The organism is Natronorubrum sp. A-ect3 (assembly GCF_041821125.1).
In the GTDB taxonomy this organism is placed as follows: Archaea; Halobacteriota; Halobacteria; order Halobacteriales; family Natrialbaceae; genus Natronorubrum; species Natronorubrum bangense.
Genome location: NZ_JBGUBB010000003.1, coordinates 286,644 through 344,314, shown reverse-complemented (window position 1 = coordinate 344,314; position 57,671 = coordinate 286,644). Strand labels below are relative to the sequence as shown.

The 57,671-nt window shown below is 54.1% G+C and carries 48 protein-coding genes (2 of these 48 cut by a window edge); 18 read left to right on the top strand and 30 right to left on the bottom strand.

Features of this window, described 5'->3' with window-relative positions; translation table 11 throughout:
• From ACERJA_RS13605 to ACERJA_RS13580, 6 genes are all read right to left on the bottom strand, one after another.
• Nucleotides 1-7, bottom strand: partial view of a hypothetical protein gene (locus ACERJA_RS13605; RefSeq protein WP_076610457.1) — the start only. Its footprint begins 350 nt before the window's first position; 7 of the gene's 357 nt are visible here — the first part of the coding sequence; it begins with the start codon at nucleotides 5-7; its stop codon lies off the left edge, out of view.
• A 130-nt stretch (nucleotides 8-137) separates the two neighbouring features.
• Nucleotides 138-584, bottom strand: coding sequence for a hypothetical protein (locus ACERJA_RS13600; protein ID WP_373608805.1), 447 nt, complete (start codon nucleotides 582-584; stop codon nucleotides 138-140).
• Entirely contained in the window at nucleotides 577-1,143 is a 567-nt protein-coding gene (locus ACERJA_RS13595; RefSeq protein ID WP_373608804.1) for a hypothetical protein, read from the bottom strand. Before ACERJA_RS13595 ends, ACERJA_RS13600 begins: the two co-directional genes overlap by 8 nt.
• A gap of 167 nt (nucleotides 1,144-1,310) precedes the next feature.
• Nucleotides 1,311-1,640 (bottom strand): hypothetical protein, encoded by a 330-nt coding sequence (locus ACERJA_RS13590; RefSeq protein WP_373608803.1) that lies wholly within the window; start codon nucleotides 1,638-1,640, stop codon nucleotides 1,311-1,313.
• Complete coding sequence (locus tag ACERJA_RS13585; protein ID WP_373608802.1) at nucleotides 1,640-1,930, bottom strand: hypothetical protein; 291 nt, start codon at nucleotides 1,928-1,930, stop codon at nucleotides 1,640-1,642. The genes ACERJA_RS13590 and ACERJA_RS13585 overlap by 1 nt, the downstream gene beginning before the upstream one ends.
• A 251-nt stretch (nucleotides 1,931-2,181) precedes the next feature.
• Complete coding sequence (locus ACERJA_RS13580) at nucleotides 2,182-3,030, bottom strand: DNA-binding protein (protein WP_373608801.1); 849 nt, start codon at nucleotides 3,028-3,030, stop codon at nucleotides 2,182-2,184.
• Between the two features lie 608 nt (nucleotides 3,031-3,638).
• Here ACERJA_RS13580 and ACERJA_RS13575 point away from each other — a divergent pair.
• The 3 genes from ACERJA_RS13575 to ACERJA_RS13565 all read left to right on the top strand — a co-directional run bounded on the left by ACERJA_RS13575 (nucleotide 3,639) and on the right by ACERJA_RS13565 (nucleotide 5,447).
• Nucleotides 3,639-3,944 (top strand): ArsR family transcriptional regulator, encoded by a 306-nt coding sequence (locus ACERJA_RS13575; RefSeq protein ID WP_373608800.1) that lies wholly within the window; start codon nucleotides 3,639-3,641, stop codon nucleotides 3,942-3,944.
• A gap of 100 nt (nucleotides 3,945-4,044) precedes the next feature.
• Nucleotides 4,045-5,172 (top strand): MBL fold metallo-hydrolase, encoded by a 1,128-nt coding sequence (locus ACERJA_RS13570; protein ID WP_373608799.1) that lies wholly within the window; start codon nucleotides 4,045-4,047, stop codon nucleotides 5,170-5,172.
• Nucleotides 5,172-5,447 carry a DUF3006 domain-containing protein gene (locus ACERJA_RS13565; protein WP_373608798.1) on the top strand — a complete coding sequence of 92 codons (276 nt, stop codon included), beginning with the start codon at nucleotides 5,172-5,174 and terminating at the stop codon, nucleotides 5,445-5,447. The genes ACERJA_RS13570 and ACERJA_RS13565 overlap by 1 nt, the downstream gene beginning before the upstream one ends.
• A gap of 13 nt (nucleotides 5,448-5,460) precedes the next feature.
• On the opposite strand, the gene ACERJA_RS13560 is transcribed toward ACERJA_RS13565, so the two are convergent.
• Both ACERJA_RS13560 and ACERJA_RS13555 read right to left on the bottom strand, forming a co-directional pair.
• On the bottom strand, nucleotides 5,461-5,991 hold the full coding sequence (locus ACERJA_RS13560) for a hypothetical protein (protein ID WP_373608797.1): 531 nt from the start codon (nucleotides 5,989-5,991) through the stop codon (nucleotides 5,461-5,463).
• A gap of 9 nt (nucleotides 5,992-6,000) precedes the next feature.
• Nucleotides 6,001-6,723 (bottom strand): helix-turn-helix domain-containing protein, encoded by a 723-nt coding sequence (locus ACERJA_RS13555; protein WP_373608796.1) that lies wholly within the window; start codon nucleotides 6,721-6,723, stop codon nucleotides 6,001-6,003.
• 783 nt (nucleotides 6,724-7,506) lie between these two features.
• Here ACERJA_RS13555 and ACERJA_RS13550 point away from each other — a divergent pair.
• The 4 genes from ACERJA_RS13550 to ACERJA_RS13535 all read left to right on the top strand — a co-directional run bounded on the left by ACERJA_RS13550 (nucleotide 7,507) and on the right by ACERJA_RS13535 (nucleotide 10,183).
• Entirely contained in the window at nucleotides 7,507-7,797 is a 291-nt protein-coding gene (locus ACERJA_RS13550; RefSeq protein WP_373608795.1) for a hypothetical protein, read from the top strand.
• Nucleotides 7,798-8,108: 311 nt separating this feature from the next.
• Entirely contained in the window at nucleotides 8,109-8,936 is an 828-nt protein-coding gene (locus ACERJA_RS13545; RefSeq protein ID WP_373608794.1) for a hypothetical protein, read from the top strand.
• A gap of 128 nt (nucleotides 8,937-9,064) precedes the next feature.
• Nucleotides 9,065-9,883 (top strand): hypothetical protein, encoded by an 819-nt coding sequence (locus ACERJA_RS13540; protein ID WP_373608793.1) that lies wholly within the window; start codon nucleotides 9,065-9,067, stop codon nucleotides 9,881-9,883.
• Between the two features lie 93 nt (nucleotides 9,884-9,976).
• On the top strand, nucleotides 9,977-10,183 hold the full coding sequence (locus tag ACERJA_RS13535; protein ID WP_373608792.1) for a hypothetical protein: 207 nt from the start codon (nucleotides 9,977-9,979) through the stop codon (nucleotides 10,181-10,183).
• Nucleotides 10,184-10,317: 134 nt separating this feature from the next.
• Here the strand turns inward: ACERJA_RS13535 and ACERJA_RS13530 are convergent, their stop codons facing one another.
• The gene (locus tag ACERJA_RS13530) at nucleotides 10,318-11,556 is read right to left on the bottom strand and encodes a hypothetical protein (protein WP_373608791.1); all 1,239 of its coding nucleotides are present in this window, start codon (nucleotides 11,554-11,556) and stop codon (nucleotides 10,318-10,320) included.
• A 1,075-nt stretch (nucleotides 11,557-12,631) separates the two neighbouring features.
• Between ACERJA_RS13530 and ACERJA_RS13525 the strand changes: the two genes are divergently transcribed.
• The gene (locus ACERJA_RS13525) at nucleotides 12,632-12,895 is read left to right on the top strand and encodes a hypothetical protein (protein ID WP_373608790.1); all 264 of its coding nucleotides are present in this window, start codon (nucleotides 12,632-12,634) and stop codon (nucleotides 12,893-12,895) included.
• A 102-nt stretch (nucleotides 12,896-12,997) separates the two neighbouring features.
• Here the strand turns inward: ACERJA_RS13525 and ACERJA_RS13520 are convergent, their stop codons facing one another.
• The 11 genes from ACERJA_RS13520 to ACERJA_RS13470 form a co-directional block, all read right to left on the bottom strand.
• A complete protein-coding gene (locus tag ACERJA_RS13520) occupies nucleotides 12,998-14,509 on the bottom strand; it encodes a primase-associated protein (RefSeq protein WP_373608789.1) in 1,512 nt (503 codons plus the stop codon).
• Nucleotides 14,506-15,390, bottom strand: a complete 885-nt coding sequence (locus tag ACERJA_RS13515) for a DNA primase (protein ID WP_373608788.1) — start codon at nucleotides 15,388-15,390, stop codon at nucleotides 14,506-14,508. Before ACERJA_RS13515 ends, ACERJA_RS13520 begins: the two co-directional genes overlap by 4 nt.
• Nucleotides 15,387-19,022 (bottom strand): ATP-binding protein, encoded by a 3,636-nt coding sequence (locus tag ACERJA_RS13510; protein ID WP_373608787.1) that lies wholly within the window; start codon nucleotides 19,020-19,022, stop codon nucleotides 15,387-15,389. Before ACERJA_RS13510 ends, ACERJA_RS13515 begins: the two co-directional genes overlap by 4 nt.
• On the bottom strand, nucleotides 19,015-21,189 hold the full coding sequence (locus ACERJA_RS13505; protein WP_373608786.1) for a VirB4 family type IV secretion system protein: 2,175 nt from the start codon (nucleotides 21,187-21,189) through the stop codon (nucleotides 19,015-19,017). Before ACERJA_RS13505 ends, ACERJA_RS13510 begins: the two co-directional genes overlap by 8 nt.
• Nucleotides 21,186-22,286 (bottom strand): hypothetical protein, encoded by a 1,101-nt coding sequence (locus ACERJA_RS13500; RefSeq protein WP_373608785.1) that lies wholly within the window; start codon nucleotides 22,284-22,286, stop codon nucleotides 21,186-21,188. The genes ACERJA_RS13505 and ACERJA_RS13500 overlap by 4 nt, the downstream gene beginning before the upstream one ends.
• Entirely contained in the window at nucleotides 22,287-23,429 is a 1,143-nt protein-coding gene (locus ACERJA_RS13495; protein WP_373608872.1) for a hypothetical protein, read from the bottom strand.
• A 2-nt stretch (nucleotides 23,430-23,431) separates the two neighbouring features.
• Nucleotides 23,432-24,271, bottom strand: a complete 840-nt coding sequence (locus tag ACERJA_RS13490) for a hypothetical protein (RefSeq protein ID WP_373608784.1) — start codon at nucleotides 24,269-24,271, stop codon at nucleotides 23,432-23,434.
• The gene (locus ACERJA_RS13485; RefSeq protein ID WP_373608871.1) at nucleotides 24,268-25,941 is read right to left on the bottom strand and encodes a hypothetical protein; all 1,674 of its coding nucleotides are present in this window, start codon (nucleotides 25,939-25,941) and stop codon (nucleotides 24,268-24,270) included. Before ACERJA_RS13485 ends, ACERJA_RS13490 begins: the two co-directional genes overlap by 4 nt.
• Before the next feature lie 53 nt (nucleotides 25,942-25,994).
• A complete protein-coding gene (locus tag ACERJA_RS13480) occupies nucleotides 25,995-26,405 on the bottom strand; it encodes a hypothetical protein (protein ID WP_373608783.1) in 411 nt (136 codons plus the stop codon).
• Nucleotides 26,406-27,157: 752 nt separating this feature from the next.
• Nucleotides 27,158-27,400: a hypothetical protein gene (locus ACERJA_RS13475; RefSeq protein ID WP_373608782.1), complete on the bottom strand. Its 243-nt coding sequence runs from the start codon at nucleotides 27,398-27,400 to the stop codon at nucleotides 27,158-27,160.
• 497 nt (nucleotides 27,401-27,897) lie between these two features.
• The gene (locus ACERJA_RS13470; protein ID WP_373608781.1) at nucleotides 27,898-28,059 is read right to left on the bottom strand and encodes a hypothetical protein; all 162 of its coding nucleotides are present in this window, start codon (nucleotides 28,057-28,059) and stop codon (nucleotides 27,898-27,900) included.
• A 470-nt stretch (nucleotides 28,060-28,529) separates the two neighbouring features.
• Between ACERJA_RS13470 and ACERJA_RS13465 the strand changes: the two genes are divergently transcribed.
• Both ACERJA_RS13465 and ACERJA_RS13460 read left to right on the top strand, forming a co-directional pair.
• Nucleotides 28,530-31,157, top strand: a complete 2,628-nt coding sequence (locus tag ACERJA_RS13465; protein ID WP_373608780.1) for a PD-(D/E)XK nuclease family protein — start codon at nucleotides 28,530-28,532, stop codon at nucleotides 31,155-31,157.
• Nucleotides 31,154-33,991 (top strand): UvrD-helicase domain-containing protein, encoded by a 2,838-nt coding sequence (locus ACERJA_RS13460; protein ID WP_373608779.1) that lies wholly within the window; start codon nucleotides 31,154-31,156, stop codon nucleotides 33,989-33,991. Before ACERJA_RS13465 ends, ACERJA_RS13460 begins: the two co-directional genes overlap by 4 nt.
• Nucleotides 33,992-34,097: 106 nt before the next feature.
• On the opposite strand, the gene ACERJA_RS13455 is transcribed toward ACERJA_RS13460, so the two are convergent.
• The 5 genes from ACERJA_RS13455 to ACERJA_RS13435 all read right to left on the bottom strand — a co-directional run bounded on the left by ACERJA_RS13455 (nucleotide 34,098) and on the right by ACERJA_RS13435 (nucleotide 41,308).
• Nucleotides 34,098-35,504 carry a carotenoid oxygenase family protein gene (locus ACERJA_RS13455; RefSeq protein ID WP_373608778.1) on the bottom strand — a complete coding sequence of 469 codons (1,407 nt, stop codon included), beginning with the start codon at nucleotides 35,502-35,504 and terminating at the stop codon, nucleotides 34,098-34,100.
• A gap of 723 nt (nucleotides 35,505-36,227) precedes the next feature.
• A complete protein-coding gene (locus ACERJA_RS13450) occupies nucleotides 36,228-36,428 on the bottom strand; it encodes a hypothetical protein (protein WP_373608777.1) in 201 nt (66 codons plus the stop codon).
• Between the two features lie 274 nt (nucleotides 36,429-36,702).
• Nucleotides 36,703-38,172, bottom strand: coding sequence for a short-chain fatty acid transporter (locus ACERJA_RS13445; RefSeq protein WP_373608776.1), 1,470 nt, complete (start codon nucleotides 38,170-38,172; stop codon nucleotides 36,703-36,705).
• A 307-nt stretch (nucleotides 38,173-38,479) separates the two neighbouring features.
• Entirely contained in the window at nucleotides 38,480-39,280 is an 801-nt protein-coding gene (locus ACERJA_RS13440; RefSeq protein WP_373608775.1) for an alpha/beta fold hydrolase, read from the bottom strand.
• A 798-nt stretch (nucleotides 39,281-40,078) separates the two neighbouring features.
• Nucleotides 40,079-41,308, bottom strand: a complete 1,230-nt coding sequence (locus tag ACERJA_RS13435) for an orc1/cdc6 family replication initiation protein (RefSeq protein WP_373608774.1) — start codon at nucleotides 41,306-41,308, stop codon at nucleotides 40,079-40,081.
• Between the two features lie 1,093 nt (nucleotides 41,309-42,401).
• Between ACERJA_RS13435 and ACERJA_RS13430 the strand changes: the two genes are divergently transcribed.
• The 5 genes from ACERJA_RS13430 to ACERJA_RS13410 all read left to right on the top strand — a co-directional run bounded on the left by ACERJA_RS13430 (nucleotide 42,402) and on the right by ACERJA_RS13410 (nucleotide 49,110).
• Complete coding sequence (locus ACERJA_RS13430) at nucleotides 42,402-44,471, top strand: VWA domain-containing protein (RefSeq protein ID WP_373608773.1); 2,070 nt, start codon at nucleotides 42,402-42,404, stop codon at nucleotides 44,469-44,471.
• A gap of 130 nt (nucleotides 44,472-44,601) precedes the next feature.
• Nucleotides 44,602-45,867: an RNA-guided endonuclease InsQ/TnpB family protein gene (locus tag ACERJA_RS13425; protein WP_373608772.1), complete on the top strand. Its 1,266-nt coding sequence runs from the start codon at nucleotides 44,602-44,604 to the stop codon at nucleotides 45,865-45,867.
• Complete coding sequence (locus ACERJA_RS13420; protein WP_373608771.1) at nucleotides 45,842-48,319, top strand: hypothetical protein; 2,478 nt, start codon at nucleotides 45,842-45,844, stop codon at nucleotides 48,317-48,319. The genes ACERJA_RS13425 and ACERJA_RS13420 overlap by 26 nt, the downstream gene beginning before the upstream one ends.
• On the top strand, nucleotides 48,316-48,831 hold the full coding sequence (locus ACERJA_RS13415; protein ID WP_373608770.1) for a hypothetical protein: 516 nt from the start codon (nucleotides 48,316-48,318) through the stop codon (nucleotides 48,829-48,831). Before ACERJA_RS13420 ends, ACERJA_RS13415 begins: the two co-directional genes overlap by 4 nt.
• A 60-nt stretch (nucleotides 48,832-48,891) precedes the next feature.
• Nucleotides 48,892-49,110, top strand: coding sequence for a hypothetical protein (locus ACERJA_RS13410; RefSeq protein ID WP_373608769.1), 219 nt, complete (start codon nucleotides 48,892-48,894; stop codon nucleotides 49,108-49,110).
• 465 nt (nucleotides 49,111-49,575) lie between these two features.
• Here the strand turns inward: ACERJA_RS13410 and ACERJA_RS13405 are convergent, their stop codons facing one another.
• The 3 genes from ACERJA_RS13405 to ACERJA_RS13395 all read right to left on the bottom strand — a co-directional run bounded on the left by ACERJA_RS13405 (nucleotide 49,576) and on the right by ACERJA_RS13395 (nucleotide 53,032).
• A complete protein-coding gene (locus tag ACERJA_RS13405) occupies nucleotides 49,576-50,064 on the bottom strand; it encodes an acyl-CoA dehydrogenase (protein ID WP_373608768.1) in 489 nt (162 codons plus the stop codon).
• Entirely contained in the window at nucleotides 50,064-51,053 is a 990-nt protein-coding gene (locus ACERJA_RS13400; protein WP_373608767.1) for a ParA family protein, read from the bottom strand. Before ACERJA_RS13400 ends, ACERJA_RS13405 begins: the two co-directional genes overlap by 1 nt.
• Nucleotides 51,054-51,754: 701 nt before the next feature.
• Entirely contained in the window at nucleotides 51,755-53,032 is a 1,278-nt protein-coding gene (locus ACERJA_RS13395; RefSeq protein WP_373608765.1) for an orc1/cdc6 family replication initiation protein, read from the bottom strand.
• Nucleotides 53,033-54,419: 1,387 nt separating this feature from the next.
• Here ACERJA_RS13395 and ACERJA_RS13390 point away from each other — a divergent pair.
• The 3 genes from ACERJA_RS13390 (at nucleotide 54,420) to ACERJA_RS13380 (ending at nucleotide 56,537) form a co-directional block, all read left to right on the top strand.
• Complete coding sequence (locus ACERJA_RS13390; protein ID WP_373608764.1) at nucleotides 54,420-55,544, top strand: class II histone deacetylase; 1,125 nt, start codon at nucleotides 54,420-54,422, stop codon at nucleotides 55,542-55,544.
• A 186-nt stretch (nucleotides 55,545-55,730) separates the two neighbouring features.
• Nucleotides 55,731-55,979, top strand: a complete 249-nt coding sequence (locus ACERJA_RS13385) for a hypothetical protein (RefSeq protein ID WP_373608763.1) — start codon at nucleotides 55,731-55,733, stop codon at nucleotides 55,977-55,979.
• 312 nt (nucleotides 55,980-56,291) lie between these two features.
• Nucleotides 56,292-56,537 carry a hypothetical protein gene (locus ACERJA_RS13380; protein ID WP_373608762.1) on the top strand — a complete coding sequence of 82 codons (246 nt, stop codon included), beginning with the start codon at nucleotides 56,292-56,294 and terminating at the stop codon, nucleotides 56,535-56,537.
• 196 nt (nucleotides 56,538-56,733) lie between these two features.
• Here the strand turns inward: ACERJA_RS13380 and ACERJA_RS13375 are convergent, their stop codons facing one another.
• Together ACERJA_RS13375 and ACERJA_RS13370 are read right to left on the bottom strand one after the other, a co-directional pair.
• Nucleotides 56,734-57,570 carry an ABC transporter permease gene (locus ACERJA_RS13375; protein WP_373608761.1) on the bottom strand — a complete coding sequence of 279 codons (837 nt, stop codon included), beginning with the start codon at nucleotides 57,568-57,570 and terminating at the stop codon, nucleotides 56,734-56,736.
• Nucleotides 57,567-57,671: the final stretch of an ABC transporter permease gene (locus ACERJA_RS13370; protein ID WP_373608760.1), read on the bottom strand. The gene runs 810 nt beyond the window's last position; only the last 105 of its 915 coding nucleotides appear in the window; its start codon lies beyond the right edge, outside the window — the gene reads right to left on this strand; the stop codon is at nucleotides 57,567-57,569. The genes ACERJA_RS13375 and ACERJA_RS13370 overlap by 4 nt, the downstream gene beginning before the upstream one ends.

The following is a 57,671-nucleotide window of genomic DNA, read 5'->3' as shown; positions in this document are numbered from 1 at the left end:
ATTCCATACCGATATCGAGTACTGCTATCATTTTCAAGATACGGGCTCTGAGATTAAATACTATTTAAACCCCTTGTCGGTGAACGAATGCGTTGGGGTTGAAGGGACCCGTCTTTCGACATGTGTCCCGCTTATTTTCACTCCCAAAACGCTTCGACTCGATCGTCTAGATCACCGAGTACGTCCGTAATCACATCTCGCCAATCCTCCTCGTACTCAACATCTTCCCCCGGAGTTGTTGCATCCGGTGGTGGGTGAAAATGTGAACGGGTATTGTGATTGTTCGGATGGCGGTCCCACCGACACTCCCAGTGATCTCCAGCGTCGTATTGTTCAGAGTAGTGGATGTTAAAATCGTCTGTCTTGTACCACCGGATCTGGAGATACGCACGCTCGATAGCAGTTGGAAAGTACCCCATGTCGTATTCTGCGACGACTGAACTTGGTGCGTACTCCGGCTGAAAGATGGTCTCTGCAAAGCGGTTGCTTCGTTCAAGATGCTGCCCAATTTGTTCGAGAATGTCGGTATCGATGCCACCGACCTCTGGGACAGTATCGTCGTCAGCTGGCCGGCGTTCAGGCATCGACTTTGGCACCGCCACTCGAGGGATGGCCGTTCTGACGCGCTGTATCTAACAGCTCTGCACGGTGTTTGAGCGTTTTCCATTCACTCAGTGCTTCCCACACTTCTTCGACCGACGCTTCCTCGGTGCTATCCATGAGAGACACGTCTTCCGGACTGTCGGCATCGAACTGGGCACGATACTCCTCGAGTTGTTTCATTGTTTCTTTGAGTTCTTTGACGATCTCTGCCTCTGAGTATTGGTCTTGGATTTGCTCAACTCTGCGCCACTGGAGATAGGATTCGTTGCGTTCGTATCTCACAGGTCGTCCCGAAATCTTACGTGTCATTCCCATTGAACCGAACCATTCAAGATAGTCTCTTGCAGTCTCCGTATCGCAGTCTGCTTGCTCTGCGATTCTGGACACTTTCGTTGGGGTCCGTAGCTGTAAAATAACACTGAGCAATCGTTCTCGCGTTGGGCCTCCTTTCAGGACCTCTTCAGGAGAGTCCCATTCGGTAAAATCAGGTGGATTCTCAGTCGAATCACGAATGTCGTCGGGAGTATCAGTTAAGTCCATCAGTACTCACCTACATCCAACTAACGATACAATCGGCTATATATCTACCGCACACTGAATTATTTCTGCTTCGTTCAGCGAGTCACGTCGTTCTCTGTTCAGAACTATCGACGTATTTTCTTGCTCAACGGGAATCTCCAGCATGTTCTCACATTCGCATCTAGTACTTACGCAGTCTTCACGACGTGCTCCTCGAGATCACGCGTCCAGTAGGTAGCTGGCCCACCGGGACTACATCGCGCACACAGCTGTAGCGAACCCTCGAGATGGCCGAGTTCAACGCGGAACTGCGTGAGTGCCGCGATCGTGTCGACGACGAGCCCACAGCCGTCACAGGTGCAGTGATCGAACTCGTTAGGGTCCGGCTCCGCCTGGATAGCGCAGTCGACACAGATTGAGTGGGTGACTCGCTCGTCTTGACCCCACGTATGCGCCTCGCCAGACTCGGCGTCGGGCAGGGCGTCGCAGAACGCACAGCCAGTGAGTGTCTGCTGCATTACTCACCCTCCTTGTCAGCGTTGCGGGCTGCTGTCCACCCTCGATGGAAAACAGCAAGCTGAGTGCTCGAGTCAAAGGCAGTTCCACTTGGCTCGTGGACGAACACGCGCTTGCCAGGAACCGGCGTCACCACACCGTTATCGATGAGTTCAGTAGCGAGCTTTCGGGCGGCTGTATCGCCGATATCCGCTGTCACGGCATGAGTTGCATCCCGATCATGGGCAACGAGTCTGGCTTCGAATCGTCTGTAATCGTCTGTAGTGTCGTCAATCGGATTCGGATCAGTCATTGTCAATCAATGGTGGCACACTATTGAGTGCGCCTCGTGCCTCACGGCGCCAATAAACTTACTGCTGGAAGCACGGTCGAGTCGAAGACACTAGGTGATGCGTACTGGAGCCGACAAACGTCCAGAACGGGCAGACTCAGCGAAAGCCCGGCAGTGAAACGGCTTTCAGCCGTGAACTGCCCGGAACGTGGAGGTGGGTGGGGAGGCGGGTAGTGGGTGATCGGGCATCAACAAAAAAGAGCCGTTGTCGCCTACTCCCACCACTGACCGCGTTCTGGGAACACGATTTCCGACCAGTGAGTCAACGCGATCGAGCATCGTCCATTGTACCAGTTCTTCGCCGCCGCCCTGAACCGCACCAGTTCACCTTCCCGCACCTTCGTCTGCCTGCTCTTCGTCCAGATCGTGAACTTCGTTCGACCAGTTTCGTCTTCAAGCAACCCAACCTGTTGGATACTCGGACTCGAGGGCACCCACAGTTCGATCACGCGCCCTTCCACGCTGACCTCGCCTCTCCTAATTGACTCGAGTCTTCCAATCGGCACAATCGTCCCTGCCTCATGCTGCATCTCTTCTTTCGTATCCATCACCGCCTCGAACATCGCTTCACCCTCGAGCACCCGACTGGCGATCCGCTTCGCGATGACCGCTCGCGTGTACCCACCGTTGACGTCTTCGGCCAACCGCTGTGCCTGCCGATTGACCTGGCCCAACGTCGCTCGTCCAAGTTTCTCTCGAGGATCGACTTCCGTGACCGGCCGCTGACTACGACGTGCCTGCTCAACCACCGCTCTCGTTCGTTCTGCTCGTCCCTCCTGTCGTCCGAATGCTGCCTGTACACTGATTCGCTCGAGTTCTTCCTCTCTGGCCCGAATGCGCTCTTCCTGGGCCAGGGTCACGCCGTAGATCCGATCTTTGCTCGTGTCGACGATCCCGTCTGGATGGTTTGCATCCACCTTCGCCTGAATCTCCATCTCCACCGTGGCCCGGAACTCTGGAGTCTCGTCGACGACGTCCTCGTGCTCCGCTCGACCCGCTTCCTGCTCGTATGCTTGTTCATCGACCGAAACGACCTTACTAACTGACTTCTTACTAGACATTGGATTTGTTTCCAAAGGCGCTCACTCGGCGTCTTTCCCGACACCACGACTCTCCAGCCTTGGCTCTCTCGCTGTCCAACTCATCCATCACATGCGTCTCGCTCGCGCCTTCGTAAGCGCCCGTCAGGGCGCGAGCGAGACGCGCCGATGACCGATTCAACCAGTAACGCGCGGCGCTTCAACCGGATCGAGCAGCCAGTTTTAAGCCGTTTACGTGTCTGAGCGGCAGCGAAGACCGAAAGCGCGCTTAATACTGGTATCCGAAGAGCGAGAGTGAGTGGAGGGCGGAAGCGGCGAGCGGGACGTGCCGTCTTTGAGGAGGGAACAACCACCTTCGACAGCCAGCGAGTAGTCCACGTGGGTGGGATTGAAAGGGGCTGACGCACTCGGGGAACCCCGACGATGCAAGCACCGAAACGGAGTGAGGCGCGCAGCGAGTCGCGGGACTCGAGTGCGTCAGGGGTTTTCAACGTCTATATCTCTGCTTTGCCTCATGGAATAGAAAGTGTCATAGAAGGCTTCTCACGGGCTTCAAAAATAATCAGTCCAAAGGGATGAAATGTGTTGATACATAGCACATATACGCAAGTACCTCAATAATAGAGACTATGGACGAGTATTTCAAGGCATTATCGAACATCCACCGTCGTAGACTGCTCATCGCCTTACTCGACCATAATCCACAACGGGATAACGTAGATGTGCCAGAGGACGTTCACGAGGGGGAAAAGTCGTTAGAGGCTCTTCAGATAGATTTCAACCATGTACATCTCCCTTCATTGGAAGAGACGGGGTTCATTCGCTGGAATAGAGACGCTGGTGAAGTGGTGAAGGGGCCGAGGTTCGATGAAATCCGTCCACTCCTTGAGCTGATGCGAAATCACGCCGATGAGCTGCCAGACGACTGGCTGTAAGTGCTCAGTCCGCAACTCTACTGATCGTTGTGAACAATTCTATGACACGCTATCATGGAATACCGAACGATCATGTGTCGGTAACCGAATCACACAGGTAGTGAAGCGACTTCTCTTGGTAGTCCTCGTCGCAGCAATGCTCGTTCTTGCGGGCTGTGCTGATGGGACTGGGACGGATAACGGTGAGCCGACAGTAGAAACAGATGATGACCTCGAAGATATCGATTCGAATAGTGCTGAAGACGATACCACAGCCGATGAGGACGAAACCGATCCAGAAGAGACCGACGAAAGCGAAGCCGATGAACCCGACTCAGGTGATGGTCCCGATGTCGACGGAGACCTCGAGATCCACCACATCGACGTCGGCCAGGCTGATGCCACGCTCTTGATCGAACCCTCCGGTGAGACGATGCTGATCGACTCCGGTGACTGGCCCCAAGCAGGAGCCGGCGTGATCGAGTACCTCGAGGACCAAGACGTCGACCGAATCGACCATCTCGTCGCAACACACGCACATGCAGACCACATCGGCGGCCACGATGCGATTATCGAACACTACGAAACCGAACGTGATGGCATCGGCACAGCCTACGACTCCGGCGTGGCGGCCACAAGCCAGACGTACGAGCGATATCTCGACGCCATCGAAGACCACGACGTCGAACTGCTGATCGTCGAAGACGGCGATCACATCGAGTTCGGCGACGCAAGTGTCGACGTCCTCAACCCGCCTGAAGGAGACTCGGGATCAGACCTTCACTACAACAGTGTAACACTCTCCATCGAGTTCGGTGAATTCTCTTATCTCACGACTGGCGATGCGGAAGCCGACGCTGAAGAGCGGATGGTTGACGAACACGGTGATCGACTCGAGGCAGACGCGTATCAGGCGGGCCATCACGGTTCGACGACGTCCTCGACAACGCCGTTCATGGACCAGGTGACACCGGACGTGGCGATTATCTCGAGTGCGTACGACTCCCAGTACGGCCACCCACACGATGAGGTTCTCGAGGACTTCGCCGATCGGGATATCGAGACGTACTGGACCGCCGTCCACGGCGACGTCATCCTCACGACTGACGGGAACGATGTCGAACTCAAGACGGAACACGAGTTCTCGACTGATGCTGGCGATCTCCTCAAGGAGAAGTCAGCTGATGACGACACTCAAGCGACGTTCAGCCACCCGATTGACGTGCCTACGGCGCCATTGGCAGGCTAATGACCGAAACCCACACTGCGACGCTCGATCGGATCGTCGACGGACAGACAGCGGTGCTCTTGCTCGAAGAGGACGACGAGACCGTCGACCAACTCGACGTCGACGTAACGACGTTGCCACCGGAGGCTCAGCACGAAGGGGCAGTTCTCGAGATTGCTGTCGAAGCAGGCGAACTCTGCGAAGCCGAATACCTTCCTGAAGTCACACAGTCTCGCAAAGAGTCTGCACAGGAGCGCCTCAATCGTCTCTCGACGGAATTGTCCGAGAGAAACTGAGTCGTTGCGATACTCAGATCAATCGCATTGAGTCACTGGAATCGTCTCCAATGATATCTGCTAGACCGTAGACGGAGATTACATCAGTATAGCCCTGTGCGGTGACTGCATTTTCGATTCCTTTTCGAGCTGGCTTATCATCGGTCAGTACGACCACGCCTGCTGTCGAGCGGTCTCTGACGTACTGGATGGCCAGTCCCGCGAGGATTGCATCTGTTTTTTCGACCTCGTGTTCAGGCTTGCCGGTTTCGTTCGCGATCGTTCTCGTGGCGATATCACTTGCTGCAACAGCATCCCCATCTGTCGGCGATGGTGCATCGATGATTTCGGCCCATCCTTCGTCAAGAGCCGCCTGGACGCGATCCGTCTTCGACCCGCCGAGCTCCCCAATAACACGCTGCGGGAGCTTGCACACAACACCAGCGTTCCGGACAGCACTCCGAAACCGTGCGTATTTCGGATTCGAGGGGGGACCGATCGCAAAGAAGACGTTTGCGTCGACGAGGACGTCTTGTTCGGAAGAGAGTAGATTGTCTCGACTCATCCAACGTCCTCACTCGTGGGAATCTGACTCTTCGGGGGAACCATCTACCTCGTCAAGAGAAGGAAGGTCCATTTGGTCGTGGACATCCGGAAACAGATGCTCGAAGAACGGATCGTGGGTTCGGCCCACAGTCAGCGCTGGCTCGAGCGCGTAGATGATCATCATTGCTTCGGTCTCGCGAACGTCGATATCGGTGGCGACCATCCGTTGGGTCGTCTTCCCTGCGAAGTGTAATCCTGCACCTCGCAGCGCAGCGATGAGTTTGCCAGCACCGTAGCGATCCATGAAGTACTCGACATCCTCGTCAACTTCCTGCATCGCAAGTGCGTGCAAGACCGTCGGCGTGATAACAATGGGGACGTACTGCTCGACAATGATGATCGGGTCTGCTGTCAATTGCTGCGGACGTGTCGAGTCATCTCGATCAACGAGACCGAGGTCGACGAGCTGATCGATATACTCGTAGGTCGTCGATTTCGATAGCTCGAGGTTGTCCATGATCTCCGGCGGCGAAACCGGGCCCCAGTAGCAGACGTAGACGTATACACGTGCCAACGCCGGCTGATTGAGGAGTTGAACGACTGTTTCGAGTCTGGGCGCGTTCTGAGCAAGCCTCGCTGGCTCGAGCGTCTCTTCGTCCATGATGTCCGTCGGTGGTGGATCTAAGACGTCGATCCCACCGTCAGGACGAATGCGATTCGTATCATCCATACCTGTTTGTTCGAAGTCCATGTACTTCAGACTACTGCCGACTCTTCTTGAGTTTTTTCTACTCTTGGATATCAATTCGAACTCTGCTGTTAGCGAAGTTATCTGATCGGTTTGAGCACGAAACGGTCACATCGACACGTTGCATCGAGATCCGGATCTGATGTCTCTGGACGAGACCGTGCCAACCTGTTCACGAGCTCTGTTCGAAGTTCCTCCCGACCGAGTGTCTCGGTATGCCACCCAACTCGAGCATCGTAGTGATGCTTTGAGAAGACCTCTCCTCGAGGGTTCTCTGCGGTATACTGTGTGCGTCTGGTGCCCCAGAGATGTGACGACCGGTACTCGGCAGCGAGGTTTTCATGTGTGAGTTCGATGAGAACCCACTCCACATACGAGACGATCGAGACTCTGCTACGGTCGTTTGGAACAGAAAGGTGTTGGCGAGTCTCCCGTGACGTGGTCGTTATCTCTCGAGGTGTCTTGTAGCCGACTCCCGGTTTCGGTGTTGGTGGTTCAGAACTCATAGTCAATGAGGAGAGTCTATGATTCCCCTCACCCCTTTGGGGATGAGAAACCGTTCTGGTGAGCAGCGAAATTATTCGAGCAATTGTTCACTGACGGTGTCATAGAACGCTTCCCAGGACATTAATTACAACCCATACTTCGGTGAACTAGCCGATGAGTAGGTATGCGAACTGATCGACGAAGAAATTGCCAGATAAGAGTAGTATTCGTACTGGTATGCAAGATGGAATGCGCGAGTGTTGCATAGCTTTTTAGACTGTATGACAACTACCATAGATAATGACCTCCAAAACAGTATCCGACTCGAAATGGATTACCAACATCTTTGAGAAGCCAAAAGGATGGCCATATAATGCCATCCTCGTAGTTGCGGCGGGCCTTTCTTTCTTCTTAATGTATACTAGAGAAACAGGAGCTTGGGAGACTCTTGGAGTTATTTTTATTGTTCTTGCTATCGGTGAATCAGTTCCGTCGGAGCGGACATCGCTCGCAAATGCCATTCGGATCGGTGGAGTTGGACTTGTCCTCCTTGCTGCTGTTATAATTGACTTTGGACTCATTGGGTGGTAGTACCGTTACACCCAATCCGTATCCCCACAGAACAGTTTGTTCACTAGCTTCGTCGTGAAACAAATAGGATCGTCATGCTGCGTAGATCCTCTGAATGTTGCAAGCCGCTTCTGACAACAGTTTGGTAGCTCGTTGAACCTCTGCAAGATACAGGGTTCGAATGTTGCACGCTCAATCTGCGAGGGTTGGAGATTGCTCGGCGCAGTCGAACAATATACTGCATTCACCAACAGAGACAAGGGCCAGATTTTTCGCTGCTATGTCATCTACGTATCAGATCGTTTATTACATTCTAGAGTGCTATTCTCACCATGCAATTCAGTCTGGGCGACGCAATCACTGAGGCGTTTGAGCGATTAACCACCTCTGCTGGGGCGATCTTCGTCGTTGTGCTAACCGTAATCGGAATTATCCAGACCGCAGCCATTCAGGATCTCATTCGTGCGATGCTCGAAGGGTTTCTTGCAGTCCTAAATGATCCCGAGTTCAGAGAGCAGGTCGCCGCTGAGGACCTCCAAGAGCTTGAAGCAGCAGAGCAAGAAATCAATACTGTTATTGGCGAGTTATCGCTTTCGGTCGGATTGAGTCCCGGTTTAGCCGCTCTTGTTTTATTGCTGGCGTTCATCTTATCCATCGTCATCGTTGTAGTCGCCATTGACACCTTCACAAATAGACGGGACTCACTCGGAGGGATCCAGACACCACGGATTGGCTGGAAGACACTCAATCTATTTGTTGGGTGGATTGCGTTCGGTATCCTGTTCGTGATTGGACTGATTCTCCTGGTCATCCCCGGGATTCTGGTTGGAATATTCCTCGTATTTTTTGCAGCAGCCATTGTCATTGATGACGAGTCATTTATCTCAGCATTTGCTTCCTCCTTCCAGGTAGTTCGCAGCAATATTGCTGGAACCCTTGGCCTTGTGTTGCTGTTGCTGGGCACGTTCATTGGTTTAGGATTCGTTGGGAGTGCGTTTGGGGTGATTCTCCCGGAGATTCTCTCGGTTCTGGTGAGCAACTTGCTTACCGGCATCGGCCAGGTGTTTGCAATCGCACTTGTCGCTCTTGCGTATGCAGACGCGACGACCGAAGACCCGCAACCAGTTGACACTGATCCAACGGGTTTCACTGAGTCATAGCGTCGATAGCCAGAACAACTACGGGGTTCAATACGCCCACAATTCTCTCCAACGTACGTCTCTTGATCAACGAATACTGAGGTGAAATGCGTAGATTGATTATCTGTTTGATATAATTAACAAATCAGATGTCTGTACTTGGTTCCCTGTCAACCGCTATCGGGCGGCTCAAACGCAACCCAATACTGTTCGTCGGGGCGTTTATGTTAACGTCCCTTAGCGGATTAATGGTCCTCCCGAGTTTCATCGACCCGGTTCTTGGGAACGTAATTTGGCTTCCCTGGATGGCTATATGGCCGTTCCTTATCGCTGGGTTTCTCGGGATGGTCGTCGAAACTCGGACTGGGAGCACGACCCTCTCTACGTTCCTCAAACGGGGCAAGACGCACTACGTTAGTATGCTCGGTGCGACGGTTTTATTTGGGATAGTAATAATTGGAATCATGATTGTTTCGTTTATCATCTCGTTCGCCCTGATGATCGGATTGTTTGGAGCGGTTGCCTTGGGTTCGGTGATCGAAGAAGCAGCTCTTGTACTGCTTATCGCACTCGGGCTATTGTTCCTTCTCGTGTTCTTCGTTCCATACTTACTCGTCTACATGGTGTTCCAGTTCTATGATGTAGGAGTTGTAAATGGAGAACAGGCCGTCTCATCACTTCAACATAGTTACGACCTCGTTCGAAACAATCTGTTGAGCGTGGTGGGATACACGTTCGTTTTCTTCATCATATCTGTTGTCGGGTACGGCCCTGGGTATGGAATACTCTTCATTGGCGGACTGGAGATCACTGAAGCGGGTCAGTATGTAATCGCCTCCGAAACGATGTTCATCAGTGGGGGGATTCTTACACTAATTCTCGGGACGATTACGATGGCGCTGGCGTTTACGTATCACGTCTCGTTCTACGAATCGATTCTTCCTGAATCCGATCTCCATAAGAAATGACATTCTTTACTATTGAAATTCATTTAGTACGATACTCCGGGTACTGGTATAGCCGATTAGTGGACATGCGAACTGAACAACTTTATTACCAAGATGGACATGTCCGTATTCATGCCTAAAAGGAGCGAGTTTGAGGAGTGGCAGGCGGGGGTTTTGATGACTATTGGTGCCATCCTCGTGGGTGCGATTTTTGCAATGATTTTTGTCCGCGTGTTTGGAACGTTTGGTGTCTATCTCGGCTTCGCAGGCGGTGTTGTAGCAACGTTTCTGTTTCTCTCTTTCGTGCTCTATGGCCGGTAATTAGAACATCTGTACTTACCGTTCACCGGGATGCAAAGAGAATCTGTGAGGTATTCCATGACAGCCACGTTCTCCTTTGGAGTTACCCCACGAGTCAACTATCGATTTCACTTGTGGGGTAACTACCTGGCAGATCAGCTTCGACGCCACAATCGCTGCATCCGTGTTCGGAGTGATGATGGCCCCTCATCTTTCTCGGAAGGTGACTCAGTGGTACCCTCGAGGTCGCTCTCCTGCTGTTCAACGATCGATCGCAACTGCTGACGCTCTGCTGTGAGTTGTTCGATTTGGTCACGTTGATCTGCAACGATCTGCTCCAACTCGTCGATACGGGCCTCGAGAAGGCCGTTCTTTTCCTCGAGGTACACTTGATCTCCTCCTACAGAGCCCGGTTCCGCGGTACCACCCTCGGGAGTAGAAGCAGTATCGGAGTCAGTAACAGCAGCATCCACTGACGTCTCCACAGTAGATGTTGTCGGCTCGTAGAAGTCATCTGTCGTAGCAATCGCGCGCTCGAGGGTCTTCTCTCCGTATGTCGATCCATCGGCGTGGTGAACGTCGTCCCATTTCCCTCGGATAAGCCCTGACTGTCGAAACAGACGATCCATCTGCAGCCGGTTTCCACCGGTCCAGAACGCCAGCAGACAGCACAGTGCCATATCGGCTTCTGACTGACTGTCGTATCCACTGGTGTTCCCCCGCCACAGCCGGTCGAATTTTTCCCCGTTGCCCGCCGAGCGAGCTTTCTCGAGCAGTTCCTCGTCCTCGAGGCCGAGGGTCTGGTTCTGACCCGAGTCATCACGTCGACCGCCAGTAGTAGCGTCGATACCGTCGTCGGTATCGTCTTCAGCGACGAACTCCTCGTGAACTGCCTTGAGGGCGTCCTGGCGTTCGTTGATCGACATCGGTGTCCCGTCGACGTGGTCTGCAGTCACAGTGAAAAAGCGAGACTGATCGTACATCTCGACACCGCCACGCCGGTTTCGCCCGCCGGGGAAGTCGCCATGAATGATGACGTGATAGCCCGTACCAGATGGAGAGACTTCCGTATAGGACTCGAGTTGCTGGACGATCCTCTTTGCTTCCGGATCTGGTCTCCCAGTCTCTGGATCTCGGCACTTATCCAGGTCGATGCCGACGAGTGGATCCGTCCGCGTGAACACGAATCCGATTCCATCTGCTCTACCAGTAGATGCATACTCGAGAGCCGTCTCGAGATCACTCCACGTACGGTCATCCGTCGACGATGCAAAGTCGCCGGTCTCCGGATCAACTGGAATCTTCGTCGGGTCACCGTTTCGGTTCTCTTCTCGCCAGCAGATCCACTGCTCGCGAACGCACATCTCTGTCGGTAACATTGTCTGCTCAATCATAGGTACAATAGCCAGCATCCCTCGCTACCGCTCGTTCTATTACAGTGGATGACTGGCGCTGTTTTCCAGTCCAACAAACCGTTCTCGAGATGATTGTAGTAGAGAAGGAGAGGCACTCGAGGTGTCACACAGCGGCGCGGGTCCTCCTCAATCCATCGGCCATCACTGGTTCCAACAGGAGTCTCCTAGTTCTTTTTCACTGAACAGTTTTCCCCAACGGTTTGAGTATTTTGCTAGTCTTGAGTTGTGACTCTGTGATGAAAACAACCAACGAACACCGCCGCAAATCGCATCACAATTCTATGAGTGGATTCTGATATTTTGAGTTCGGATTCTCATCGTTTGATAGCCCATCGGTTAGAGAGAGCCAGCGGCGTTTGCACCGTCGTACCCTAGCCTTTCTTTGGACGATTTTGGAGGTGCAGAACAGGCTAAAACAGGCTCAGATCGACTAATAGCCCCGTCGGGCACTTCTTAGAGCGTACTAAGGAGCTCGACGAAATTTGGATTTGAGTCTAAACCAGGGATTGTACCCGACGGGGCGGTAAGACTCTTAAAATCGAAAGAATAGAGATCAGAACGAGACTGAAACCGGTCACTACAAAATAACCACAAATGACGGCACCTATGCTGTTACTGCTGGGAATCCACTTCATCTACCGATATCGAGCAATACAGTGGCTGGAAAGAGCATGACGGGACCCTAAGCACATCGACTCGTCTCTCTCACCCAATATATAGAAAATATGGTAATAGTACTATGAGAATCAAGGGTTAGAAAATGCCACATGATTGAGAATTGTACAAGTGAAAACGAGATCTATATCCTGGTTAGTGTGTAATATAATGACTTGCATAGGCTTGGGAAAGGGCGGTACAGGGAACTCACATGTCAGTATCACTGCCAAATTTTCTGAAGGTCATCAGAAGTGGCTTGCAACATTCAGAGGATGAGTGCAGCACGACGATCCATTTCTTTCACACCGAAATTAGCGAACTATCCGCACACTACACGTACGAACCTAACAGAGAAATATTGAATAGGTGTTTATACTTTGTCTCAAATAGAAGTCATATGAACCAGTGGACTCTCTATCATCTCTTAATGGGAATTATTGGCCTTAGTGTTGGATTCGTAGGATTTAGCGAGATTCTCTTGCAGGGAATCAGTCTCGGAACTTCACTGATGGCTGTCGGTGCTCTTGCTATTCTTGCTCAGGCTGGATATGCTCTCTTTATAAAAGAGTCCTCGGAACTTACAGAATGGCAGAGTATTGAAATTGCTGCTATTAGTGCGATACTTTGCTCAGTCGGAGCACTACTTCATATTTTCGTATAAGTGTCAGCGGTTTTGTCTCTTTCTCCTGTACCGAGCGTTCGCTCCTTTGCATTGATCGCGCTCTCCCTCGTGCAACATTCGTGCCCCGTATCTTGCACGCCCCTAAAATTCCTCTCCGGTAGCCCCCATCTCGTTCAGTTGGTCGTACATCTCATCTGGGAAGGGGAGACTTCCCCAGATGGAGTATGGACACTGTTCTTGCCCAATGCAGTAGCGCTGTATATCATCGTTGTCGCAGTTCATTGGAAGCGGGGTGTCGCCACCGATCGTATTCGAGAACTCATAGCGAATCTGGTAGTCGGTGACCTGTTCGTCGTACCACGGCCACCGCGAGAAGACGTCCTTGAGATCCGAGACAGTCGTCTCGAGGTCGCTATCCTGGTACTGTGGCAGCCACATTACCATCCGGGCGAAGTTGTACAGGTCCTTCCGGACAGGTTTCTTCTCGTGGAGGCGGTCGGCCATGTTCGCCATACAGGGAAGCTCAAACAGGTCCTCGATTGACTCGACGGTGAGCGGCTGGACGCCACGCGAAGACTCCTGAATCCGATAGTGGTTCGTATTTCCGTGCTGTCGGATAGTGAGGCTCCGGTGGTCGCGCTGGGATGCAAGGAGATTCCCCAGGCTCCGGGGACTCGAGATACGATTACACACATCCCGTTTCCAGTCCGCTTCCGGATCGTACGCCTCCACTGCTTCAAACAGCTCCTTCGCCGAGTGGAACGCTCCCAGCATGGCGACTTCGTCTGGAGCGTCTCGAATTGCGTCCTGAAGCACACGAATAGTTCGCTCACCGGGGTCCCAGTCTCGCCAGATTCGTTCGTGGTGTCCTGTCTGGATGAAGCGGTCGATGCGCTCTGTGATGGCCGATTCATTTGTCGTCAGCCACGTGAGCTGGTCTTCAGAGAAGTTCTCCTCTTGGACTCGCAGGAGCTTCTTGAACGCGCGTCTGGCGTACTCGCGATACTTTGTATCGAAATCACCGGCTGGCACGTAGAGACAGTTGTTCTTGACGCGAGTGAGCAGTTCCCCGGTCTCTCCTGTCTCCTTGTCGGCGTGAACGAGGCAGTTCCTTGACGCCGCAGCCATCGGGATTTCGAGGTACAACCCCTCACCGAACTCGGGCATTTCTTTGATTCCTGTACAAACACGGCCGGGGTGTGGACCATCCTCTCCAGGGGCTTTCGCGTACAGCACCTCTGCGATATCCTGTTGAAGATTCTCATCGCCGAACTCTCGAAGGAGAGAGGCGAGATTGTTGACGTACAGTTCGCGAATATCGTAGAGGACCTGCACCTTTCGCGGTGGAGCGTGCTCGAACTTCGGGTGTGCCTTGACGCAGATCGCGCTCAACGTCGCGAGCACGGCGAGTGTTCCCGGTTCGTCGACGAAGGGCTCTTCTGCGGCATTGGCTCTGATGTCTTCTTTGAATGCGGCCGTCCCGAACCGCTCGAGGTCGTTCAACAGGTCTTCTGGTTGCTCTTCGCCATCGACGATGTAGCGATTGTAGCCCCGCGTGAACAGCTGGTTGATCCGCGTCGTGCCGTATTCGAGCGGGAGCGTCGCAACGCGGTAGGCGGTACGCTCGTCCTTGACAGGGGTCGACCGGCTCATTCCTGGAGCACCTCCGGTGTTGCAGACCGAACGTCGAAGTTCGGGCTTTCGATCGGCGTGACGATACTACAGACGTCAGCATGCAATGAATAGGGTAGCCGGGCGACCCGACGGCGGTCGGCGGTAACCACGGGGTCGATAGGTATCTCATAGGTGTCTTGCAGAAGGTCGTTCAGCACTTCCCGACTCTTGGCATCGTACCGATGAGCGAGATCAGTATCGAGGAGATAGACGTGAACGCCCTGGCCGCTGTACATCACCATCGTCTCCTTGGCGTTGAAGTCGTCCTCGAAGATCTCTCGCACCTCGAAGCCGTACTCGATGGTCCGTCCGATATCCTCGAAGCAATACGGGTAGCCTGCTGGGTCTGCTTCGAGAATACCCGCGGCCTCGAGCAGTTCCTCACCATCCCCCGAAACATCCTCGTCCGATACTGCTTGCGTTGCTCGCTCTCGAGCTATCGTTTTCGCGTCGATATCGACGAGGAGTACCCATGGCCGTTCCCAGTGATCGAGGGCGTAGTAGACCGCATCAGGACATGGGTCTGGTTTGTCGAGCAAGTCGGGATCTGCGAGCGCGAAGTCACTCCGACCGAGTGGATCGTTGCGTGCTGGATGGTGGATGAACTCGAGGACGTCGTCGAAGTTGTGGAACGCCGCCGTGGTCCACTCACCTGAGACGTTCGTCTGCCGCGTATCTCGTCGGATAAAGTCCTTGTCAGGGACCCCATCTTTCCGGACCGGGTGGGGGTCTCGAAACGCAAGCGCGTACTGTTTCGGCCCCTTCGCTGTGATGAACGACGGGAGCTCGTCACAGTACGAGGGGAACTCCTCGGTGTAGTACCTGTAGATCTCTTCGCGAGTTGCTTGGCGCCACGTCATGAATTGAACTCCTGGTCTAGTTTGTTGAAGCTCCGAATCGTCGTCAGCCCAGCTGCATCGAACGATTCAACGGCCTCTCGAATGTCGGAGAACGATCGGGCTGTACGGCCACTCACACTACGTTCTATCCGATCGGCCTCTGCGAGACAGTCTAATACCTCCACGGCTGTCTCGCGTCTGTTGAACGCCCAGACAGCGTTTGCGTCCACCGCACTCTGCTTATCGTAGTCGTCGACTGGCGCGTGTTTGTTGTTACTCTCGAGTTCGGCTTCACCGACCCACACGAGTTCTCCGTCAGCATCGAAACCGGCAACGTCGAATATCGTTCCCCTATTGTACTCGTAGTAAGATTCGACCTGTTCGACGTCTTCGTGGGAGTCTAACCACAGTTCGAGCAGTTTCACACCGACCTTGTGCGGCGTCTTTTCGCCGATATCTCCCTGACCAGGGCCGACCTTGAGCTTCTGGCCGAGCAGTTCACGCCCTGCCGGAAGGACGGTGTAGTACTTCCGACCGCACGCTCGTCTTTCCTCGAGCAGGTCTTGGTCGACGAGCCGTTGCACGTCCAGGTCGTCAAAGTCGTTGTTGAACGCACTCATCGAATCCAAGAGTGTGTAGTCTGATGAGTCGCCATTCATGACGTCGAGGATTCGAGTCAGGAATCTAACGTCGTCATGAGTGAGCCCGCGCCGTCGAAGCTCGTTATCCGGGACGGTTACACCACCAGCCTGTACTGGCGACTGTAATGGCGACGATCCGTTCTCATCGACAGTTGTCTCCTCCGCTTCAGCGGCTGGCACTTCTAACGCAGTTGACTCGGGATCTCCAAACAGTGAGGTGGTAGTGTCCGCTTCTTTCTCTCCGTCTTCGCCGGCTGCTGAACCACTGGTTGCTTGTCCGATGAACGACGACTGCGTCGAGTCCACAGAGCTAGCCGAGTCTGTGAAAGTCGACCGTTCATCGTTCGGTCCACTTCCCCATCCTTCATTGTCGGCTGCCTCTGATTTGCTTGGGGCTTCAGTAAGCCCGTACTGGGTCTGTGTTCGCTCCGACAGTCGAGGGAGGGCCACGGTCTCGAAGTGGTCCTCCTGTTCGACAGAGAGCGGTTCGTCGCTCTCTGGATGGCCGGCTGCTATCGGGAGCGGCTTCACCGAGAAGGGGGCTGGACCTGTCTCCCCGAATGACGGGCTCGGGAGTTGCGCAATCCACTCTCCGCTGGGGAGCGTGTTGATCCGATTTCGAAGGTCAGTCGGGCTCAGGTCTTCGTGGGCCAGCGACTCAGCAAGGTCACGTTCGATGGAGATGTTCCCGATGAGCTTCGTTTTGATGTTGTTGAGGACCTCGTCGTAGGCACGCTCGCTTCGATTCCTGACCTGTCCGGGAAACTGCATCACCAGTCCCATGCTCAGGCCGAACGACCGACCTTGGGGGAGCAGCTGCTCGGAAACGAGTTTCGTTGAAGCGACGGGGGCTGCCTCCTCGATGATCAGGTTGGTGAGATTCTCGTAGTCTGTCTTCCCATCACGTCGACGCACCCGCACCGCGTCCCAGAGGTTACTCAACAGGAGGAGGGTAATTGCTCGCTGAGCCTCCGGCCGGAGATCACCCAAGTCGAACAAGATTGTGGCATCTTCCTCGAGGAACTCGTGGAAGTCGAATCTGTTGTCGACGTATTCGTCGCCATTGCCCTGTTCCGGAACGTGACTGAAGATACGCCGTAGGTGTGCGTCCTCTCTGAGCTTGTCGAGGCGATTCCCAACGGCGTCCATCGACACCTGGAATTGCCGATCATCTTTTTCGAAGTGGCGCGTAAGCGACTCCTCGACATTTTGATTCTCGGCAGCGACAGGAGGGACTGTCCGCTCGCGTTGCATCTGGAGCGCAGCCGCAAAGAGATCATCGAGGCCGAAGGCGTCACTACCGTATTCCTCATCGAAGAGCGCCTTGATGAGGTAGCTGAGGATTTCGTTGGCGACGAACGCCTGTTCGTACTTTTTACGACCCATGACCATCCGCATGATGTCGTGGAAGTGATCGACCTTGTCTTGGATCGCATCCCCGCGCCTCCACCCCGCTTCAAGTGTCGAACGGATATCGAAGAAAGAGAAAGCAGGGAGTGTTTCGGGAACGCAGAACTGATAGGTGTTGTCCAATCCGCTGAACCGTTCGTAGTGACAGCGAAGATAGTTCGCACACATCCCGTCGCCTTTCGGATCGACGATAATAACCGGTCCACCTGTCGTCTCTCTGAGAGACAGCGCATCATTGATGATGGCCTTCGACTTTCCGGCCCCAGTTGATGCAAACCTGCCGTAGTGTCTGGTTAAGAGATTTGGCGGAATCCGTATCGGATCTGGTTGGATAGTACTATTTTCATCAAGTGCATACCCGATCGCCATCCCCTCACGGAACTGGGCCATTAAATCGGGATTCGGTCGGGGCAGTGGATTGCGACTGCGCTGTTCTGAACGCGCTCCACGAGAGCCCTCGACCGTCAAATCGTCACCGCTTGGAACAACGATCAAATTCGCGAGTTCATCTGCATTGAACACAAGATCTAACCGCTTTTTCCGGCCCCCAGTGACGATTTCGGCAGTGAGAACTCGTTCGAGATGGCGCTGCGCTCGCTTGGCTTTCTGCCGATCGAGGAATCCTTTCTCTCGAACGCGCCGACCAAAGAGTTCGTAGAACGGGCCATCAAGCGGATCCAACGAAGCCTTCAACTGGTCGAGTTCTGCCCGAATATCGGTCTCATCCGGTCGAGCCATCGCAACCGCCCGTGCATTGACCGTAAACGTTCGCCGCGGGTGTTTGCTGTCGATCCGCTGAATCCGATCTTCTGTCTCCCGAGACAGTTCCCGATCGGCAGGATCAGCGTCTACAGGCTCAAACCATGAGCCAATGAACTCTTCTGACCACGTATCGCGCCCCTCTTTGAGATTTGACTGGCGGATTTCAGCATCGTCTCGCCAGTCGGGTTTGCGTTGCCAGAGAATTTGATAGACGGTCGGCGCCGTCATCTCATGGAGTACTTCGACAACGGCAGACAGTGGTGGGCGCTCTGACTCGTACTCTTCATCGGGCTCGTCGATCACAAACGGCGTGATCGTCGTCATCCAGTCAGTTTTGCGTCCGGCTTTACCGAGCCATTCGACACCAAACGGTGTGTGCTCTATCCGTTCATCGCCTCCATCATTCTCATCAATCTCTTTCAAGTTGGACTCGGCCAGATCAGCCGAACGTGCGCCGTCCGAAGTCTCCTGCTCCGCTTGTTCGGAGGTATCTTCGTTCGAGACTTCCGTCTGCAATCCGAGCATCGGCTCAAGATCGAGTTCTGTTCGCGCCACGGTGAACGTGGTCGGGTAAATCGACTGGAGGCGCTTTTCAAGTGTTTTGAGGTGTTCTTCCTGGTTGACCCCATAGTAGAACTCTACTGGTGCATCAGGACCTGCAGAGACAGCAAGGAATTCGAACGTCGGTGGAGCTGTGTCCACTCTGGGACTCAGCCGGCTCCAGAAACTCTCTGCCGCTGGGTTCGACAGCTTATGAAGGCTCTCGAGGGTGGCCGGAATATCCGACCGGCGGAGTGACCCCGATGTCGGCGTCACCTTTAGATATTCGTTGTTACTCATGGTCTGACTCACCTCCGTGCTTACCGCCATCGGTCTGTGGTGGAGTTGAGACGTGGTGTGAGGTTGCTGGATCAGTATTCATAGATAGCTCTGTAGGTGTGTCTGCTGAACGGCCTGGCAACTCTGCCTGAGACTGGGCTTTCGGATCGAAGTCGATCACAGCCGTCTCGTCGTCCATTGCTCGAACTTCGATTCCCCGCCACTCACCATCGACGCCGACGAGTGCCTCCGAATAGCCCGTCCGGTCGTTGCCGGGAACGGCCTCCTGGACGAAGCGCATCTGTGCCGAGTTGAGGCCGAACTCGTTGGCCCACTCGCGGTCCATCCCGTCTAGGTGGTGGAACTGCTTGATCGCACACTGGTCGATGATCGCCTCGGACTCTGGATGCTGGAAGAACTCGTCGACGGTTTGGGTCACGAGTCGGATCGAGAGGTTGTGGTGACGATGATGTCGGAAGACGATCTCGAGGTACTCGAGACTCGCTGCGTCCTGCATGATGTACCGAGCCTCGTCGATGACGAAGACGACCTCTTTGTCCGTCTCCTTCGCTCGCTCGTAGACCAGCGAGATCAGCAACTGCATGACGAGACTCGTGCTCCCACCGAGACTTCCTTCCTGCTGGGCGAGGTCGAGATAGATTACCTTCTCGTCGCGGATGTCGAACTCTGTCTCTCGACCCAGGTTTTCGTACCGGCCGTCTTCTGCGAACGGGCGAAGCTGATCGATGAGCCATGTCGCGTCTTCACCGATCTTCGTCGCTTCCTCGTCCGTCCGTACGACGTACTCCGTCGGTGCCTCGACCATCTCCTCGAGGATATCGAGGACGTCCCGCATCGTCGGGCTCTCGTTGTGATGAGTCGCGATATCGTCGGTGATTCCGTTGCGTGAATATGCACGCTCGATCGCGGTCTCCAACGTCGTCCGGCGGTCACCAAGTGTGATCCCCCGAAGTGCGAAATAGTTCGAGAGGAAGCTCATCACGCTATCGAGCTTTTCGCGATATGGGCTGGCGTCCTTCCCCATCGCCCGCTGAACGCGCTCGGGAGTCGGCTTGATCTCGAGTGGGTTCAATCCCATCTCCCCGCCGATTGTGATTCGCTCACCACCGAGGGCTTCAGCGACGCCGGCCCAGTTATTGAGTGGCTCGAGGATGATCCCAATTCGATCCTCGCTTTGTTCGATCGAGCGGATGAAGTTCTGCTTCGAGCCGAACGATTTCCCAGAACCAGGGTCGCCGATCGTGAACATCGCATAACCGTTCTCTCGAGCGAACGGATCGATGACGACCGGGCTCTGGTTCTTCCAGTGCACGCCGAACTCGACGCCGCCATCCTCGAGGATCGTGGCGTTGTGTGGCGACGCGAGCAACGCACCGACCGCACCCCCAAGCGCTGTGGCCTCCCGGCCGAACGGGTTGGGGCCGATCGGGGCTGCAGCCTGGATGGCGAGGTCTTGCTTACAGATGGCTGTCTTCGGCGAGAGTCCAGCGGGTTGTTCACGAAGCCGGCTCCGAACTGTCCGGACAGCGTCACGAAGTTCGTCACGCGACTCTGCTCGAACCGTGATGAACATGCCTTGCTCGAACACCCGACTTCCATTCTCGACGCTCTTGTACGTCGATAGCGCCTCGTTGGCCCGCTCCTGAAGATAGCTCCCTCGAACAGTACTCTCGAGGTCAGCGTCAGCCTGAAGATCGTCGGCAACCCGCTGGAGTTCGTCTCGAGCTTGCTGCTGGCTCTTTGGTGTGATATGGACCGTCAGATCGAACTCGACGTCCGTGAGCTCGAAGAGTTCGGTCAGATACCCGTCTTTCGGATAATCCGGATAATCCGCGATGTAGAGTGTGGAGGTCCACTGATCACCGACTCGAGCGGTACGCGTATCCCACTCGATCGCCGCTGGCGCAATCGCCTGTTGATGCTGTTCAGCGATATCGTCGAGGAATTCCCCCTCCTCGAGACCGTCTTCGACGGTTGTCTCCTCGAGAAGATCGATCAACTCGACTTCTTCGACATCTTCGGCTCGCCAGTAGTCCCATGCGATTTTTACAAGTAGCGTGACCAACGCTGTCACCCCAATGTAGACGGCGAATCCGGACTGAGTTGCTGGGTCAGGAAGTAACCCCTGGACCTGCTCACCAATCGAAAGCGGGAGCATATCGATCATTGATCGACCCTCCGTTGGTGGTCAACCGTTGGATGATCACGGATTGCATCCGAACCGTCATCGTACTCGTGTTCCTCGCCGTTCCAGAAGTCCATCGAGAGGACAAAGAGTTCGACCGTCGTCAGTCGATGAGCTGACCAGCCTGCTGCCTTCTGGATGAACTCCGTCTGGAGACCGTGGCAGCGGTTCTCGAGTTTCTCGAACATCGCGGCTCGAATCTCCGCGTCGGTCATGTCGTTGCGACGGGTCACGAACGGGTTGAACAGGAAGCCAACCACCGGAAACGAGGTGAGTTTTTCCGCAGGTGATTGTTCGTCCTGATACCGGTCGTAGACCTCGAAGGGATCAACTTCGACGCCGATGAAATACCGTACTTGTTGGGTCCCCTCGAGGTCCCGCGGACGTTGCTCGCGATACTCCTCGAGTAGTTCTTTGAAGATTGGATTCTGCTTGACGTCACTATCGGTGAGTCGACCGTCGATCCTGTCGATCAGTTTCCCGACCGGGAACGAGCGAGTTGTTGCGTGGAATTTGAGTGTGAAGTCGAGTTCCTTGTTCGCGAACTCCTCGCCGAGTTGCTGGATCTGTGCCCAGTCGCCGGACATCGCGAAGTCCATGTTCCCGGGATCGATCTCGAGGTAGGCCTCCATCGCGCCATCTGAGCGCTCGATTGCACCGGCACCAGGCCACGCTCGCCTGATGTTCGTGAGATCCTGTGTTCGCTCGTCCGGTTTGAACGGCGTATAGCTCACGAGCCCGCCCTCGGTACTCGCTTCGGTGGGCTCTGTCGTGGCCTCCGTGCTGTAGGTGAACTGAGGCCGCTTGCAGTAGTGGCGGTAGACGTCCCCCAGCCACGTCGACGCCGGGAGATGGTTGGGTGATGCGTAGACGATCGATCCGCCGAGGACAACACCGAGGAGGACGAACGGCAGAATCGCACCATCGAGGCCCGTGAGGCCACCGAAGAGGAGGCCACCGATCGGGAACCCAAGAAGGACATACACGTCACCTTCTTCGATATTCAAGATCGGAATCCGACTCTCTTCACCCAGTTCGTCCATGATTCGACGGCCAGCTGCATCGTGATCTTGCGTCATTCAGTAGTACCCCGGATCGTTCTCGGTGCGACGGTACGCCGGGACGCCTTCCTGGCCGTACGCGTCTGTCGCAACGTTATCGTGGTCGGTTCGTCCTCCGCTGCCGCTGCTCGAGTTTCCAGACTGTTGGGATGAACCACCGCCTTGGCGCATCTTCGACGCAGCCGTATAGCCAGCAGCCGCTTTCGGCCCCCACGCCGCAGTCGTGGCTGCGGCAGCAGGGCCTGCAACAACACCGGCCCCAACGGCTGCGCCAGCCGTCACAGCACCTTTGGTCGTTGCCCCGATGATCTTCGTCGTCATCGGACTGGCATACTTGAACAGCTTCCAGACGATGATGATCGAGAGAAGTGGCAGTGTGACCGCGATAAGATAGCTCAGGAACGAACTATCTGGAACGAGCGCGGAATCAGTTCCCTCACTGAAGAGCAGCTCGTAGCCTTTGAACAGCAGTGCTACTGGGAGCGGCATGATCGCAAGTGGTGCAAACTTCATGCAGACCGTTCTGGCAATATGGGAGACAACAGGAAGGTTTCCGTAGGCCAGAGCGATGCCGATCGGCATCGCGTAAATGAGGATGTACAACATGATTTCCCGGAGGAAGAAGAGGGCCTGAAGGATCCACATCGCGACAGCACCAACCCCCGTAAGAAAGAGCGCAAGAGCTGGGTTAGAAACCGTCAACGAAAGCAGATCAATCATCGTGTCCGTGACTACCGAAACGTCTGGAATAAGTGCAATTGTGAAGCCATCAATCAGATACAGAGCTAGAACAGCGATCCAATACCAAGTTACGATCAGAAACGCGCCCGTCCAAGCACTTCGCTTCGTCTTTCGAGTCTCGTACGCACTACCGATATTGAAGATTCGAATGGTGTGTCGCCCTTGGACACACATTACGAGTAATAATAATGCGACAAGCATCATCTCACCAGCAACGAGGCTACTATGGATCTCTGCCCAGGGAGTGTTCGATGGAACACCGAAGACGAATCCGCCGTCAGTTTCCGGTGTTGGCGTCCCAAAAACTTGGGCTGTGACCGCATTGTAGCCATCTGTCAGTCCCTCTTGGAACCATTCGATAAGTTTGTCAATCGCGTCTTCGAACCATTTAATCCCGATATCTGAGAGAGACCATGCCAGTTTCATGCAGTCTCCTCAATTTCGATTACGCAGTCCTCCGAATCTGAACTGAGGTAGTGTATCAGGTACTCGAGAGTGATGTCCGCTGCATCGTGGATTGCAAAAAGGTGGACAGTGAACTGCCCATTACGACCGACTGAATTACACTTCGAGCGTGTACCAGCTGGTGAGAAGGGCCGTGAATTACTGTAGACCAGAACTGTTTCACCAGCAGGGATTGTTATCGAGTCAGCGTCCGCTCCGAAATCGTTCTCTGGGTCATAGATACCACTCTCATCGTTCTCATCGTAGCTTTCGTGGGTCGGAAACGGGACATCGCCTTCGAATCGAAGAGCGGTAACTGCAGTCGGGCCGGTTCCTTGGTTCGTCACAGAAAGGATCGCTTCGGCATCGATCTGAGAGTCACTCGCTCCATCGTACATCTCCTCGGGATGGTCTCGACCCAGTCGAAGCTCTGTTAGCTTGAGGTCCGGTTCGAGCGAAACTCGTACTGCCTCGACTGACTCCTCATCCGCGAGGCCAATAATTTCGTACTCTCCGGGAGAGTAGTCTGTCCCAACGTCGATCGATACCTGGGACACCCCCGATTCAATCGTTTGCTGTGAGAACAGATCACCAGAGGGGGCGATTACGTTCAGCTGATCAATCTCATCTCGCTCAAGTTCGATCACCAGTTCGAGTCCGTCAACATCGACGCTCTGGATAACATCTCCAGCACTGTCAGCTGACCTGTCGTCACTGCCATCGCCCGAACTGGTGCAGCCGGCAAGTCCGGTACTAATCCCGGCAAGAATACTTCCAAGAGCTGTGCGTCTGTGTATCGTGTTCTGTTGATTTGTCATAACGTATCTCTCATTTGTAGAAAGGTGCCAATTCGCTTGGCAGCGTACAGCGCGACTGCAAACGGGAGTGCATAACGAACAACGTCGACTAAGAGCGTGAACCAGCCTGTCGGCGTCGCCAACGGATGCCACGTCTCTGTAGCAGTATCACCAAGGTATGCTGGGCTGTGTGACCGCCACGAGCCGGGGTGATACTCTGCAGTGTAGATTCCGGGTTGAGTGACGGTCACTTCAGCAGTGCCGGTGATGTCCGTTCGGACCTGCTGATCTCCAATCGTGATGTAGCCTTGGCGTGACTCGTGGCCGATAAGTGAGAATCGTGGGAGATCAAACGGATTCTCGAGCATGATCGGCGTTCCCGTCTCTGCGTCACGAAGTTCGACCTGGAGCGTCACAGCGGTGGCATTCGATTTGATGATCTCAACGGAGAGATCACTCTCACGGATCTCTCGTTCTGAGCCACCGTCGGGTTCGACGATATCTGCGGAGACACCGCGAACGATCCCATCAACAGCGACCGCATCCCGCTCGATGTCCTCGTAGCGAAGGGCAAGTCCGTCCGATCGCGTATAGGCCTCAGAAACCACCTCGATATCGATGTTCTCGTGAATCGCCGACTCGGGCGAGGAACTCTCTGTTCCCCACACCTCGAGGATATTCGGCCCATCTCGGATTGGTTCTGTCCGCGGACCTAATTCGGACGGGTATGCATGCACATACACTGGGAGTGCATCAGAGGTGACCGTCTCTCTACTCGCTCGAGTCGAGTGCGTGAGTTCGTCCCAGCCGGTGTCGCGAGCAGTGTAGTATCGCCACACACCACGGACCTTCGCTTCGCCATCATCCGAAAGCGTGTAGCCATGCCACGGTTGATCCTGGTAGATCGCGACTCCGCTGTCGCCGTTCGGATACGATGCATGATAGACCGTCGCCTGCAGATCGTAGACTTCGATGTCGAGATCCTGAGAGACGATCACTTGGTCGGTGACCAACTCTGTCTCGTTGCCGAGATCTTGCTCAACTCGAGCAGTGATATCCGCCTCGAGGGTGAGCGTTGCTGACCCACCGTGGTCGAACGCATACTCGAAGGTGGGTGTCTGCGTACCTCCGACGGTCTCGATGACGTCATCATCATGCAGAAGTCGAACTTCGTCGATACCGTGGTTTTGGACTGACGAGTTGCTATCGAGACGGACTCGATAATCGACAAATCCTCGCAGCGTGCCTTCTGGGGCGATGTAATGAACCGTCTCGTTGGCGTCGAGATGTGTTCTCGTCGACGGCTGGACCGCGAACGTCGTTGCATGGGCATCGGCGATGAGTACAGAATCTGTGAGTTCGGCATGTGACGGATAGATCGACGTCTCTGTGTCACCGCCCTCGAGTGATTCGTAATCGTATGCTGTCCAACGCTCAGCCGTGTCTGGCGGCTCTTTGAACGTCAGATCCGTGCAGTCTCCGAGTTCCTGCATGGCTGTTCGCGATTCGTCATAGCGCTCTGCGTACTCGGCCTCGCTGAGACATTCGTTCGGAGCCTTCGACCACAGTGTCGCCGTCTCATTGACGTCCAAATCACTCTCGTCGGTTCCTGGTCGCGGTGGATTTTCGGCACTCACAGCCACACTAGCGAACGCAAGCGTAGCGACAGCAAGAACGACGACGGCAACCACGACAGGGGTCTTCTGATGCACGGACTGTGATTATCGCTGCAAGTGTTCTGAAATTACCACGGCACGAGATTGACACACTCCGCGAGTGGAAGCCCCATCGCAGCGCCAGCAACCGTATACAACGGCCCAAGGATTACGAGAATAACCGCGGACTTCAGCGCTGTTCGCTTGTGCTGTTTGAGGCTCTTCTTCTGTTCGATATTCATCGTAAACATCTCAACAAGCGAATCAGCCTGCCACACTACGACCAATCCCATGATACCGAGAGCGGTCGTGATTTGGAAGAACCCAGAGATCATATCTGGTAACCCTTCCGCATCACAGACGACACTGTCCTGTGCAAGAACAGGGTCAACGGCAACGATCGAGAGCATAACGAAGGCTGCAACCCCACTACGCAGAACTCGCTGTCTGCGGGCACTCGAGTCACTCCGCTCGTCTGTACTTTGATTCACCGTCGTCATGGAGAGATGCGCCTGAAGTAATGTCGATCAGAATCGTGGCACGGGTCAGGGAAAACGGCACTATCTCTGGAAGTACTTCCGTGAAGTCGTATTGGAGAGAATAAATTCACTCTATGCAATATGTTTTGCATTTGATTACCGAGAGTTGGTCTATTGAGACCGAGTAAATATCTTCTGTATTTCTTAAATGTGTGGTGAAAATAGTTATCTGGCTGCTTACTTTTATTGACAGTCAGAAAATTAGAAAGAGGGAATGAAATTCAAATTTTTAGATATTTAACGCCAGAATATCTACTCGAGTTATCCCACAGAATGATGTGGTCGGATCCTGTGGGGAAACTATGAGTAACGGCCCAGCAAAGCCACCAGCTCCAGACCTGCCAACATACTCTCTTAACCCACTCGAGGGTCAGTCCCCAAATCGACTCGAGGGAGTCTCGGAATAGGCTACGGACTCGTAGCGTGGAAACAAGCGAAGTGTGATCACGAACTCGAGCAAAATCGCGCTGAAGAAGCGATTGGCCGTGTCTCAAACACGCTAGAGTAGCAGAATCTTTGGTCTCTTGGTTGCCAAGTGTGAGCTCAATCTCCCGGTGAACACGGTGTCTGAAGCGTGTGAACGTATTTCAGCTTTCTCACACACTGTTAATCGGAATGGAACTTTTGTCCGTCCGTCTCGAGAGCAAACTCCTCTGCAAGATCAACAATATCGTAGACGTGAATCCCGGACTTGAACCACAGCACCTCATCACTCACTTTCTCGACATCGGTCGCCGAACACTCGAGTCGGCAAACAGTTCCACACCACGCGCCCCCGTGCCATCAAGCATTACGACGATAGCCCGATCACGAAAGGCAGTCTCCACATCGGTCCGGATGGTTCTCTCGAGAGCCATCTCCACACGCGTGGTGACGTACTCGAGCAACGTCTCGCGGTCTTCTTGAGACCAATACTGACGCTTGCGCTTCCCGTCGTCCTCTGGGAGCGGGTTCATCGCGGTGTTCGTGTTCGCCGGATTTGACTCGAGGTGTTGCTCTCGGACGGACCACGAGAGGAACGCCCGGACGTAGGCGAAGTAGTTGTCGACGTTCGAGGCCTACCTGGAGTGATCCCCCACACCACCACTTCCGCTGTTAGGAGTGAAAACAACTGCATCACTCCCTCTTCGAGGGGATGATTTGGATCCGGTGATAACAGCGTGCAGTTATGGTTATTGTGTAGAATAGTTAAAATTACCTTTAGTATCTAGAAAGGTCGCAACAAGGATTGACCTGCCGCTCTCTCGACTGAGCAACACAAACAGCGGAAGCGATGGTGTGTCTCCCCGCCTAGTATCCCCCGACAACTCGTTGCTAACAGCGGAAGCGGTGGTGTGGGGGTCTTCTCTCCACCACTCGAATCACTGAATAGTTCCAACAGCGGAAGTCATGGTGCTGTATAGGCTTCCCCAACGCCGTCACTTAACAGCGGAGGTGGTGGTGTCTCTGTTCTCTACCGCTCGAGTTTTACGCGGAGTTGGGAGAGATTGACCGATTTGTGCCCTTCGTACCGGATGACGCGCTCGCCTACGTCCTCCAGCTCAGGGCTGACGAAGTCCACCGAGAACTGCTTATCCAGTTCGTGGTGGTAGGGGACCCGAGCGGTTCGACTCACCTGAGAACTCGAGGTGCGAATCAAAAATCGACAAGAAGCATCACGGAAAACGCCAGAAGATGCCGGTTTTTACATCGATGACGGAGGGTATAGGATGATATTTACACTTCGAAGGCGGGGTGTGAGACGCATGGCTTACACATCGATGGTGGGGTGTGGAGAGAATAGTGACAGGGTTATGTCATTCGGGCACACAAGCAATCAAGAGGAGGCTTGATTTACACATCGATGACGGGGGGAGGGGGTGAGCTTTGAGACACCCATCTTGTCATTCACCATCATGAACCAGTTAGCTGAAAGAGAGGGCGCTGTATCTCGCACGACTCACTCAACCTATTCAGCAAGTGTCACAGACGGCGTGTGAGATAGAGTGCAGTAAAATCACCATCACTTCAGACCAGTATCCGACCCCGAATCGCTAGATTGGCCCGATATACAGACTTATTGTCGAATACTGTAATCGGTATACCGTGTCAATCAAGCGGTCGAAACCGATCGATCGGCTATACGAGGAGGTAGCCGAATACGATCTCGTCATCGTCCCCGACGCCCCGTTAGCAAGTGCACTCAATCGACGCCTCGAGCACCCCCACTTCGGCCCGTTCGCGATCACACCACGCCGACTCGCGGCTAGACGTCGAGAGACAGCAGAAGACAGGCTGGCCTTCCTCGAGGTCATCAGTCAAACCGATCTCAACTGGAAGCAGGCGGCCTATGCGATCGGGAACGTACTCCAGTGCTGGGAGTATCAGGGCAGCCCCGATGCAATCCTCGAGTACGATGCGTTCGATACACCGGAAACACGGACTGTCGTCGACTGCATCAAATCACTCGAGACGACGTCGCGAACGCTCACTGAGTATCAGATCGACCGCGAGGAGTACGATTCAGTGGCCGTCATCGGCGAACGGCAGCTGACGAATCTCGAGCGATCAATCCTCCCCACGGAATACGACGCTGTCGACCGGTTCTGCGACGACGGATTCGAGTTGCCTCCCGTTCGAATTTTTGACTCGCCGGCAGCAATCGTCGATGCCGTCCTCGATACGGTCACGCCAGAGAACGCCGAAGATATTGCAGTCGTTCTCGATGCGAGTAGCGAGTATTCGCCGCTCATCGAGGCAGCGTTCGAAGCCACAGAGATCCCATACTACGGTGGGCCATCGTTTACCGACGATCAGGACCATCGAGCCGTCATCCAGCTTCTCCGGAGTACGATTTCGGGATCCGATACTCGTATCGGGACCGTGAAACCGCTCCTAACCCGTCTTGGAACGACTATCGACGTCGAACACAACGAAAAGCGTCTCTTCGAGGTCGATGACCCCGAGCTCAAGTGGCTTCATGATTTCTGCGATCGAGCAGCAACACTCACCATCGGCGACGCACTAGACACCTACGAGAAACGCGCTTCGTGTACGCTCGAGACGTTCCGAGCGGAACTCGAACAGCTTGGACTCCTCAACGAACCGATCACCGAAGATGCCATCGACCGACTCACGTTCTATCTCGAGACCTACGACGTCCCAATTGATCGGGAAAACGACGGTGTCCTGCTAGCCGATGCGAAATCGGCGTCGTTTGTCGATCGACCAGTCGTCTTCTACCTCGGCCTTGACGAGCGTTGGACGCACAAATCACCGCAGCGACCGTGGGTCGATCGTGACGAAGAGTTCGACCGGAATCTCGACCAGTTCCAGTCGCTTCTTCAGAGCGGTGTCGATCAGTACTATCTCGTTCAAGACACCGCTGGTGGGGCGCCCGTAACGCCATGTCTGTATTTTGAAGACCTCCTTGATGTCGAGTTCGAACGCTTCAGCGATTTAGAGTCGATTCGGTATTCGCGGACGTTCCGATCGACGGACGAGGGATTCAACAAGGAGCCAATCGACGTCGACATCGAGCCAGAGACGGCACTCAGCCAATCAAGTCTCAATTCGTACGCCAACTGCCCTCGAGACTACTTTTTCGGACGGCTCGTCGACAACCCTGACAAGGATTATTTCCTCGAGGGGACTCTCTTCCACGACTTCGCAGAGTTCGTCGTCAACCATCCCGAGTTCGTCGATGACGCTGTCATCGAGGAGGTCACCGATGTCATGCTCGAGGAGACACGGCCATTCCACCGTGACGTCGATCTCGCCACGCGACGGACGAAGTATCGCGTTGGCCTCGAGACGATCGTCGACTATCTCGAGGAGAACACGCCGTCGGATACCGACTTCCTCACGCCCACACGTAGCAGTGAGAATTTCTTTGCGACATACTTCGACCGACCAGTTGATTCCCCAGCGACCGAACGGTGGTTCGAGGACGACGACCGTGGAATCAAAGGGAAGATCGATCTCGTGCAGTCGCCGACACAGCTGGTCGACTTCAAAAGCGGCAACAAGAAATCATCGTCGCAGGTACTCAAACGCGCAGCAATTGAGCCACCGAGCGATCAGCCGAACTTCCAGGCGTTGCTCTATCTCACCTACTATCGGAGCCAGCGGCCAGACGAACAACTCGAGTTCACCTTCTTCCACTTCCTCGAGACGCTCGACGACGTCGTCACAGGAGAGGGGACTCTCGATGAGTGTCTGACCACGATTACGTACCATCCAATCCCGTTCGACGAATTCGTTCAGTCACGAGCCGTCTTCGAAGCGCTTCGGGAAGAGGCACCGAACGATTGCAACAAGACGTTCTCGAAGACAAGCTACGAGGAGTATCGGGCAGCATTCGACGCGCATCAACCACCCAGAACACGAGATGCAGATGAGATGGCCGATTCACCGTTCGGGAACGCACTTCTCGAGCGGATGATCGAGGCCGTCGGTGACTACAAGTACGTCACAAATGGCTGCATGCAGGCATTCAGACACCTGTGTGGCTACCGAAAGGAGGGCTACTTCGTCGAGGATCTCGACGAATTCGAGCGGTTCATTGATGCCCAACTCGAGGAACTGAACCGATATCGCCGCGGCGACTCTCGATTCCCCGTCGAAGGACGAGCAGGTGAGCCGAATTACCGATATGTGGACAACCGAGATATGATTCTGACCTCAAAACGTGCGACCGATGACCCGGCCGACGAGACGGAGGTGACCCGATGACGGCACCGAATCCGAAACAGCGGGAACTCATCGAGAGCACAGAGGGGCTGTATCTCGTTGATGCCGGCGCTGGGACCGGCAAGACGTTCACAGTTACCCGCCGCTACGCGAATATCGTCTCCCAGGACGACGTAGAACCGGATGATGTCCTGTTGATCACCTTCACCCGCAACGCAGCGACAGAGATGAAAGACCGCATCGTCGCCAACTGTGACTACGATATGCGGGCGCTGAAGGACGCACCGATCCAGACGTTCCACAGCCTCTGTAACGATATCCTCGATCAACACGGCTTCCACGCGCCCACACATCTGGGGATCGATGATGCAATCACTGGCTCAACACAGGTCCTTGAGAACAAGACGATCGAGCGTGAGTACTTCCAGGAGTTCATCAACCAGTTCACCGACGAGCATTCGGAATACGACGACCTGTTCCGATGTCTTTCGGAACCAACAGAGCTGCTGGATCTCATCAACAACCTCGCAGCCAAAGGCGTCTTCCCGACCGCAGACGGCTGGTATCGTGACAGTGATCGATATCTCGAGGGCGACTTTGGCGCGTTCCAAGAGCTGTTCGACGAACTGAATCAGCCTCGAAACGGCGGCAGTAAACAGTCGACGCTACGGTCGAAACTCGGTCAGTATGGCAAAAACAAGTGCTATCTCCCTGATGCACCCGATCGATCGGAGCTGCGAGGGCCACGTGGCACAAAGGCCGTTCCCGATGAGGTCGCCGAGCGAGCCTTCACTGAAGACCGCGAGCATCTCATCGAATTCGTCCATGATATCTACATCGGGTATCTGGAGTTCGCACTCCGGCGAAACTACCTGAACTTCTCGTTCCTCCAGCTCTTCGCGTTCGTCCTCCTCTGTGAGGATGACGAACTCCGCAAGTCACTGGAGTTCGAGTACGTGATGATCGACGAGTTCCAGGACTCGAGTGAGATCCAGTTCAAGCTCTCGCTGCTACTTGCTGGAACGGACAACGTCTGCGTCGTTGGCGACTGGAAACAGAGCATCTACTCGTTCCAATACGCTGCGATTGAGAATATCACCGAGTTCGACTCACGCCTCGATCGATTCACGACCGACCTGAACGATGACGCCGAGCGCGTTTCGTTCCCACTGGAGCCGATAACTAGGATCGAACTCGAGCAAAACTACCGCTCGACCCAGAAGATCCTCGATTTCTCGGAGCACGCTCTCGTCACCCCAGCGAGTAGCCGCGACGCAATCGATCGAGAAGCGATCCGCGAACAGGTCGTCTCACTGTCCTCAAACACAGAGCACGAACACTCACAGATCGAAGCGTTCCAACACGACGATGAACACGAGGGAATCCTGACAAAGGTTCAGGAGATCGTCGGGAACGACGCCTACGCAGTCGAGGACGATGGTGAGCTCCGTACTCCTGAGTATGGCGACATCGCAGTGTTGACTCGAACACGCGACTTTGGTCGAGACCTACTGTCTGTCGCCGAGGAATACGAACTTCCAACGGCGTATGAGGGTGGAATCGAGCTCTTCCGAACTGATCAGGCCAAACTTCTGCTTGCCTGGTTACGTATCCTCGAGACCGACGCGGACAGAGGCTGGGCGGTCGTCCTCGAGCATGCTGGCTACACACTCGACGAGATCGGCCACATCCTCGAGCACGAGGCCTACCCAGAGAATATGGTGGCGTTCCGCACAGAGCTTGCAGCCCTTGAGACCACGAACGCCATTGCACGACGGATATTCGATCGGTACGGGTACGACGGGTCGACAGCGGACGTGATCCTCACGACGATCCAGTCGGTTCACAGCGCGACGACGATGACGCTCGGTGATCTGATCCGATTCATCGAACAGGGGATCGAATCTGGACACACCGAGGAGGTACACGCTGCAGCAGGGACCAACGCGATCACCGTCCAAACGATCCACTCGGTCAAGGGACTCGAGCATCCAATCGTGATCCTCGGGAACATGAACAGCGGGAAATTCCCGCCTGCTGGCGGACAGGATGGGACGATCACGTACTCCGAACTCACAGGGCTTCGCCAGCGCAAGTGCTATGCTGAGGCCCATGGCGACCCCCACGTCTATGATAATTGGCGGACTGACGTCCTGAGACGGTGTCAGCCAACGGAGGCCGACGAGGAGCGCAGATTGCTCTACGTCGCGATGACGCGAGCAAAAGATCACCTGCTGTTTTCGGCTGGCGACGACCCGAATACGTTCCTCGAGGAGTTGCCTGTCGATATCGACCCACTCGAGCCAGCAGTCGACATCGACAGCGCTCGAGACACGCTGCAGTCACAGTTGACCGTGTCGATCCCACAGCCGGACGGTCCTGACGGATACTCGCCTCACTCGCTAATGGGCGACGAGGTCTACAAAGATGTGGAGGAAGGGAGAGGACGAGAGTTCGGTTCGTCAGTCCACGAGTTCGCCGAACAGTACGCTCTCGGAGGAGACGTCGTCCCTCAAAACGACGACGAACGGAATATCACGGAGCTTCTCGATTCGCTCGAGGGTACTCTCAGGGTCGAAGAACAGGTGTATCTGCCACTCGAGAGTGATGGTGATCAGGTGACGATCTCCGGGGTTGTCGACCTCGTCCATGTGACATCCGACCGGGTTGAGATCATCGACTACAAAACAGATCAGGGGCGTCACGCAGAGTCGGAATATCGAACGCAGCTTAGCGTGTACTATCACGCACTCGATGAGTGGTTCGAGGGTCGAGACGTGAGTGCCGCAATTTACTATTCGGCGATGGACAGCCAGGTCGAGATGGAGCCGCTCTCAAAAGAAGATCTAGCGGAACTCCTTGAAATCCGAGAGTAGCAGCAAGGACGTTTTCTTCGAAACAAGCCGAGAACGCGAACGCACGCTTGATCCGGTCGGGACAACAGTTTGGCGCCACTTCGCCGACGATCACACCGTCTCTGAACTACACATTCTGGAAGAAACGGCCGTGGAAGCCGAAAGGTTCCGCGTGTGGAAGAATGGCCCGTGCCTGGACATCTAGCGTTGCTGCATCAAAGATCATGAGTTCAGTCCGCTCACGTTGGAGGTTCAGCGCCGTCACAAGCACAACTCCATCGTCTTCGGTATCGGCATCAGGATGCTGGACGGGAATTGGTTCCTCAATGTAAACCGATCGCTTCCACCACTCTCTGGCGGTGCCTGTCTCACAATCCACTTTGACAAGTCCGTTTGCCCCTGTGCGGTCGGTCGCCTGCCCGTACGCGTAGCGGTGGCGTCGACCGATGACTGAGCGGGCGACGCGTGGCATCTCCATTGCACCATCGTAGAGTCGCGTCCGGCAGATCGTATTCGAGTCGGGGTTGATACGGTACCGCATTAGGTGGGCATCGGGCACGCTTGGGAATCCGTCGTCAAGTTCGGACAGCGACATGGTGTCGACGATGTCGCCGTTCGGGAACTCCACGAGGTCAAGGACGATCGTCCCACCGTCGACGTAGGCATTGACATGATGGAAGGTGAAGGCCGACTCGAACGTCGGATCGGCCACAATGTCGCCGGTATTCCGGTCGACCACGAGCACGCGTGTGTCGCGTTCTGGCTGCCAATCAAGCATGTCGATCGCACCCTCAGCAAACGGATTCAATGCCCGAAACACCGACAGGATGAGCGGCGACTCCACGATAATGACGTGGTTGGCGGTGACGCTACAGTCGTGGATATACGCCGGGCCATTCGCGTCGATGGAGGCGATTCCCTCTCGCGTGCGACTCCCAGCCGGGAGACGGTAGAGGTGATACTGTGGTGTCCGACCGAACTGCGTGGCGAAGCCGACCAGTTCGTTCTGGTGAGGGTCGTCGACGAAATGTGCAGTCGTGATGTGTTCGGGCAGGTCGTCGTGGAATCGAAAGTGTCCGCGTGTCTCGAGCGTCTCAGGATCGAAGGCGATCCGGCGCGGAGCCTCGGTGAGTGCGACGTATTCACCGTCGATACGGGCGACGTGAACGTTTGCGTTGTCGGTCGGATCGGGGATCCCCAGTGAGGTTACGGTCTCGAGAAGACGACGCCAGCCACGCGTGTCAGTGCCGAACTGGCCGGTCAACCGACCGTCCATTGCCTCTGCGTAGGCATCGGTACGGAGAAACCGGTTCGAGTAGCGGAGCGAGCCGTCGTCGAAGGCGTAACGGCGGAGCATCGCTAGACCGTCGAACCAGTGGTTGACGCGGCGATCACCGACCTCGAAGCAGGCGGGACCGTTGCGAATCAGCGTTCCAGAGAGCCAGTCGGGGATGGAGCCCTCGACCGTCGGGCGATGGTCGTGGACTTCCGTGGTCAGCGAGTGAAAGCCGGCGCCGGATACTGTCACAGCCATAGATTCGGGCGAAACAGCAATCAATCCTTCGTGCATGACAATCCGGATCGCGTGATCCGATCGGTCTCACGAAGTCAGAGACTTGGGCATCGACCGTTGGATTTCGTGAGTTGATCGTCGATCAAATATCCTCCCCGGATGTTCTTTTCTCCGTTAGGGAGATCCACAAACTCGAGTGCGCGAAAGCGGTCGCTGGATCAGCTGGTGCAACTCCTGTGTGGCCACGCGCAGAAGTCTCAACTCAGTCTGCGACTGAGTGTTCCACCTGTGGTGGAAGCCCCGTCGTTTACCGCGGACGAGGGTGTCACTGTAGTCCCGGAGCGTTTCCTTGTCAAGGTCAATATCAAGTTGAGAAGCGAGATGTTTGAGATTGTGCTTGTGAGTTATAGTGCGGTATGTTACTGCATATCTCGAACTACGTCGCTTTATATTCTGGTGCAGTTACCACCGTATTCGCTAATCACTCATCCTCGTTCTAGCAATAGCGAGAAAGCTCAACTCGTTCTGAGTACCACCAGGTGCTGAAGCGAGCTGACTTCTTGACTGTCCCGCTGGTGAACCACCTCGAGGTCAAGTGGTTCGAGACGCGGAGCGTCTCGTCACTAAGCGGGATCGAAGATCCCGCGAGGCCGGCGAGTCCTTTTAGATTCGTTTGATCACGGAAGATCTTCGATCTTCCGAACGACCCCGAGGCACTCGTCCTGCTCCGCCTGTAGAGGCCATTCAGGCCGTCCACGTATCGCCCCACTCTGTTTGGGGAATTCTGAGACGTTTCCCCTCCCCTTCGCCATCAATGCGTTCAACAATAACAGCGTTAATTTTCCCAACAGATGATGTTTCTTTCTCGACAACCCGATATTTGCTATTGTTGTCTTGCAAGTCCTCGACGGTGTCCCCGACCTCGACAGTGCTCAGATCTTCCATACTGTGGGGTATGTTTTCAAGTGTGTTATGCTATTCGGTCATCCGTGGTTTTGCAAACCTGTCCGCGAGAAAGATACATATCACACCAGAGATGACTTCGACTCCCGAAATAACCGTGAGTAGCCAAACTCCGTACGTATCTCCTCAAAAAACTCCAAACGAGTACGAAAGATCGAAGGCGACAAAGCTGCCGACAAAGCAGGCAGCGACAACAACTCACGTATAGACACGGAACATGTTCGTTCTCAACAATAGGGAGGGGTGGAGGCTACGATCAGAAGATAGCCAGCGCGTCGTACGGCAAGAAGAACAGCATGATTGCGAGGAATGGAATCAGTGCAAGCAGCATAACGATAGCGTAGCCAAACATTTCACGGGCTTTGATGCGCGTAATGGCGAGAAGCGGGATAGCCCAGAATGGATTAAGCAAGTTCGTGTGTGCGTCACCAACTGCATACGCCATTGCGGCGTGGCCGAATTCGACACCCAGCCCATCTGCGGCCTCCATCAACGGCGGACCCAGAACCAGCCACTGACCACCACCAGACGGAATGAACGCGTTCGTGATTGCAGCAGTGACCCACGCGATTATTGGGAACGTCTGAGCAGTGGATGCATCAATGAGAACTTCTGCAATATACGTCGCAAGACCGGACCCAGCCATTATCCCCTGAATGCCGGCGAAAAATGGGAACAGCAGAATGATTCCCGCAGCGGCAGTCGCCGCTTCGCCAAACTTATCTCGGTATGCAGACGGGTTCGTCCAGACCAACACACCTGCCATAAGGAAGCCGAAGTTGATGACATTGAGGTCCCATGCAGCAAGACCATCCGTTACGAGCATGTAGAAGACGTACACAAACCCGGTCAGTCCGATAATTCCACCGAGAACCAGGCTATTATCAATTCGCTCTGCCGGAGTCTTTTTCTCGTTGTCTGATTGTTCAATTTCTTCACCACCATCTGTTTCCTGGCCAAAGAGTTCGCTTTCTGGAATGTATTCCGTGATGCCACGGGCTTGCTCGCCAGATGGTGTAATTAGATACAAGACGAGAGATGCAAAGATGATTGAAAGGATTGTCAGCGTGATACCATACCCATGAGCGATCGTCTCTGTGATTGGGATACCATCGTCTGGAAGCATATCAAATACAGTCCCTTCACCGACTGACGCTGCATCAGTGAGCAACAGTGGTCCGGACCCTGACAGCCCCCAGTGCCACGTAAGACCCAGACCCATGTAGCCCGACACTGCGAGTAGCGGATAATGGACGTCAATGCCTTTTTCGTAGGCGACTTTCCCCATCTCACGGGCAAAGATAGCGCCCAGAATGAGGCTAAAACCCCAGTGAATCCATGCAATGGCCATCGAAAAGATGGCAACAAACACAACCGCCTGCGGGGGTGTAGACGGAATATCCGCAAGGCGAACGAGTATAGCGTTCGCTCGCGGATGGTAGGCAAGTGCAAAGCCAGTCATAAGAATGACTGTCATCTGCATTGCAAATGCGAGGAAATCCCAAAAGCCGTCAAACCAGTGGTCAACGAGCCCTAGCGGCCCTGCTGTTCCTCCTTCCGCTTGCTCAATGATTCCTAATTCGCCGAGAACCAGTGCGGCGAAAAATACGAGATACGTGAGCAAAATGGCAAAGAGGAACGGACTTGGCATCCACCGTTCAACGGAATTTGCAATACGTATCCCCAGCCGTTCAATTGCTGAGCCCTGAATGTCATTACTTGACATGCACACGCACCAACTCAGCCATCTTATGTAAGATTTGGGGAAATAGTTGTAAAAATACTACCAGTTAAAAAAAGTTGCAGTGACAAAGCTTCACAAGGTGCTCGCGCTGTTCTTTCCTGGAGTTCTGAAGGGTGATGCAACTGACAAACGATTCAGCGATCAACTCGAGTGCGCGAAATCGGTCGCTGGATCAGCTGGTGCAACTCTCGTGTGACCACGCACAGAAGTTGACAGCCAGTAGTGTGTGGAAGTACACCGCGAATGCACGATTCGGTCCAGACAGTGTCGTATTCCGGATACCAATTTGTCAGAGGAACGCCTCGAGTTCCTCAGTCAACTCCTCCGGCGCCCCGAGCGGAACGCCGTGCCCGACGTCCGAAAACCCAACCAGTTCCGAGTCCGGGATCTGATCAGTCATGAATTCGGCTGTCTCCGGTGCGTAGAGATTGCTCTCCTCGCCGTACGTGACAAGCGTCGGCACGTCGATCCCGGGCAACGTTTCCCGGTAATCGTTCGTCACCATGGCCACCCAGAGATTGACCGCCGTGTTGGTCGGCGTCTTCTCGCTCTCTTGGATCACCCACTCGAGTTGCTCGTCGGACAGCTTATCGAGGAGATCACGGAAGATGTCTCCGGCAACGCGGTCCCAGGAGGGTGTGAACAGCCCAATCGTCTCGAGGTTCTCCTCGTGACTGAACTCGCCATAGAGGCCGAGATCCCATTCGTCGTCGGTCAGAAGTTTTGGCGACATGTCGATGAGGACGAGCCGCTCGAGATTGTCGCACCCAAACTGTTCGACGTACTCGAAGATGACGTGAGCGCCCATCGACCACCCAACGAACGACACCGGCGAGAGGCCTAGATAGCTTGTGATTTCGTCGACATCAGTCGCTAGCCGTTCCAACGTGAGTCCCTGCTGCGGATGGCCGGAATCGCCGTGCCCCCGGAGATCCAGTGAGATGACGCGATACTCTTCCCGAAGAGCGCTGATTTGCTCGCTGAAGAAGTGCCTATTGCAAGTCCAGCCATGGAGGAAGACGACTGGGTCCCCGTCCCCTTTGTCCTCGTAGTAGAGCTCGACGTTATCGGTGGTTGAGAAGTAGGGCATACTACGACGGAAGACGAGGAGTGGCAAATAACCACATGGGGCGTCAAGGGAGAAAGTTACCAAGATAGGAATAACGGTCTACAGGCGGAACAGGGCGAGTGCCTCCGGACTTGACCCCGAGGGTGAAGCCCGTCGGGAGATTTATCGAACCACACGACGTAGCAAAGGGTAACGACCGTGACGGACATTAAAGACCTTAATGTGAAGCGGTCGTTCGACGGTTTGGAAATGCGGCTCCTCTCAAAATCCTGTCGTTATGATAGGTGCGACGGGAGTTGTCGGGTCGTGGTGGAGCGACCGACCCTCACGGACACGAACAGCGTGTTCGGGTGTTAATTCCAACCGACCCCGTTCAGGGGAAGGTCGAGGGGAATTACATTCGCCTGCGTCCGACCGTCCGTTTCTGGACGGCACGGACAAAACGGTGAAGCCTCGGGGCTTGCCCCCGAGGTACTTCACAGCAGAGTGTTCGACGCTCAGTAAGCAAATACGATAGCGTCTGAAAAAGATCCAGGCAGCAGGTTCTAAGCAGCGCTTTTGTGCATCAACAGGCGTGAGGCGCAAATCGGCAAGTTCGGCGAGTCGTCTCTCCCACCGCAAGTGTCGTGTGTATTCATTCACACAAGCTCTCTCACGCGAATTACGTCACCCCAGGCGTCGAGTGTAAACCTTCGAAAAAGCCAATCAGAGACTCTAACAAACAAGATGCCCTCACAAGAGAAACGACCTGTTGAACTCAGGGGTAGAGGACACCAGGTGTCGAGTGTAAAATAAAGATACTACTCTAGCGTGAATCTATCATTCTACATCAGAAAAACGCTGATCTGACCCGATAGCGGTCTGTACAACCTCTGGATCCTCGAGCAAGTAATAGAAGTTCGTCATCCCCTTGCCACGTCCACGACCAACACGATCTGTAATCCCCAAAATATCGAGGAATGCCTGTTCATTCAGTCTGTCAGCCATCCGACGCTGAGAGAGTGCATCTATGTCAAGCGTCTTGGTGAGCTGTTCGTACTGCTCGTAGATCTCACGAGTGGAGAACTCCTCTTGCTTCTGTCCGTCTGCAAGCAATGAGAGCGCATAGACCGCTGCTTTTGACTGAGTCGGCTGGTCTTGAAGCAACTTCGAGAATCGATCGATATCCGCCTGCTCACGGGCATCTCTGACGTGCTCTTCAAGAACCAGATCACTACCATCGTCCTTAGCAAGCTCACCTGCGTTTCGAAGAATGTCAAGTGCCTTTCGAGCATCGCCGTGTTCCTGTGCGGCGAACGCGGCCGCCAGTGGGATCACCTCATCACTGATAACGCCCTCGTGGAATGCGTCTTCTCGATGACGCATAATTTCACGCAACTGATTTGCATCGTATGGTGGGAAAATAAACTCACGTTCCTGCAAACTACTGAGGACTCGTTCATCGAGGCTGTCCTTGAAAGAAATCTTGTTACTAATAGCGACTATCCCGACTTTGCACGACTCGAGTTTACCAGCCTCCCCGGCTCGAGAAAGCTGCATTAGCACGTTGTTCTCCTGGAGTTTATCTATTTCGTCGAGGATGATGATGACGACATCGTGCAGAGTATCAAGAACATTCCAGAGCCGATCGTAGTACGCGTTTGTAGATAGCCCAGAGAGTGGCACAGAAATGTCTGTTTTTTCTGAGTCGTTGAACGACCGTGCAAGTTTTATTACGACTTGCGTTTCTGTCGTTGTCTGTGTGCAGTCAATATACGCTCGAGCTAGGTGTGTCCCCTCCTTTTGAGCGAAACGTTCGGCACTCTGAGTAACGTGTTTGGCGACTAAGCTCTTTCCAGTCCCCGTTTTACCGTAAATTATCGTATTCCGCGGCTTGCCCCCTCGAATTGCTGGATGGATACCGTTTGCAAGGTTCGAGATTTCATCGTCGCGACCAATGATCCGCTCCTCGTCCGGAATGTGTTCGATGTCAAGAAGTTCCTTGTTCGTGAAAATCGGATCTTCACTCTGCCAAATCGAATCAAGAGAACTCTGTGCCTCGTCGCTCATCTTGGTAGTCGACCCCCGAAAGTCCACTTCATTGTTACACACGACGGTCGGTGCCATATATAAATCTACGTGCTCTCCCCACACCGGCCGTCGAGTGTATCTGCCCGGAAAAAAGGGATAGAGGTATTCTAGACGAGAATAAAAATGACCGTTGCTATTAAACGAGGAGAGGCGGTCCAGCCCCGGGTGTCGAGTGTATTGTCTGATATGATTTGGTCAATGTCCCACACCGGTCGTCGAGTGCATCAGTTGACATGTGTGTGAGTCACCAAGAGTGGTCTGCATCACTGCTGAATCGTGGCTACGCCGGTACGCTATTCGAATCCGGCGACTCGAGCGAACGCGTCTGAAATGAGTATTCAAACCAAACCCCGATCACTCATGATGACTCAAGATCTGAGGTCACGTACACCTCAATGATCTCGAGAACACACACACCCCGGGTGTCGAGTGTAAACTGACGAAATAGTGGGTAGCTAGTTCTCTCGAGGGCAATCAGGTATGGACTCTTGAGGAGGGAATTCCTACAATAGAGGTGCTAAACAATAACTGTACTCAAGATTTCACGGTACTCTACTACTACTATCTAGAAACTATTTATATATTTTATTGTTTCGGCAGTATTACAGAAGTGAAAATGCTATACGTGAGTCGAGAAGCTGTAATTGAAAATCAAAGCTAGTTGTCTCTTTATATACTCTCGAAAAGTGTAATCAATCCATAAGTTCATGAGATTGTTCGTGGGTTTGCTCACATGATTTCTCCGTTGTTATCTATCTTTAGACTGAGAGCACATCAAATTCCAGCATAATCTCCTTTTCTTAACACCCCAGAGGAAAATTCTACTATTCAATCTCGCAGGTTTACACTCGACACCCGGGGTGTGTGGGCATTGTCAGGATGATTTTACAAAACTCCCGATACGGGAGTTTTTGGACATGAGTCATCTGCTGTTTCCCACTTCGACCCCGTTCTGACGGATCAAGTCGGAGCCATCTTGCGGTTCACCAGAGCCTACTATTCTGAGTTGACCTCTATTCAGGCCCATAATGTCGGCAATAAGATTTAAATAATGTTTGTAGAATTATCTGTTATGGGTTACACTAAAAAGAAAATAGGTGCAGTGTTCTTCGCTGTGCTCATGGCGACATCGATGATCGCCATGCCCGCACTCGCAACTGGGCCGGGTGTGGACGCGGCGAACGACCGACAGAATAGCGCTACAGCCCAGATGCCGGTGGGTCATGGGCAAGCCGATGGACCACCTGGACAGACCGGCGGTGGGCCACCGGGTCACGCTGATGACGGGCCACCAGAACAGGATGAGAGAAACGGTCCACCCGGTCACGATCGCGGCGACGTGAACGTCACGGTACCTGAGCTCGAGGCAAACACGTCGATCGAAGCGGTCCTGAACGCGACCGAGCGGCTTGATGAACTCGATCTCAAAGACGAAGCCGCGTCGACGGCTGCAAACGAGACCGTCGAGTCGCTCAACGCATCGCTCGGTGAGTATCGGCAGTTTGAGTACGTCGACTCCCAGGCAGCATTTGCGCACGTTGACGACGCACAGCGATCGCTTGCGGATCTCCACGATGCTGTCGACGGAGACAACGAGACAATCGTCGAAGAGATCAGCCGGGAGCTGTACGCGGCGAGCGATCGGAGCGCGCGGCTCACCGTCACTGACGCACAGAAGGTTGTCGTCGCGAACGACGACGAGTTCCGTAATCCGGGTCAGCGCCAGTCAGCCGAGAGCGCGCTTGGCAACGCCGTCGACGCGCTCGACCGGGCCGACGAGACCGTCTCGGCTGACTCATCTGGCCAAGGACAGGGCACGGCTCACTCCGGCAGTCCGTCCGATCGCGCGAACGCGTTGACACACCTCGAGAACGCCTGGAAACACGGCGAGCGAGCACTTGATACGGTCGAAGACAACACCGAGCCGACCCTCTCGCTTTCCCAGAGCCAGGCCTTCGAGCGCAACGACACGATCGTCGTTCCGCTCCGTGCGACGCTCTCCGACGTTCGTCCGTACGCCTACGACGAGGCCAACGTGACGATCGACGGCGACGGCGAAGCTGACGACATTTCGTTGATTGCGGGCGAATCTGCTGACTCGACTGCGACCGGCATGACACTTGTCGACGTCAGACCCGAGCCGGAGAACATTACGGCGACGGTAACCGCGACACACGACGCCGATAGCAACCGATCGGTCGAGGCAACTACGGAGATCATCGTCGATTTGGATGACGTCATCCCGGATCTCCCGGCACCCGACGAGTATCAGGAAGTCGAGGTTGCGAACGAGTCATCGGGTGTTAGCGTCAACGCTGCCGGTGATGGCCTCCACGAGACCACTCTCTCAGTGAGCGACGAGACGCCGGAGACAGACGATCCATACCGTGCGGGTCCGATGGTTCGGATCACCAACGAGACGCCGATTGACGAGGCGACCGTCGAGATTCCGATCGACGAGGGAGCCCTTGATCGGGAGGGGAACCTCTCGGTGATGACGTGGGACCCCCACAGTGAGGAGCCCTGGACACCAGTCGAGACCGAGATCGATCGCGACGCCGGCGTTGCGACAGCTGACGTCGATGGTTTTTCGTTCTTTTCGGTGTTCTGGATCGACGACTGGGAGGACGAAACAAGCGATACGATCACGCTCGACGGGAACGAAACCGACGGCGATGTCGGTGACGGTAGTCAGATAGAGAAATCGGACTTCGTGTTCGTGATCGACGTCAGCGGTTCGATGAGCGGCAGTCGGATCGTCAACGCACGCAAGGCCGCCCAGCGGTTCGTCGGCGCGTTCGAGGACGACGAACGGGGTGCGCTCGTCGCGTTCTCGTCGTCGTCAACACTGGTCGAGGGACTGACGACCGATCACGACGCGCTCAATAGCAGTATCGAATCGCTCTCTGCTGGCGGATTGACGAACACCGGTTCCGGACTTCGGGACGGAATCGACGAACTCGAGGCAAACGGCTGGGAGAACCGCTCGCAGACGATTATCCTGCTTGCCGATGGTGGCACCAACCGCGGCCCCAACCCGGTCGGTGTCGCGAGCGACGCCGCCGAAAAAGACATCGACATCAGCACCGTCGGGCTGGGAAGCGGTATCGACGAGGATGAACTCCGTGCGATCGCGGGCTAAGCAAATGGTGATTTCTACAGGCGGTTCAAGGCGAGTGCCTCGGGGCTTGACCCCGAGGGTGAAGCCGGCAACGCCTGACCTATCAACTCTAATCCATACCTTTACAACACCGTAGTCCGTCGAAAACAGTATGGAAAAGTCGCTCACGAAGACACTTGTCTTCCAACTCCAATCCGGTGATGAGCGACTTCTTTCCGAAGCGTACCACGAAGCGCGATGGGTGTTCAACCAGACAATCCAATTAGCGAAAGACGGGGCGGACTGGGACGACATCTCGCCACGTCTTGAAGACGAAGCTGACCTTGTGAAGAACACGACGCAACGTATCGTCGCCAAAGCACTCGAAGCACTTCAGCAGTCTTACGACCGCGACGACTACAACACACCCAGTCACGAAAAGACCGGGCCATACCCGTTGCGAATGAACTTCACCGAAGGATACAACCTCACCCTCAAAGACGACAGGATACACTACCGAATCAGTGCCAAACCGTACAACCCCGTGAAAGGCACACTTCGTGGCGCACCAGACAACCTCGAACTCCTCGAACAAGCCCTCGAAAGTGACGAATGGCAAGTAGGAACCGCCGAAGCGATGAAGCGCAACGGCAACCACGAACTCCACGTCAACGTTACTCACCTCGAAGCCACTGTTCAGGACAAAATGGACGCTCAGACCGTCGTTGGTGTGGACATCAACGAGGACTGCGTAGCACTCGCCGCACTTCGTGAAGACGACTTCGTTGATTCGGTGGTCATCGACTATCCTGAAATCAAGCAAGAGCGTCATCGGTACTTCACGATGCGGAAGCGGATGCAAAACGCTGGCCAGACAGCGTTCGACCGTGTGTTCGAGGACAAGGAGGAACGCTACGTTCACGACAAACTCCACCAAGTCTCCCGACGAATCGTGGAGTGGGTTCAGCAATTCGAGTCGCCGCTCGTTGTGTTTGAAGACCTCAAGCATATGCGAGACTCGATTGATTACGGCACTCGGATGAATCGTCGGTTGCACTCACTACCGTTTCACAAGCTCCGTTCGTTCGTCGCGTACAAAGCGGCTTTCGAAGGGATTCCAAGCGATGACATCGACCCGGCTTACACCAGTCAGATGTGTTCTTTTACTGGGTGTGAGCATACAGCTCGGTCGAATCGTCGGAAGAAACGGTTCAAGTGTAACGCGTGTGGTCGGCAAGACCATGCTGACCGGAACGCGGCAGTAAATATTGCGAAGAAAGGATTGGAATCGTTGAATCGAAATGTGCCTGCTCTCAACACGTTGCCGACTGTTCGGAAACTGCGACGGCAGGCATCGGGCTGTGTGAACCAGCCGACCGTGACCCACCCGACCGTTCGAGGTTATCAGGCCGATGGTCGTGTGGGAGTGTCCGAGTAACCCACGGGAAGCCTCGGGGCTCGACCCCGAGGTGGTTCACCAAGTCGAGGATTCGGAGGATCTACCCGACACGTTTGAACGCGTCGCGGAGAACGAGACCAGTGTTCAGCTGAACGATACGAACGGCGATGGCATTCCCGATCGAGTCGCCGAAATGGACCTCACGATGCCGACCGGTGAACCCGGCATTGTGGGCGAGTCGCTGGAGCTCGATCCGATCGCGCTGGACACCAGCGGTGATGGGATTGCCGACAATGAGACAGTCGACATCAACTACCGTATCCACGAGGAAAACAACGAGACGAAACTCACCGCACAGGTCACCTACGCCGAGCACCACCCAGCACGGGTCGATACGACCGGTGATGGGTTGACCGACGCCGAACAGCTCGGTGGATGGGAAATCGAAGTCGTCGACGATCCGTCGGATGCTCAGGAGTTGATGGAGCCAGATGATTTTGTTTCCAATCGGGACCCGTCTTCGTATTTCGAATCGCGGACCGTGTCTGCGAATCCGCTGGTGTCCGATACTAGTGGTGATGGACTGAGCGACACCGAAGAACGTGCTCTCGGAATTGATCCCGAACAGACGACAACGGTCGCCGATGGCATCTCCGACACCGAGGCACTCGAACGTCCACACGAGGACCCGACGGTGTTCTCCACGGACCCTCCAGACGTGTCGTTAATCGGCTCGGACCGCAGCTGGACGAAAGGGGATATCAGCGTGGACAGCGACGGAGAATTCGATATCGGATTCGAGGACCCCCGCGACTGGGACACACCGGTCGATGCGGATCGACCCGGCTATCTCTACGAATTCGACATCCTGGTCGTCGACTCGCTCGGGATTGATCGTGTCGAACTCCGCCAGTCCGGTGTCACCGAGTTCTCGGAAACCTACGCGTCGGTGTCGCAGGTTCGAGAAGACAACATCTCGTTCTACGGTGAAGGCGAACGGATTCTCACGGAGTTCCGTGGAGCAGAAACCGATGTCACAGCTGAGGACGAGGTCGTCAACACCGGCAGCAAGATTGTCAGCTCCGAGCGATCGATTGCTGGACGGCTCGCTACACAGGCGCCGCTGACCAGTCAGCGCGATCTGGGACGGGTATCGGGGCTCGCTCACGCAGGGGCGGAGCTTCCCGATTTCGTTCGCCTGCTCGTCGGTGATACCGAGCAACTGGGTGAGGCGATCGCCGGGTTCTCCGAGGAGTACATGGCAGCACAAGAAGATCCCGAACCCGGATCCGAAACCGAGTTCTGGATCGACATCGCTCGCAACATGGGTGCGGACACCCATCAGACACAGGCCCGGGACAATCCCGAAGCACAGCCGACCGACACGGCCACTGACGACATCGAACACTGTATCGATCAACACATCGACGGCTCGGTAGCCTCTGAGTACTGCCAGTTCGCGGCCGGCTGGTACGAGGGATACTCCACGTTCGTCATCGTTGAGACAGTGATCGGTTCCAAGGGAGCGCTGCGAGGGGCTTCCAGTGACGACGACCTGCGGCGAGTGCTCGACGATGCTGGCGACAACTTCGACGCCGCACAGGGACTTCGCCAGATCGACAATCCGGAGACAAAAACAGGCAAGATCACCTATCGAATCGTCTCTGACGGCGGGAATCCAAACATCGACGCCCCGGTCGTCACGCGACAGCTTCGGGAGGACCACGGCATTGAAACTGCTGGTGGAGTACAGCGGGCGATTGGCGAGATTGAGGGACTGCGCCACGTCGATGACCTCTCTTCGAGTGAACAGGCGACGCTGGGCGCACGGATCTCGAAGAGTCAAGACGCGAGTGCGACGCGGACATTCGTCAACGAACTCGACACTGTGGAAGATGTGCGCCGGTTGCTTGATCAGGATCAGGCGTCAATAAACCGGCTCGTCGACTGGCATGCGAATCCGGCTTCGCATCGGAATATCGATCCGGATCTCGAGGCGAGTGATTTTGTACATGTCGCCCGGAATGGAGACGTGTCTGAGACGCGACTGATAGCCAGAGGGCCAGACGAGAGTGGCTCGTCACAGGTTCGATGGCTCGAAAATGGGGATCTTGACGAAGGATGGACACATATCGAAGCAAGGCATATTAGAGGAACACAGAAGATTGATGAGAAAGATGCAACTAGCATTTTCCCAACTGGAAAAGAAGTGAAAGGAGAGAGAATGCCGAATACAATCTCACAAAATGAGGTCATAGATATGACGTACAATGCGATCAAAAGGGGTACACCAACCCAGCAGGGACAAAAGACAAGATATTATTTCGAACCGATAGACGCGGGCTATCCAAATAGTGGAATCGACGACATGCAGGTCTTAGTGCTGTCAGATGGAACTGTTGAGACCGCTTATCCGAACTCTGGAAGTGCGGTAAAGAGATGGGTGTCTGACCTAAATGATGGACAAGGAGGTTTTGTCGATACAACATGACTTCCCCTGACCAACATACTAACGTGGAAATAAAATTCCACTACAATCAACAATACCGAGAACATGTTTCCAAGGGTAGTCCCGACCGTTGGATAGATATGTCATTGTCAGCTGCTGGTGAAGACATCTATGGTGGTTCACGTGGTATTGTGACGGGTTCTGCCTGTATCGTCGTGCTTGATTTGTTGGATTCCATAGAATCAATTCGTTCTAATGATAGAGGGATCATCACTTTTGATGATGGACCTTCGTGGTTATCGATCGCTAAATGCGATGAGAGCACTGTCGAAATCGCAGCCTGCCACACATTGAAAGGTGCAAAAAGTCCAAAGAATCGATTAGACATTTCTCGGACTACAGTAGTGACACAACAGGCTTGGGAAGAAGCAGTGGTCGAACTCTCTCGAGAATTTTATCAGAAAATCACCAAGATCAATCCCGATCTCCAGAATCATGAAACGGTCGAGCAAATACGCGAGAAGATCGATACTCTAACCGGGAGTGGAGGATAGTCCCTAGGAGCGTTAATCAAACATCCCGACGATCTGGAAGCGATTGTCGATGACCTCCTGATGACCGAGGCCGGTCAGTTGCTCTCGGATAAGTGGGTCGATGGAGTCAGCGACGACGAGCAGAATCAACTGGCCGAAACGCTCGAAACGGCACGGGAGCGGGGAGCAGTCGAACGAAAGCTCGTGATCCAGCAGGAACAACGAGGGAGCCACCTCTTCGACGAGACGCTGGCCGATCTGGGAATCGATCGGATCGATATCGTTGCAGGAGAGTCGTAACCAAAGCCGCCTGCATAGGAGCCAACCGACGGATACATCGCATCGTCGCCAAGCAGATATCGCTGGTATGCTGTGGTGTCTGCGCCGATACGCATATCCGCGTGGAACGGTAGCGGGGCGGATCAGCTTCCTACTCACGGTTTGGAAAACACTGATTCTGAGGCTGAGATGGTCGAACTTAAGTCCCGGCTGTCGGCACGCTCGCTCAGCGGCACTCGGGTCGAACTCACTGCACCGGCCGAACTGATCTCCAACCTCGATTAACAAGCATCCAAACCCGCTCCAGTGCTGGCCCACTGACTACCCGATCACTGATCATATTGAGGAACTCCCGATATTCGGAATCCACGCGAATGATCTGTAACAAGTGTCTGTTACAGACATCTGTGACAGATATCTACCATACAAGCCAGAATAGATTTCTGGTGTGCAAACGAGAGTGAGAATTTGTATGCGGTGTGGAACTCAATCGATCAAACCGAATCCTTCCTCACGCATGAGTTCGGCGACACCCTCTGGATTTTCAAACGCAAACTTTAGAGCGAACTCTCGAGCGTCAGTCTTTGACACTTCTTCGGTTCCAAGCTCATCGGCGAGTTGGTTGCGGAACGCGGACTCTTGACTATGAACTGATTTGCGAAGATGAACTTCGATTCGGTCATCTCGTTCGTCACCGACGTTGTTTCGACGGACGAAATAGGGGAACTGCTCCTGGTCGCCTCCATTCTCGTTGTCTTCAGCCTCTGCCACACTGCTATCTTCGTCGGGATCATCCGTGCTCGCTGGCTCTGGCTCTGATTCTGCTGGTGGCGATTGGGTCACTGGCCGATCCGGCTCTGAGCCAGTGTCCTGTGTCGATTTGTCTTGATTCTCGGTCTCACTCTCGGCGTCCTCGTCACCACTGGCTTCTCCTGACCCAAAATCCAGGTTTCCAGATCCTCGTTTCATGGGCATTAGGCCGTCACCTCACGTTCGAGGTCTCCCACATCGAACCGCTCTTCGCCGTAGCCGTCGATCTCGAGGACGAGTTCGGTATCGACATCGATGTCGAACGTTTCGGTCGCAATGAACGCGGCGAGGGAGTAGAGATCTCGTGCGGTCTCGAGCTCACGATCGCGAACGCCACGCTGACCCGGTTCGCTGACCATCTCTCCGTCTTGTTCGAAGGTTTTCCAGCGTTCTTCGAGCACTTTGAACGCAGACCCGCGGGCTTCCCACATCGAGTCCATGAGGCTCTCGCGATTAGGGATCGAGACAGGCGTTGGGTAGTACTCGTTGTTTTCGAACTGCTTGGTGTACTGCTGGTGAGCATTCGTCTGTCCAACACCAGAGGGAACGACACACGAGAGGCCGACTTCAATATCCAGACGACGCTCCATATTCGTCACGAGTTCCTCGAGACCCCCGAGACTAAGGTTGCCCTTTCCGGCGGGCTTGACCGGCGCAACCAGTGTTCGCATCGCGTAGATAGCGTTGTATAGCAGGTCCTCAGCACGGGCGTTCGGATCGATCAAGACGGCATCGTACTGCTCGTGGAGTTGCTCTTTGTCCCAGAGCAGGTCATACAGGAGTTCGTACCGCGGGAAGTCCTCCCGGTCCATATTCTTCATGCCCGTCTCGTAGTCGATCTTCTGCTCGAGGTTCGACGTGAAATCGCCGAGCATATCGTGACTTGGAATAACGTCGACGCCTTCCTCAGATGTCTCGACGAGATCTTTGAAGGGCCCATCGGGCATCTCGAGGATATGCTTAACGACGTTGTCTGCATCGGGATCACTTCGGTGCTCACCAACATCGAATAGGCTCGTAAGGTTGCCTTCCTGAGGATCAAGGTCGATCACACAGACGTCGAGACCCATGCGCTCGAGGGCAACTGCAAGGTTTGCAGTGGTGGTGGTCTTGAACGTGCCGCCGGATTCGGAATAGACGACTGCTGTTATCATAGAAGTCAATACAGTCACTACATACATAAATTTGTGGCAGACATAAAGTACAGACATCCGGTACAGATATCTGTTACAGACATCTATTACAGAAATCCGTTACAAGAATCTGTTATAATAATCTGTTCAATTTATCCATGGCGTTTATCTGTTTGATTTATCTGTAACATCTATCTGTGGCTGTCCAGTCTTGTGGTTTTCCGACTAACGACATCCGAAGAATACTGGATTTGATAGATTTCTATACTGGTCGTATGGTCCTTCTATGAGTTGTCTGTAACGAGTATCTGTCACGGCTGTCTGTAACATTGGTCAGTGAGGACTCTCCTGGGTGAGCGATCTCGGTGCAAAATCCCAACAAACATCTGTAACAGATGTCTGTAATAGTTGTCTGTAACTTTCTCCCTGATGCGCACGAAACGAGCGCGGATACTACCCTACCAACGACTTCAAGTGAGATTCCCTTTCGTTATATTCTTCTCAGCGTACAATACCCGGTCGGGATGACCAGAGAGGGGTCAATGACTCGATCGATCGGGGGTCCCAGAACAGTCAACCACGGGCGCTACCGCTTGCAGCATATCCAGTATGAAAACTGCTGTAGACGCATTTTGTGTCGGGAAATGATCGATGAGAAATGCTTCGATATACACTCGTGACCAGGGGTGCCGTCCCGACCGAAAGCGACCGAGCGGGAGTCGTCAGGTCAGCTCCTCGAGTCGACTATCGCGCAGGACGGATTTCAACACGATACCGGTGTCCTGCACCAATCGGTGCTCGAGATAACTCCCCTCACCACGTCCGCCACCGGTTCGCGTGGACTCGACGACACCAAGAAACGCTTGCTCTTTGAGTAGTTCGTAGACGCGATGTTCGCTCAGGATCTTGGTATCAACTTTCGTCGCGGTTTCTTTGTATCGATTATAGATCCGACTTGTCGAGAAGCCATCTTCGTTTGGGTTCTCTTTGGTCAGCAGCGCAAGCGAGTACAGGATGAACTTGACCTGCGTCGTCGAACCACGCAGGAGTTCTTCGAATCGGTCGACTTCCGCCCACTCCTGTGCATCACGGATATGGTTTTCAGTGACCGTGTCAACGTCTTCTCGCTCGGCGAGTTCGCCGGCATGTCGAAGAATCTCGATCGCTTTTCGTGCGTCACCGTGTTCCTGGGCAGCCAACGCTGCAGCCAGTGGGATCACGTCATCAGAAAGAACACCTTCGCAGAACGCGTCACGACGATGTATCATGATCTCTCGGAGCTGGTTTGCGTCGTAGGGCTGGAAGACGAACTCTTCTTCTCGAAGACTCGACTTGACTCGCTCATTGAGTTGGTCGCGATACTCGATCTTGTTGCTCACAGCGATGACGCCGAGATGGCAGTCTGCTTTCCCTGACTCGCGAGCGCGCGAAAGTTGCATGAGAATGTCATCGTCCTCGAGCCGGTCAACCTCGTCAAGGACGATGATCACAGAGTCGTAGGCGATGTTGAGAATGTCCCAGAGATAATCATAGTACTCACCGCTGCCGATCCCAGCTCGCGGGATATCGAAGTCGGTCTTCTCAGTCTCGTTGAGCGACCGGGTAACCGTCCTGGCAACACGCGTCTGCGTGTTGTGTTGAGCGCAGTCCACGTACACCGCTCCGACCGAAACACCGTTCGATGCTGCCGCGCGGCGGGCGCGCTCGGTAACGTGGCGAGCGACGAGAGACTTTCCAGTCCCTGTTTTGCCATAGATCATCACGTTGTTAGGTGGATCTGAGCGAACAATCGGTCTGAGTTCGGCGGCGACGGCTTCGATCTCATCGTCGCGGCCGACAATACGGGCACTCTCCGGAACGTGGCCGACTTTGAGCAGTTCTTTTCGAGCGAAGATATCCGCGTACTCGGCGTCGTCGTCATCGAAATTGAACAGTGGGTCCTCCGCCGGATCCTCAAACCGATCGTTGAAATCTGAAAGTTGGGACGGTTCGTCGGCCATCGATATGATATAGCGCGTACTCCCCGAACTTAATCGTTCCCCCACCTCGACAAGAGTGTAAATCGGTATGAGAACAGATGCTGGCATCCATTTCACAGGAGATTACCAGTAGAGCACGAAAAGGTGGGTCACGAGTGATACGAGGATCAGTTTCGCCACTCCGCCGTACACCCCTGATCCAGAGTGAATGCGCTGTCAGATTCTCTCTCATCTCAAGAGACGAACCGCGGTAGCCGCGAGTGAGTAAGCAGGGATGATTGACATGAATTTCGCACCACCCCTGATCAAGAGTGTATCCAGATAATTTCCGGTCAGTTCCACGGACAGTTCGTCTCAAAATGATGGGTTTGTGAGAGATTGCTCGAGTGTGTTCACCGAAGTTCAAAGGCTGTCTTCGACGGGCTCGAGGGATCTCCAGCCGATGTTCGGAGTGGAACAGAGTGCTGGATAGTCACCAACAGGGAACCCACACACCCCTCGTCCAGAGTGAAAACCTGCGAGAAGGGTGTGGACGTTCCAGATGAAACGGAGGTTTGGAACGAAGATAGAACGGTGGATCAGATAATAAAGAAGCTGTATCGGTGAGAAGGATAGAGAAAGAGTACTCTACATAGCGAAGAACCTGAAGAGCGCTTCACTAGCGGTAGAACGAATTACCAATTCGTTCTTTAATCTAATGAAATTAGCTTAATGGACTTTACTCATTACAGCATCATAAATCCACTAGAGTATAGTTAGAATAGCTACAGCTTTGCGAACAGCTAGCGGAAACATGATCTGTCGAACTTTTTCGATCCACAGAATCACTCACACGTCGCTCAAATCGACGTGTTATAGCCTTATTCTGCACTTTTGGCGGCTTTCCGTCTTGGTGGTACTGCAACTGTTCATGTGCGATGGCAGACACCGAATACTCGTTACACTCTTGATGAGGGGTGTGTGTGGTCAGAGTGTCCTGCTTCCGTACGTCCACGACGAACTCTCTTCGATTGCTCAAGGAATCTGCGATCCACACCGCGGCCACTCTCAAAACGGACCGCTCGTGGTTTTGAATACACTCTTGATGAGGGGTGTACCAAGTTTTTAATATCACTAAACACACACGCTTGCGCTTGTTTCACACTCTGAGTATTTCTGCTTGTTTTCACTCTGGACGAGGGGTGTGTACTGTGTGTTTCAGAGACACTTTTACTGCCATGACTTTTGATCACTTTTTCCATAGATTGTTCAACATATACACTCTTGATGAGGGGTGTAGTAGTCGAGTTTTTGTGGGGCACATAGCTTGGCTACGTAGCACACTATATCTGAGGACTCAACATCACCGACCCATATTACCTAGCAACGAAAAGTTTTAATCACTATACTGTGATGTTAAGGCGTAACAATGCAGCCAGAATTGACAGTTTATTGGGACGAAAAGATGCTTGATCACCGAGCCCCGCAAGGAGCTTTCAAATTACCATCTACACCTATCATAGAGGTCAACGAAGAGCATCCTGACCAACCGTCGAGGGTTCAAAATATTCTTGCGATGATTCAGCACTCTTTCGATGACAGAACTACTATCGTCTCTCCAGATCCTGCTGAAAAATCTGATCTTGAGTTAGTGCATGAGTCAGAGTATATTGAATGGGTGAAGGAATTCTCGAGGAATGGCGGTGGCCGTATTGGTACCACAACTACTGGTATGAACGAGCACACGTTTGATTCTGCGTCTGTGGCCGCAGGAGCAGCTATTTCTGCTGGGGCTAATGTTATTGGTTCTGATAGCAACTATCAATATGCGTTATGTCGGCCAAGTGGCCATCATGCACAATCTGATTGTGCAGACGGATTTTGTTTCTTTAACAATGTTGCGTTGGCAGCTGAAAAAGCAATCTTAGACGGCGCGGAGAAGGTTGCAATTATCGACTGGGATGTTCACCACGGTAACGGGACACAGGAAATCTTTTATGACCGTGATGATGTCCTATTCATCAGCATACATCATGATCACGGATCTTGGGATTCAGAGAACCATCCACAGGAGGGGTCCCTCGAAGAGAACGGTAAAGATGAGGGAGAAGGTTACAATATAAATATTCCACTCTCACCTGGAATTGGAGACTCTGCTTACGTTAAGATCTTTCGAGAACTCGTCCGCCCGATTATTAAAGAGTATCTTCCTGATGCCATTATTGTCAGTGCTGGACAAGATGCTAGTATTGTGGATCCGAACGCACGGAATCTAGTTACACGAGACGGATTTAGGAAACTAGGAAAAATAACCGATGAAATCGCAGACGAATTTGCGAGTGGTAATTTGGCACTTGTTCAAGAAGGTGGTTATCAACCCTCTCACTTATCTTTTGCAACCCTTGGTGTGTTTGAGGGCTTGTTCGATGTTGAAATTGACCTAGAACATTACGGTACTGAAGACCCATTCGACTGGGTAGAACCAAGCTCAGCAGTAGTTGATGAGGAACTTCCAGAAATAAAAGACACGCACAGCGCCTTCTGGCCGGTTTGAATCATCTCACAGTCCCTCAGTAGATCATGAGTGTCCCTCACTCTTCACATTTTATTTCGATATTAGTATTAATTTAACGACTAAAATCGAAGGTCCCCGATTAAGGGTAGATCCCATGGAAACGGGGGGTCGAAGGTTCATAATCGTGCTGAACGATGACCTGCGGTTCTGGCCGACACAGAGTTTGTGACCATCGATATTGCTCGGCATGCCCTCCATCGCGGTTGTGACTTCATTCTTCGCAAAGGCACTACGGACTCGATCAAAGTCACCATCGAGGAAGAGACCGAGGGCAAAGCGGACTGGACGATAATCAGCGAAGGTCGCTTCGACGAGGTCGGCACAACGTTGGTCACCGTCGAGAAGAACTTCAAGAGCATTCGGGACTCATCCGACAAGGATGAAGATGGAAAAACGAGGAGATTAAAGAGATAACGCTCTCGGACCTCACTAGTGACGAATAAGAGGTCTAGACCGACGAGCAGCAGCTGACGACTGGGCAGGCTATCGACGAGCCACAGGAAGACGATGAGGAGATCGACTACTCCTGCATGATTACGAACAGAGATATCCAAGGCACCGGGATCGACTCGGACGAGAACCCTGTTGGGCATGATCCCGAGGGAACCGCGTGGGGGAGCGGTCGGCACTATCGGGATCGCTGGGGAGTCGAGACCGAAAAGAGCGGTTCCAGCCCAAGAAGTGGTCCTGATACTCGACTTTCGCCGCTATCTCTGGATGATATCCATGCTGATCTACAACGGCTGGGTGATGCTCAACACCGTCGTTGCCGATCAGAGCCCGGATCGGGACGATGACGAGATTGTGATCAAGCAGAACTCCTACCCAGACGATCTGGATCAGCGCGTGCTCGGTAGCCTTGATGTTGATTTGCTGTTCCCGGATGTGGGCCACGGGCAGCACCGGGTAGCGTCTTTTTGGGTAGCTCAACTCAGTACCGGCAGCGCTGTTCTACGGTTCCGATGTTTTTGACCCAGTCTTTTGTTTCCAACACATGTGTGTGGTAACTGCCAGTTGATACTGTCAACCTTCTCCGAGAATCTGATCGGCGCTTGACAGCCGAAAATCAGTTCTATATTTTCGCCGTATTTTCAACTACTGCTCGATAGTGTTCGCTTTCTGTCTGCCTACGCTGACCGATATGATAAAAGAAGCAAACTGAATGCGATTAAGATCGCATAGTGATTCGGCTGACGTTCGTCAACAGCACAGCGAGCAAAACCATAAGAATCGCAACAACAAGGAATACAACACTGAGAACGTTCACCTCAGGGGTCACATTGTGCTGGATACGACTCCACAAGTAGATTGGCATCGTCTCCATGCCGGTTCCGCGGACAAAATAGGTGTAAATAAACTCGTTGAACGAGACCGTAAACGCCAGGATCCCGCCCGCAACGATTGCCGGCATGATGTTTGGAAGCGTCACATTCCAGAACGTCTCAAGCTCATCTGCACCGAGGTCCTTCGAGGCTTCTTCGAGACTTCTATCGAACGTCATGAATGTCGGGAGAATGATCAACGCAGCGAACGGAATCGTCCGAACGACGTGTGCAGCCACTACGGACCAGAATCCACCGCTGAGATTAATCACGCCGAAGAACAGTGCCAGTGCGACACCGACGACGATCAGCGGAACGATGATAGGGAGCGTCACGAGCCCCTGAATCGCGCCTTTTCCGCGGAAATCGTACCGCGAGACACCGTAGGACAGCATCGTGGCCAGAGCGACCGTAATCGGCGTCGCCACAAGACTGACTTTCATCGTTGTAAACACAGAGCTAATTGCCGCATCGTTTTCAAGGAAGATGAAGTACCACTCGAGCGTGAAATCATCTGGCGGAAACGAGAGGACACCCTCAGCGGCGAACGACATAACGACGACCAAGACGATCGGTAGCCATAGCGCGAGCAGAACAATTGCAATTGTCGACCGACCGATTTTTGGGCCGTAGTTGTGACAGAACCGCTCGAGCCAGCCAAACGCTGTGCCCAGAGCGGTCACTGTTGGTCACCTCCAACGCCGACGATACTACCACCGATTCTGGTACTGAGCCCTAATACGACGAGGACGATCAGGGAGACGAAAATCCCAATTGCAGCACC

What these genes read in the sequence shown, in the direction of transcription:
- ACERJA_RS13540 (WP_373608793.1), top strand. Translation starts at nt 9,065, where the DNA reads ATGTCTGTACTTGGTTCCCTGTCAACCGCTATCGGGCGGCTCAAACGC.
- ACERJA_RS13585 (WP_373608802.1), bottom strand. Translation starts at nt 1,930, where the DNA reads ATGACTGATCCGAATCCGATTGACGACACTACAGACGATTACAGACGA.
- ACERJA_RS13535 (WP_373608792.1), top strand. Translation starts at nt 9,977, where the DNA reads ATGGACATGTCCGTATTCATGCCTAAAAGGAGCGAGTTTGAGGAGTGG.
- ACERJA_RS13490 (WP_373608784.1), bottom strand. Translation starts at nt 24,271, where the DNA reads ATGACAAATCAACAGAACACGATACACAGACGCACAGCTCTTGGAAGT.
- ACERJA_RS13525 (WP_373608790.1), top strand. Translation starts at nt 12,632, where the DNA reads ATGAACCAGTGGACTCTCTATCATCTCTTAATGGGAATTATTGGCCTT.
- ACERJA_RS13410 (WP_373608769.1), top strand. Translation starts at nt 48,892, where the DNA reads ATGACCGAGGCCGGTCAGTTGCTCTCGGATAAGTGGGTCGATGGAGTC.
- ACERJA_RS13405 (WP_373608768.1), bottom strand. Translation starts at nt 50,064, where the DNA reads ATGCCCATGAAACGAGGATCTGGAAACCTGGATTTTGGGTCAGGAGAA.
- ACERJA_RS13435 (WP_373608774.1), bottom strand. Translation starts at nt 41,308, where the DNA reads ATGAGCGACGAGGCACAGAGTTCTCTTGATTCGATTTGGCAGAGTGAA.
- ACERJA_RS13515 (WP_373608788.1), bottom strand. Translation starts at nt 15,390, where the DNA reads ATGACGTGGCGCCAAGCAACTCGCGAAGAGATCTACAGGTACTACACC.
- ACERJA_RS13580 (WP_373608801.1), bottom strand. Translation starts at nt 3,030, where the DNA reads ATGTCTAGTAAGAAGTCAGTTAGTAAGGTCGTTTCGGTCGATGAACAA.
- ACERJA_RS13545 (WP_373608794.1), top strand. Translation starts at nt 8,109, where the DNA reads ATGCAATTCAGTCTGGGCGACGCAATCACTGAGGCGTTTGAGCGATTA.
- ACERJA_RS13575 (WP_373608800.1), top strand. Translation starts at nt 3,639, where the DNA reads ATGGACGAGTATTTCAAGGCATTATCGAACATCCACCGTCGTAGACTG.
- ACERJA_RS13440 (WP_373608775.1), bottom strand. Translation starts at nt 39,280, where the DNA reads ATGCCCTACTTCTCAACCACCGATAACGTCGAGCTCTACTACGAGGAC.
- ACERJA_RS13390 (WP_373608764.1), top strand. Translation starts at nt 54,420, where the DNA reads ATGCAGCCAGAATTGACAGTTTATTGGGACGAAAAGATGCTTGATCAC.
- ACERJA_RS13475 (WP_373608782.1), bottom strand. Translation starts at nt 27,400, where the DNA reads ATGAACCCGCTCCCAGAGGACGACGGGAAGCGCAAGCGTCAGTATTGG.
- ACERJA_RS13565 (WP_373608798.1), top strand. Translation starts at nt 5,172, where the DNA reads ATGACCGAAACCCACACTGCGACGCTCGATCGGATCGTCGACGGACAG.
- ACERJA_RS13480 (WP_373608783.1), bottom strand. Translation starts at nt 26,405, where the DNA reads ATGACGACGGTGAATCAAAGTACAGACGAGCGGAGTGACTCGAGTGCC.
- ACERJA_RS13400 (WP_373608767.1), bottom strand. Translation starts at nt 51,053, where the DNA reads ATGATAACAGCAGTCGTCTATTCCGAATCCGGCGGCACGTTCAAGACC.
- ACERJA_RS13380 (WP_373608762.1), top strand. Translation starts at nt 56,292, where the DNA reads ATGCTGATCTACAACGGCTGGGTGATGCTCAACACCGTCGTTGCCGAT.
- ACERJA_RS13530 (WP_373608791.1), bottom strand. Translation starts at nt 11,556, where the DNA reads ATGATTGAGCAGACAATGTTACCGACAGAGATGTGCGTTCGCGAGCAG.
- ACERJA_RS13550 (WP_373608795.1), top strand. Translation starts at nt 7,507, where the DNA reads ATGACCTCCAAAACAGTATCCGACTCGAAATGGATTACCAACATCTTT.
- ACERJA_RS13450 (WP_373608777.1), bottom strand. Translation starts at nt 36,428, where the DNA reads ATGGAAGATCTGAGCACTGTCGAGGTCGGGGACACCGTCGAGGACTTG.
- ACERJA_RS13500 (WP_373608785.1), bottom strand. Translation starts at nt 22,286, where the DNA reads ATGACGCAAGATCACGATGCAGCTGGCCGTCGAATCATGGACGAACTG.
- ACERJA_RS13600 (WP_373608805.1), bottom strand. Translation starts at nt 584, where the DNA reads ATGCCTGAACGCCGGCCAGCTGACGACGATACTGTCCCAGAGGTCGGT.
- ACERJA_RS13445 (WP_373608776.1), bottom strand. Translation starts at nt 38,172, where the DNA reads ATGTCAAGTAATGACATTCAGGGCTCAGCAATTGAACGGCTGGGGATA.
- ACERJA_RS13560 (WP_373608797.1), bottom strand. Translation starts at nt 5,991, where the DNA reads ATGAGTCGAGACAATCTACTCTCTTCCGAACAAGACGTCCTCGTCGAC.
- ACERJA_RS13520 (WP_373608789.1), bottom strand. Translation starts at nt 14,509, where the DNA reads ATGAGCCGGTCGACCCCTGTCAAGGACGAGCGTACCGCCTACCGCGTT.
- ACERJA_RS13555 (WP_373608796.1), bottom strand. Translation starts at nt 6,723, where the DNA reads ATGGACTTCGAACAAACAGGTATGGATGATACGAATCGCATTCGTCCT.
- ACERJA_RS13510 (WP_373608787.1), bottom strand. Translation starts at nt 19,022, where the DNA reads ATGAGTAACAACGAATATCTAAAGGTGACGCCGACATCGGGGTCACTC.
- ACERJA_RS13595 (WP_373608804.1), bottom strand. Translation starts at nt 1,143, where the DNA reads ATGGACTTAACTGATACTCCCGACGACATTCGTGATTCGACTGAGAAT.
- ACERJA_RS13425 (WP_373608772.1), top strand. Translation starts at nt 44,602, where the DNA reads ATGGAAAAGTCGCTCACGAAGACACTTGTCTTCCAACTCCAATCCGGT.
- ACERJA_RS13590 (WP_373608803.1), bottom strand. Translation starts at nt 1,640, where the DNA reads ATGCAGCAGACACTCACTGGCTGTGCGTTCTGCGACGCCCTGCCCGAC.
- ACERJA_RS13505 (WP_373608786.1), bottom strand. Translation starts at nt 21,189, where the DNA reads ATGATCGATATGCTCCCGCTTTCGATTGGTGAGCAGGTCCAGGGGTTA.
- ACERJA_RS13395 (WP_373608765.1), bottom strand. Translation starts at nt 53,032, where the DNA reads ATGGCCGACGAACCGTCCCAACTTTCAGATTTCAACGATCGGTTTGAG.
- ACERJA_RS13460 (WP_373608779.1), top strand. Translation starts at nt 31,154, where the DNA reads ATGACGGCACCGAATCCGAAACAGCGGGAACTCATCGAGAGCACAGAG.
- ACERJA_RS13420 (WP_373608771.1), top strand. Translation starts at nt 45,842, where the DNA reads ATGGTCGTGTGGGAGTGTCCGAGTAACCCACGGGAAGCCTCGGGGCTC.
- ACERJA_RS13430 (WP_373608773.1), top strand. Translation starts at nt 42,402, where the DNA reads ATGGGTTACACTAAAAAGAAAATAGGTGCAGTGTTCTTCGCTGTGCTC.
- ACERJA_RS13455 (WP_373608778.1), bottom strand. Translation starts at nt 35,504, where the DNA reads ATGGCTGTGACAGTATCCGGCGCCGGCTTTCACTCGCTGACCACGGAA.
- ACERJA_RS13415 (WP_373608770.1), top strand. Translation starts at nt 48,316, where the DNA reads ATGACTTCCCCTGACCAACATACTAACGTGGAAATAAAATTCCACTAC.